The organism is Streptomyces sp. NPDC007808, assembly GCF_042868655.1.
GTDB lineage: Bacteria > Actinomycetota > Actinomycetes > Streptomycetales > Streptomycetaceae > Streptomyces.
Window position 1 is genome coordinate 398,619 of sequence record NZ_JBIAEQ010000004.1, and the last position, 55,174, is coordinate 453,792.

A 55,174-nucleotide genomic window follows, 5' to 3' on the forward strand; every position below is an offset into this window, starting at 1 on the left:
CCACCGCCGTCTCCGCAGCCGGCTCAGCCTTGGCGGGCTCCTCCGCGGCGGGCTCGGCCTCCGCGGCCGGCGACTCCGCGGCCGGCGGCTCGGCCACCGGCTCCTCCGCGGACGGCGTCGGCTCCTCCGCGGACGGCGTCGGCTTCTCCGTGGCCGGAGCCTCCCCCTGCGTCTGCACCGGCTGTGCCGGCTTGGGGACCGTGATGTTGTCGAAAGCGGCCGAGACCAGCTCGTGCTCCCCGTCCTCCGGGTCATCCGGCGTCGTGGGGGCAGCCGGCTCCGACGTCCGCGGCTCCGGCACCGGGGCGGTGGCCGTGGGCTGGGGTTCCGGGGACGGGGAGGGGACGGTCGGCTGCGGTTCCGGCGAAGGAGTCGCACCCTCTGCTTCGGCGGTCCGCTCCTTGCGTGACCGGCCGAACGCGTTCCGCAGGAGAGTGAGAATGCCCATGTGCGCAACCCTTCGCGTGAGTTGATGCCCGTAGATCCCTGGCCAGGACGGACACGTAAGGTTAGCGGCCCCGGTAGGCGATCTTGGGGAGGGGCGGGCACGGGGACCCCCGTACGTCAAGGACCGCATCGCGCCGAACACGGGTGAGGACTCGGCCGCGGCCCCAACTCCCGTACGGCCACATCTGGTTCACCTGCCGTTCATGCGGCCGCTCCGCTACCGCACAAACGTGCCCCTAGCGTCCCTCACGCTGCACTTCATGGGGAAGCAGGGAGAAAGACACACCATGCGCATTCCGTTGCCGATCATCAGCACGAACAATGACTCGCACCACGGCGGCCGGGCCGCCCTGACCTGCCGGTTCCGGTGTGGTGACGCCTGCTTCCACGAGGTGCCCAATACCACCACGAACCCGTACGTAGGCGACGTCATCGCCGACGCCGTCAGCCGCCGTACGACGCTGCGCGCCGCCGCCGTCGTCACCGCTGCCGCCGCCGTGGGCGCCTCCGCCACCGTCGCCGCGCCGGAGGCGAAGGCCGCCGGGGGCGCCGCCGCCGGGGAGGCGGAGAAGGGGCGTCACGCGCAGGGGGCCCGCGGGCTGCGCTTCACGCCCGTCGCACCCAACACCGCCGATACCGTGACGATTCCGGACGGTTACGCCCAGAACATCGTCATCCGCTGGGGCGAGCCCATCCTGCGCGGCGCGCCCGCCTTCGACCCGGACAACCAGACGGCCGAGGCGCAGTCCAAGCAGTTCGGGTACAACAACGACTTCCTCGCCCTGCTCCCGCTGCCGGGCGAGCGCAACCGGCAGATCCTCGTCGCGAACCACGAGTACACCGACGAGGTGCTCATGTTCCGCGGGTACGACGCCGCCAACCCGACCCGGCAGCAGGTCGAGGTCGCCTGGGCCGCTCACGGCCTGTCCGCCGTCGTCGTCGAGGGCGACCGCCGCAGCGGGAAGCTCACGCCCGTGCCCCGTCATCCGCTCAACCGCCGGGTGACCGCCACGACCGAGTTCAAGGTCACCGGCCCGGCCGCCGGCTCCGAGCTGCTGAAGACCTCCGCCGACCCGACCGGCACCAGGGCCCTCGGCACCCTCAACAACTGCTCCGGCGGCGTCACCCCGTGGGGCACCACGCTGCACGGCGAGGAGAACTTCAACCAGTACTTCGCGAACGCCACCCGGGCGACGGACAAGCGGTACGGGCTCGGGACGGGGGCGAGCGAGCGCAAGTGGGAGAGGTTCGACAAGCGGTTCGACGTGGCCCAGGAGCCGAACGAGCCGCACCGCTTCGGGTACGTCGTCGAGCTCGACCCCTACGACCCGGACTCCAAGCCGCGCAAGCACACCGCGCTCGGCCGCTTCAAGCACGAGGGCGCGACCGTGCGGCTGACGGACGACGGCCGGCCGGTCGTGTACTCCGGTGACGACGAGCGCTTCGACTACTTCTACAAGTTCGTCGGCAGCAAGCGGATGCGGAAGGGGTCGAGCCGGGCCGTGCGCGAGCACAACCTGTCGCTGCTCGACGAGGGGACGCTGTACGTCGCCAAGCTCACCGGTGACTCCCCCGCCATCGAGATCGACGGCACCGGCAAGCTTCCGTCCGACGGCGAGTTCGACGGCAGCGGTGAGTGGATCCCGCTGGCCACGGCGACGGCGAAGGGCGCCGTCTCGCACGTCGAGGGGATGACGGCCGAGGAGGTCTTCGTCTTCACGCGTCTCGCCGGTGACAAGGTGGGCGCCACGAAGATGGACCGGCCCGAGGACATCGAGCCCAACCCGCACACCGGCAAGGTGTACGTCGCCCTCACCAACAACTCCAACCGCGGCAAGACCGGCTTCGCCGCCGCCGACGAGGCCAACCCGCGCAACAGCAACAAGCACGGCCAGGTCCTGGAGCTGACCGAGCGCTGGAACCGGGCCGACAGCAAGAAGTTCGCCTGGAAGCTCTTCCTCGTGGCGGGTGACCCGAACGACCCGGCCACCTACTTCGCCGGGTTCCCGAAGGAGCACGTCTCCCCGATCTCCTGCCCGGACAACGTCGCCTTCGACGCGTACGGCAACCTGTGGATCTCCACCGACGGCAACGCCCTCGGCTTCCACGACGGCCTCTTCGGTGTCGCCACCCGCGGGGACCGGCGCGGTGAGCTCAAGCAGTTCCTGACCATGCCGAAGGGCGCGGAGACCTGTGGCCCGGTCATCCAGGACCGCCGGGTGCTGGTCGCCGTGCAGCACCCGGGCGAGATCGACGGCGCGACGGCCGAGAAGCCGCTGAGCGCCTGGCCCGACGGAGCCGGGAAGCTCAACCGTCCGGCCGTCGTGGCGGTCTGGCGCAAGGACGGCTGCGACATCGGCGTCTGACGGCGACCGGCCCCCTCACGGGAGGGCTGGGACCGGCGGCTGCCGCTCACCGTCGTCTTCCAGCCACTCCCGGTACGCAGGGGACCGCCGGGCCACCTCCCCGTACGCCTCCGCCAGCGCGGGATAGACGCCGTCCAGGTCCGTCTCCGTACGGGCCGCGAGGAGCAGGCGTACCCCGAGCGGGTCGCCGCGCAGTCGCCGTACGGCCATCTCGGCGCTGGAGGCGTGGGTCGGCTGGCAGACGGTGACCACCTCACCGGTGGCGACCAGGGCGCCGGCCGTGTGGTAGTCGCCGTGCAGGACATGGGGGCTGACGCCGGCCGCGCGGAACATCCGCTGCACGGCGTCCCACTCGCCGTCCACCGTGGGGTCGACCATCCAGCGGTCGCCGGCCAGGTCACGCAGGTCGACCTCGGGCTTGGCCGCCGCCGGGTGGTCGGCCGGCAGGGACACGAACTGCGGTTCGCGTTCCATCAGCACCCGAAGGCGCAGCTCCGGCGGGATGCGCAGCGGGCAGCCCTCCACCTCGTGCACGAAGGCGACGTCCAGCTGGCCGTCGGCGACCATGCGCAGCAGGGCGTTGGGTGAGACGTTCATGTGGAGGGTCGGGTCCTGGCCGTGGCCGCGCAGCCTGCGCAGCCAGCCCGCCAGGGCCCTGCTGGCCGTCGAGCCGACGCGCAGCCCGGGGCCGCCCGCCGCGGCGGCCCGCGCCTCGGCGACGAGGGCGCGCATGTCGGCCACCAGCGGCCGGGCGCGGCTGAGGACCAGACGGCCCAGCGGGGTGGGGTGGCAGCCGGCCCGGGTGCGCAGGAACAGCGCGCCGCCGAGCTCCTGCTCGATCCTGCGCAGTTGCGTGCTCAGCGAGGGCTGGGCGACCCCCAGGTGGCGGGCGGCGCGGTGCAGACTGCCGGTGTCGGCTATGGCGCACAGCGCGCGGAGGTGCCTGACCTCAAGGTCCATGCCCTCGGAGACTAAAGCGGAATCGAGGGTTTCACCAGCCGCACAAACCGCCACGGACAGCGGTGAATTGGGCCCGCGATAGGGCGGTGCTATCACCGGTTGCCATCATCACAGCGGGCGCACAGGGGCCGAAACTCACGTGTTGAACGACTCACCCCCCACTCAGGAGTCTTCAATGCGTATGCGTACGTCCCCGTCCGTCCGCGCGGCGGTCGTCCTCACCCTCACTCTCACAACGGCCGGGCTGGGCACCGTGGTTCCCGCCGCCGCCGCTCCCGGGCACGCCGGGTACACCGCCGAGTCGGCGGATGCCGAGGCGAGCCGGGCGTTCTTCCAGGCCGTCGTGGGGTCCGTCGCCGAGAAGCGTGCGGCGAACCCGCGCATCAAGGCCGTCACCGTCGTCTACGACGCCTCCGCGGCGCCGACGTTCCGGACGCAGATAGCCCGCAGCACCCAGATATGGAACAGCGCGGTGTCCAACGTCCGGCTCCAGGAGGGGTCGAACGCCGACTTCACCTACCGCGAGGGCAACGACGCGCGCGGCTCCTACGCCTCGACCGACGGGCGTGGCAACGGCTACATCTTCCTGGACTACCGGCAGAACCAGCAGTACGACTCCACCCGCGTCACCACCCACGAGACGGGCCATGTGCTCGGGCTGCCCGACCACTACGAGGGCCCGTGCAGCGAGCTGATGTCGGGCGGCGGTCCCGGCCCGTCCTGCACGAACGCCAACCCGGACGCGCGCGAGCGCGCCCGTGTCGAGCAGCTGTGGGCCAACGGCCTCGCGGCGGCCATGGACAAGGCCATGGACAAGGCCCTGCACAAGTCCGCGCACTAGTTCCACCGGGACCCACCCCCCACACCCGGCGCGGTCGCCCTCCTGCACAGGGCGGCCGCGCCGACGTGTGCGCTCACCGGCGGGCGTGCAGCGTGACGTCGGTGAGGAGCGCGCGGTGGTCCGTGTCGGGCAGGTCGAGGAAGCGCGTGGTGGCGGCGGAGAAGTCGGCGGACAGGAGCACGTGGTCGATCTGCGCCCCGAGCGTCGGTGCCGTGCGGGCCGGCCAGGTGGGCGTGCGGTCGTGGCCGGTGAGCCGGGCGGCGTCGCGCAGACCGGTGTCGAGGAGACGGCGGAAGGCCGCGTGGTCCTGCGAGGCGTTGAAGTCCCCGGCGAGGATCAGGGGCGCGCGGCCGGCCTCGGCGGCGAAGTCCCGCAGCCCGTCGAGTTCCCGGCGCCACCGGTCGATCCGGCCGGGCAGCGGCGGCATCGGGTGGGCGAGCTGGAGCCGTACGGCGTGACCCTCCACGTCAGCGGTCGCGCCGGGCATGGCCATGGCGCCGTCGACCCCCTCGGCGGGCTCCAGCGGGAAGCGGCTGAGGACGACCGACCCGGCCGAACCGGCGGCGACCCGGGCCACGCGGTGCGGGTACGCGGCACCGAGGGCCTGCCCGAGCGCGGCGTCGCAGGTGTACTCGCACTCCTGGACGAACACGAGGTCCGGCCGCTCGCGGCGTACCGCGGCCACGAGCGCGTCGGTCGCCTGCCCGAACTCGACGTTCGAGGTCAGCACCCGGAACGAGGCGAGCGGGCGGCCGCCCGGCTGATCGCTCGTCCCGTACGGCTCGATGAACCAGGCCAGCAGCCCGAGCACGACCACGCCCCAGAACAGGCCGGTCCACCAGCGTCCGAGCAGGGAGAGCAGCAGCGCGCACCCGGTGGGGACGAGCAGCCAGGGGAGGAAGGCGAGGAGTTGCGGGACCGGGGTGACGCCGTCGGTGTCGGCGACCCGGCACCCCATCACGACGCTCACGCCGACCAGGAGGAGGGCGGCGAGCCACCGCCCGGCCCGTCGTCGGGGCCTGCCGTCGGGGGAGGCGGTCCACTGGGCAGCCGCAGTCTCCAAGTCCGGGCCTTCCACTCGCGGATGGGATGCCCGCATCCTCTCTCACCGGTGACGGCGAACGGGCTCGGGCCGGGTCCGAGGGCGCGGCGTGCGCAGGGGGACGTCGGGTCAGCCGTCGACCCGCGCCAGGAAAGCCCCCAGCGCCTCGTTGAACTCCTCCGGCCGCTCCAGGTTCGGCATGTGCGCCGCGCCCTCGATCACCCGCAGGGTCGAGTCGGGGAGCGCCGCGTGCATCGACTCCGCGTCCGGGACGGGCGTGAACGCGTCGTCCTCGCCCACGACGACCAGGGCGGGGACCCCGACCCGGGTCAGCAGGGTGCGGTAGTCGGGGCGTTCGGCGCGTCCGCGCAGGGCCGCCGCGGCGCCTTCGGGGGAGGTGGCCGTCATCATGCGGTGCACGTGGGCCTTGACCTCGGGGTCCGCGTACGGCGCGACCATCTTCTCCAGCACCTCTTCGGCGTATCCGCGCATCCCTTCGCGCAGCAGCCGGTCCGCCATGGCGCCCCGGTCCCGCTTGCCCTGCGCCGTCTCCGGCGCCGCGAAGGTGTCCGCGAGGACGAGGCCCCGTACCCGGTGGGGGAAGCGGCCGTAGCACTCCATGACGATCTGGCCGCCCATCGACAGGCCCGCCAGGACGCAGGTCTCCACCTCCAGGTCGTCCAGGAGCGCCTCGATGTCCCCGGCGAAGACGGAGAGGGGGGTGACACCGGGGACGACCGGGGAGGCGCCGTAGCCGCGCAGATCGGGGGCGACGACCCGGCGGGCACCGGAGAACGCCTCGATCTGCGGGGCCCACATCGTGTGGTCGAAGGGATGGCCGTGGACGAGAACGAGGGGAACCGAGGAGGTGTCGGCGCCTTTGTCCTCGTATGCGAGGAAGGGGCTCATGTGATCGACCCTAGATCGCCCCAACTCCTCGGTGCAATAAGATCTTTGCCCTCGGTGCAATCGGAACGGCCTGTGCGGGAGGCGGCTCGTGGAGGACTATCGGCGGCTCGCCGACCGGATGGCCGACGAGATCACCTCCGGACGGCTCAAGCCCGGTGAACGGCTGCCGCCGCAGCGGGCGTTCGCACGGCGGCGCGGGATCGCCGCGTCGACCGCGGGGCGGGTGTACGCCGAACTCGTACGCAGAGGGCTCGTCGTCGGCGAGGTCGGCCGCGGCACCTTCGTACGGGCCGCTGCGGCGGGGACCGGGCGATCCCTCGTCGAGGCGGCGACCGCCGCGCCGATCAACCTGGAACTCAACTACCCCTGCGCCCCGGGCCAGTCGGAGCTGATCGCCCGCTCGCTCGCACCGCTGCTGCGCCCCGACGTCCTGGCCGAGAGCCTCCGCCCGGCCCCCGCCACCGGCACACCCGAGGCCCGTGAGGCGGCCGCCGCCCTCCTCACCACGCCCGGCTGGCACCCCGCCCCCGACCGGCTGCTCTTCACCGGCAACGCCCGCCAGGCCGTCGCCGCCACCCTCGCCGCCCTGGTCCGGCCGGGCGGCCGGGTCGGCGCCGAGGCGCTGACGTACCCCGTGGTCAAGGAGATCGCCGCCCGACTCGGCATCACCCTGGTGCCGTTGGCCACGGACGGACAGGGCCCGCTCCCGGAGTCCGTCGCCGCCGCCCACCGCACCGCCCCCCTGTCCGCGCTGTACCTCCAGCCGACCCTGCACAACCCGACGTCGCTGGCCACCGGCCCCGAGCGCCGGCGCGGGCTCGCCCGGCTCGCGGCCGACCTGGACATCCCCGTCGTCGAGGACCGCATCTGGTCCTTCCTCACCGACGACGACCCCTTCGCCGTCCACGCGCCCCACCTCACCCACGTCGTGGACGGCCTCTCCAAGCGCGTCGCCCCCGGCCTCACGGTCGGCTTCGCCGTCGTGCCCGAGGCACGTGTCGAGGCGGTCGCGGCCGCCGTGCGGTCCGGTGGCTGGAGCGCCGGGCGGTTCGCGCTTGAAGCGGCCGTACGGTGGATCGGGGACGGGACGGTGCGGCGGCTGGTGGCCGCCAAGCGGGCCGACGCGGCCCACCGGCAGCGCGTCCTCGGCGAGGAACTGGACGGATTCGCCGTACGGTCCGATCCGCGCGCCCCTTTCGCCTGGTGGGAGCTGCCCGCGCCGTGGCGCGCGGACCCTTTCACGGCCGCCGCGGCCGCGCACGGCATCGCGGTGACGCCGGGTCCCGCCTTCGCCGTCGACCCCGGCCGCACTCCCGATGCCGTCAGGCTCGGGCTCGGGTCGGCTCCTGAGCCGGATCTGCGGTGGGCGCTGCGGACGCTCGCCGGCGTCGCACGAACAGCTCCGTGAGCCGGCAGACGAGGGCGACCGTCAGGCCGGTGGCGATCAGCAGCCAGGACACCGTGCGCAGGGTCTCGGTCAGGGCGTCGTAGACCGCGCCGGCGGCCGGGCGGTGGGCCGCCTCGGGCAGGTCGGCCAGCGTGAGCCGGCGGGCGACGGCCACCGCGAGCAGCAGGAAGGCGCCGCCGAGGGCCGTGCCCAGCGCGGTCGCCGTGATCGCCCGCCTGCGGCACGCGGCGACCGCGATGCCGGCGGCGGCGAGGACGGCGGCCGAGACGGGCAACCAGAAACCGGCGAATTCCAGCACGTCGTAGCCCTTTCTCAGCCGGTCCAGCTCGTGCGCCGGGAGCACCGCGACCTCGGTGTGCTCGACCGGGATGCGATGGGCGAGCGGCACGTTGTCCTCGGTGAGCCGGCGTTTGACCTGGGCGGTGACCGGGGCCAGGTCGACGGTGACCGCGCGCACCCGCCCGTCCTGAAGGGCGCTCAGCACGGCGTCGTGGACCGCTGCGTTGCCCGCCTCCCACGCCGTGCGGAAGGCGTCGGTACGGGTGAAGGAGCGCACCGCGTCGCGCACGAAGGGCCGCACGGCGCCGCGCTCGTCGCGGACGTGGAACTCCTGGTCGAGCCGGGGCGCGACCTCCTGCACGATCCCGTCCCCGACGGTGTCCGCCACCGCGCCCTGCACGGCCGGATCCGCGGCGAGCGGCGCCATCGCGGTGACGTACCGCCCGGTGTCCGCCAGCCCGTACGCCACCCAGGCCGCGGGCGCGCCGAACGGCACGAGGAGGCACGACAGCGCGATCAGCACTGCCGACAGGGCGTTCCGCAGACGGGTGGGCACCTTCCCAGGCAAAGAGCCGCGGGCCGGGGGCGCCAGCGGTGTGACTGCATACGGCCGCACACATCCGCTCTCCGGTGGAGAGTTCACCCGAACGGGTGTCTCATGGATCAGGAGGGCGCAAAGGCCCCGCCGAGTGCACGGGAGTGAGGCGAGCGACCGCGTGGGTGGATGAAGGGGAAACGGTCCGGCCCCGGCGAGCAGCCGGGGCCGAACCGCGCGCCCTCAGCCGATCCGGCGGCCCTGGGCGTCCTCGTGGGTGTAGTAGCGGTAGAACAGCACGGCGAAGCCGGCCGCGGCGATCAGGATCCCCAGAAACACGGGGCCGAGGACGCTCTCGGTGCTCTGGCTGTACAGGAAGCCGGCCGCGCTGCCCGCGAACGCGGCCCACATCAGCGCGTGCAACTCGCGCCTCATGTGGGGTGCCAGCGAATGCACCACGAGGTAGAGCGCCGCGAACACGAACGCGGTGACGAAGCCGAAGAGCAGGTTCCAGCCGGTGATCTCCCCGCCGAAACGGCGGTTCGCCGCGCACCAGTAGCCGTACACGAGGCCGAGGACGATCGCCACGACGACGTTCGCGACACGGTGGGTGCGTGCGCTGAAGACGTCGGGCGGGCGGCCGGTGCCGACCGTGGCGGCCCTACCGGTCGTCGTCGTGGCCGGACCGGACCGTCCGCCGGGCACGGGTGCCGCATGAGCCATGAGAGCACTCCTCTCTCTCCTCGCCCCCGCATCCAGGGCACACCTGCGCCCGCCGCCGGGCAAGTCGTACGGCCTCGCGTACCCGGATGCGGCATGCCGGGCGCCGTGTTTCGCTGAGGCTCATGAGGGCCGTCAGCGACGGTGGAGCCGACTCGCTGGGCGGCGGGCACCGACCGCAGCTGCTGCGCGTGCGCGGCCGCAGCGTCGCCTGGGTGCCGCCGCTGCTGCTGCTCGTCGGCATCGTGCTGGTCGACTTCCACACCAGCAGCGACTTCCGGATCCTGTCCTGGATCGTGCTGGTGCCCGGTATCGCCGCCGCGATCTGCGGGGTGTGGGGCACGGCTGTGTTCGCCGTGCTCGCGCCCGCCACGTACGTCGCCGCGGACGCTGCCCTGCCGCACGAGTACCAGGCCGGCCTCCCCGACCTCGTCCTCGCCGGCATCGGTGGCGTCCTCGCCACGCTGGCCTGCGTGGTCCGGGTGCGCGGCGAGCAGCGCATGCTGCACATGCAGGACGTCGCGGAAACCATCCGCCGTACCGTGCTGCGCCCTCTGCCGCCGGGCTGGGGCGGCCTGGACCACGCGGCCGTCTACCTCGCCGCCGACAGCGAGGCCAGGGTCGGCGGCGACTTCTACGACATCCAGATCGGCCTGCACGGCACGCGCGTCATCCTCGGCGACGTGCAGGGCAAGGGACTCGGCGCCGTGGAGGCGGCCGCCGCGCTGCTCGGCACGTTCCGGGAGGCCGCCTACCACGAGGCCGACCTGGCGACGGTCGCCCTGCGCCTGGAGGTGCGGATGCAGCGCCACATCCGGATGCGCACGGCCCTCGGCGGCGCGGAGGAGGACCGGTTCGCCACCGCCGTCCTGCTGGGCTTCCCCGAGGAGCGGTCGGGCGGGCTGGACGCCGTCGTCCTCGGTCACGAGACCCCGCTCGTCGTCCGCGCCGGGGGCGTACGGCCGCTGCCGCCCGGCCGCGGCCTGCCCCTCGGCTACGGCGGGCTCGCCCCCGCCGACGGCCCGCCGCCGGTGCTGCACGTGCCCCTCGCCCCCGACGACACGCTGCTGCTGACCACGGACGGCGTCACCGAGGCCCGGGACGGCGGCGGCGCCTTCTACCCGCTCGCCGACGAGGTGGCCGCCGCCGTCGCCGCCGATCCGGGCCTCGCACAGCCCCGGCGGCTGGTCGCCTTCGTCCGGGAGAGCACGCTGCGGCACTGCGCCGGTCATCTGGACGACGACACGACCGTGTTCGCCGTCCGGGTCGGGGCCGGTGCGGGGAGTGGCACGGGAGACGGCATGGGGGACGGCACGGGGGCCGGTGCGGGGAATGGGGACGGAATCGGACGTAAACAGTCTTGAGATCCCGCTTTGCAGCCGCACCGGTTACGGTGCTGCCGTACGTGATCGACGGGGGATGGGGAGGGACCGATGCCCGGAACCGTTCTGCTGCTGGCCGCCGCACCGGCGGGCAAGGGCTGTCTGGTGGACGCCGCTTCCGTGCTCCCCGTCCTGGCCGCCGTGCCGCCCGCGGTGCTGTCCGGCGCGGACACCGCCAACGTGGTGGAGCTGGCCGACCCCCTGGAACCGCAGGCCGTCCTCACCCGGCTGCGCGCCGCGGCGGCGGCACCGGGACCGCTGACCGTCTTCGTCACCGGCCAGCTGCAACTCGACCGCCGCCAGCACCTCCCCCACCTCGCGCTGGCGCGGACGACGCCGTCGACCGTCCGCTACACCGGCTTCCCCTGGCACTGGATCCGTGAGGAACTGCGCCTGCGCGCCCCGGGCTCGACGTCCCTCCTCCTCGACCTGCACGCCGACGCCGAGACCTGGGAGTGGCTGCGCGCCAACCCCCTCGACTCCGGCCGCAACAACGTGGTGTACGGCCGTGTCGCACCGCCACCGCATCGCCGTACGGTGGCGGGACCCGTGTACATGAAGGCCGTGGCGACCCTCCTGCGCAGCGGCCACCGCCCACCGCTGGACCAGCTGCACCAAGAGGCACTGTCCCGTATCGCCCCCGAGGCGGGTGTGGGCACCGACATCGTCCTGACCGCCCAGAGCGCCCCCCAACTCCCCCCGCAGCCCCTGCCACAGGCACCGGGCTTCGAGCGGGTCGCTCCGCAGAGCGCACCGCTCGCGACGGGGCCGCAGCAGGAGGCGCCGCCGGGCGGGGGGTTCGAGCAGGGCGGGCCGCAGGGGGCACCGCTGCCGCCGGAAGTGCCGCCGGGCACGGGCCCGCGCCACGTGGTGCCGAGCCCGAGTCCCCGGCAGAACCACCCGGAGAGGGCTGTACCGGGGCTTCCGCAACTCCTTCCGCAGAGCCCGCCGCTCCCGGAGGGCTCCCTCCGGGAACCGGCGCCGAGCATGATGCCGGTTCCGGTTCCGGTTCCGGTTCCGGCTCCGGTTCCGGTGTCGGGTGCTGTGCCGCCGTCTGCGTCGGGTGCTGTGCCGCCTGCGCCGGGTGCTGTGCCGTCTGTGTCGGGTGCTGTGCCGCCGCCTGCGTCGGGTGCCCTGCCGTCTGTGCCGGGTGCCCTGCCGTCTGTGCCGGGTGCCCTGCCGTCTACGACGAGTGCCGTGCCGGATCCGGGGCGTGCCGCCCAGGGCCCCATGGACACAGCGCCGGCCCTCGTGCCGGGTCCGGCTCAGGGCCCCGGTTCGCCGGGGGAGGCCGAGCCGCGGACCACCCGGCTTCCCGCGCTGGATCCGGGGCGTGGCGAGGCGGGTGCAGGGGCGGATTCCGCGCCCGCTGCCGTGCCGGGCGCACCGCACCGCATCCCCCCGGTCCCCACCCGGCCTCCCGCCCCCGCACCGTCGGCGGCCGGCCCCGGGTCCGGTGACCCGCACGCCGCCATCAGCGCCGCTGTGGAGGCGGGGCGGCACGGGGAGGCCGACGCGTTGGCGGCGCATCATGAGCAGGTCGCCCTGCGGGCTCACGGGCATGCCTCCGAGGAGGCGCTGCACTGGATCGAGGTGCGGGCGGATCTGGCGATGCTGGCGGGGGACCCGGTGCGCAGCTGCCGGAGTTGGCTGACCGTCGCCTCGGCCCGGCTCTCCGCAGGGCAGACCCCCGACACGCCCGCCGTGGAGGCCGCCGTGGACCGGGCCCATCATCAGTGGGGGCTGATCCACGACGCCTCGCTCGCGCGGGAGCTGGGCTCCTTCCTGGCGGAGTTGCGCGGCCGGGTGCCGGGGCGTCGGCGGGGCGCCCTGGAGAACGTGCACGAGCGGCTGCGTCAGTTGCAGGTCGGCGCCGGGCGTTGAGGGCGCTGCCGGCCGGCGGCTCCGCAGGGTGTCGTGGGGAACCAGGGCCGGACGGGTGCCTGCCGTCCTTGTGGTGGACGGCCTCGGGTACCCGGGTGGAACTTCTGCCGTGCGGTGGGCGTTGATCAGGATGACCCCGACGAATACCGAGGTGACGTCAATGGCGTTGTTCGACCGGCTCAAGGACCAGGCGAAGAATCTGCAGCAGCAGGTCCAGGGTGGCCACGGAGCGAGTGGTGGGCACGGAGGGCACGGTGGGCATGCCGGGCACGGCGGCTCCGGGTCCGGCGGCTCTCGGGGCGCTTCACGCGCCCAGCTGGTGGGTCTGCTCAAGACGCAGCTCGGCTCCCTCAAGACCGAGCTGAAGAGCGGGGCGTACCGGGACGCCAGCATGGCGATGTGTGCCCTGGTCGCGGCGGCGGACGGGCATGTGGACCCGGCCGAGCAGCAGCAGATGGAGTCGATGATCCTCAGCAACGACGTGTTGCAGAACTTCCCTCCGGACCAGCTGCGCCAGCGTTTCCATAAGCATGTGGACCTGCTCATGCGCAACTTCCCGCAGGGGAAGGCCGAGGCGATGCAGGAGATCGCCAAGGCCGCGAAGAAGCCCACCGAGGCCCGGGCGGTCATCCAGACCGGCATCGTCATCGCGGGGGCCGACGGCTACGTCTCCCAGGCGGAGCAGGCGGTCCTCAGGGAGGCCTGCGCGGCACTGGGCCTCTCACCGGCGGAGTTCCAGCTCTGACCGGGGCGAGGAGGGGCCTTCGGCTCCTGTGCGACAGGTTCTAGCGGTCGGCGGGGGCGGCCGGGTTCGTGGTGGCTGCTGTCTGCCACGCCGGCCGTCCCTCCGCCGGCCGTGCCTCCGCCGGCCGTGCCTCCGTCGCTCGCGCCGGCCCCGCGTTGGCCGCCAGGACCAGCGTCACCACGGCGACCACGGCGGCGGCGACACCTCGGGTGTAACGCTCGGTGGTGCTGGTGCGTTCGAGCACGGCGACCTCTCAGCGGCAATGTATTAAGCACGTTTAATACACGGTTTAACCTAGGGGTCGTCCCAGCCGAACGGCAAGGGTCACAGGGGGAGTTGGGGCCATGGCCGAGCGTGACGACCCGGAGGTCATCGGGCGCCGGGTGCAGCAGCTCCGCGCCGAACGGGGCCTCACCCAGCGCCAGTTGGCAGAGCCCGCCTACACGCCCGCGTACGTCTCCACGCTGGAGGCCGGTCGGGTGCGGCCCTCCGACGACGCGCTCAGGCATCTCGCCGAGCGGCTCGGCGTCGGCTTCGACGAGCTCGCGACCGGACGTCCGGCCCGTCTCGCCACCGATCTGCGCCTCCGGCTCACCGAGGCACAGCGCACGCTGGCCGTCGGAGAGGCCGAGGCGGCGGCGGAGCAGTACACGGCCCTGCTCGCCGAGGCGCGCGAGCACCAACTCGTCGAGGCGGAGGCCGTCGCGCTGCTCGGACTCGGCGAGTGCGGTATCGACACGGGCGAACTGACCGAGGCCCGCCGGTACTTCGAACTGGCCGAGCGGGCCCTCGCGGACGCCCCCCTGCCCGCCCGGGTGCCGGCCCTGCGCGGCCGCGCCGTCTCGCACTACCTGGCCGGTGAACTCCGCTACGCCGTCTATCTGCTGGAGTCCACCCTCGACGAACTGAACCGCGGCGGACTGCACGACCCCGACGCCCTGCTCCTGCTCTACGCCGCGGTCATCGGCCCCTACATGGACATGGGCGCCCACGCCCGCGCCGCCCAGGCCGCCGAGTACGCCCTCGCCCTCGCCCCGCAGGCCGGCGACCCGGCCCTGGTCGCCAGGATGCACCGCTCCGTCGCCCGCACCCTCCTCGCCGAAGGACGGATCGCCGAGGCCGACGCCTCCCTCGCCAAGGCCGCCGAACTGTACCGGCAGCTCCAGATCCGCACCGAGCTGGCCAACTGCCACTGGATGCGCGGCTACGTCTACGCCCAGAACGGCGAGCTGGAGCGCGCCGAGGCCGAACTGCGCGAGGCCCGGACCATGCTCACCGCCCAGCGGGCCGCCCTCTACACCAGCCAGGTCGCCGTCGAACTCGCCGACGTGCTGCACCGGCGCGGCAGCTCCGACGAGGCAGCCGCCCTTCTGCACGAGGTGCTCAGCGACCTCAGCCCCGAGCGCGGCGCCCTGCACTCCGCCGCCGCCCACCGCCTCCTCGGCATCATCGCCGAGGACGCCCGTGACACCGAGGCCGCCGAAGAGCACTACGTACGCGCGCTGAGCCTGCTGGAACGCGCGGGCGCGGCAGGCGACCTGGCCGACCTGTGCCGGCTCCTGGGCGACCTGCTGCGCCGCACCGGCAGGGTGGAGGCGGCCCTGGACGCGTACCGCACGGGCCTCGGCCACCGCACGGCCCCCGGCACCACGACCCTCGGCCCCGCGCCCGCACAGCCTCCGCTGTAAGCCCCCGGGATGGTGCCCGGCCCCGGCCGGGTTAGCCTGCGCGGGAGCTGTGGGAACGATGGGGCGGGCGCGTGGAGAACCAACGAACGGTGGCCGACGGCCTGCGCATGGCCGTACGCGCGCTGGTGTACGCGGTGCTCGGCGGTGCCGCGCTCCTCGTCATCGCCACCGTCGCCTCGGTCCTCGGCCCCGCGCTCGCGCTCGACCTGTACACCCCGCCCGTCGCCGCCTGGTGGACCGTCTTCACCGCGATCGCCGTGCAGGGCGTGCCCTTCCTGCTGCTCGGCACCGTCGTGTCGGCGGCGATCGGGGCCTTAGTCCCGGCGAAGGTCTTCAGCCGGCTGCTGCCCCGCAACCAGGCGCTCGCCGTGCCCGTCGCCGGGGCGGCCGGCGTCGTCCTGCCGGGCTGCGAGTGCGCGTCGGTACCGGTGGCCGGGAGCCTGATGCGGCGCGGCGTGGCCCCGGCCGCCGCTCTCGCCTTCCTGCTGTCCGCACCCGCCATCAACCCGGTCGTCCTGGTGGCCACGTCCGTCGCCTTCCCCGGGCAGCCGGAGATGGTCCTCGGCCGACTGGTCGCCTCGCTGGCCACGGCCGTGGTGATGGGCTGGCTCTGGGTCCGGTTCGGCCGCGATGAGTGGCTGCGGCCACCCGCACGGCACACCGACCCTGCCGCATCCGGCCTGCGCGCCTTCACCGCCGGTCTCCAGCACGACTTCCTGCACGCGGGCGGCTTCCTCGTCGTCGGCGCGGCGGCCGCGGCGACCTTCGACATCGTGGTGCCGCGCTCGGTCCTGGACCTCTTCACCGGTTCGCCCTGGCTGTCGGTGCTGCTGCTGGCGCTGCTGGCGGTCGTGCTGTGCGTGTGCAGCGAGGCGGACGCGTTCGTCGCCGCTTCGCTGAGCGGGTTCTCCCCGACCGCGCGGCTGGCCTTCATGGTCGTCGGGCCGATGGTGGACCTGAAGCTGATGGCCCTGCAGGCGGGGACGTTCGGGCGTTCCTTCGCGCTGCGGTTCTCGTCGGTGACCTGGGTGGTGGCCGTGGTGAGCAGCGTGCTCGTGGGGTGGTGGCTGCTGTGAGGCGCTACGGCCCGGCCGTCCTGCTGCTCCTGACGGGCGCGGCGATCCTGCGGATCTCCCTGTTCGGCGAGCTGTACCTGCGCTACGTCCAGCAGTCGCTGCGGCCGTATCTGGTGCTGTCCGGCCTGGTGCTGGTCGCGCTGGCGGCGGTGGCGGCGGTCGTACGCCTGCGTGAACGGCACGCGGGCCCCGGGTACATCCCGGACGGTGGCCACGAGCAGGACGGTGGCCACGAGCACGAGCACGAGCACCGGCCAGGGCAGGGGGACCGCCACGGGCACGATCACGGTCACAGCCCGCGTATCGCCTGGCTCCTCGCCCTCCCCGCCCTCGCCCTCCTGCTGTTCCCGCCCCCCGCCCTCGGCTCCTACAGTGCCGAACGCGAGGCGGCGCGACGGGCGGCGCAGGGCGTCGGGACGTTCCCCGCGCTCCCGGCCGGGAATCCCGTGGAGCTGACGCTGGCGGAGTTCGGCTCGCGGGCGGTCCACGACAGCGGACGGTCGCTGGCGGGCCGCACGGTACGGCTCACCGGCTTCGTCACCCGCGACAGAGACGGCACCTGGTACGTCACCCGCCTCCAGATCGCCTGCTGCGCCGCCGACGCCACCGCCGACAAGGTCGAGGTCCGGGGCGCCCAGGCGCCCCCGGCCGACACCTGGATCGCCGTCACCGGCACCTGGCGGGCCAAGGGCGCGCTCGGCACGGACGAGGCCTGGCCCCCGGTCCTGGACGCCGCTTCGGTGCGGCGGGTCGAGCCGCCGGCCAACCCGTACGAGAGGCGGTAGAGGCCGGGCTCGCCGAGCCGGCCCGGTGGTTTCACGGGGCAGGGCACGGGTAGTCGGGCGTCGTTCGAGACGAGCGGTCGAGGGCCGGTGGGCCTGCGATCAGGCATGCCGTGCCGCGCTCGGGACGAGGAGGCTGCCATGCAGCCCGAGAACGATCACCGGGGTGAGCGGGGACAGGAGGCGGCCGGCGCCGCGCGGGCGGTCGGCGCGGGCGTGCGGGGCGCGGGGCCCGGAGAGATCCCCGCGCGGCTGTGCCACGTCGCGGTGGAGCTGCTGCCCGTCACGGGCGCGAGCGTGTCGCTGCACAGCGACGGCATGCCCGTCCAGCTGGGCGCGAGCAGTCCGCAGGCCGCCTATGTGACCGAGCTCCAGGCCACCCTGGGGGACGGGCCCTGCCAGTCCGCCGCGCTGAGCGGGGCGCCCGTACTCGCCCGCGACCTGACGGCCGGCGGGGACGTCCTGCGCTGGCCGGTCTTCGCCCAGCAGGCCACTGCCGTCGGAGTGCGGGCGGTGTACTCGATGCCGCTCGGCAACGAGACGGTGTGCGTGGGCACCCTCGACCTCTACCGCGACACCCCCGGCGACCTCACCGACCGGGACCTGCGCACGGCGCGGCTGATGGCCGGGATGATGACCGTGGCGCTGATGGCGCTGCCCCGCGCGGAGGAGGCGGGCGGCGACCCGGAGGACGAGCGGTGGCTGAGCGGACTGGCTGCCGACCAGGACCAGCTCTACCAGGCCACCGGCATGATGATGGCCCAGCTCGGCATCGGCACGGACGAGGCGCTGGCCCGGCTGCGCGGCCACGCCTTCGCGCACGGGCGGACGGCACTGGACGTGGCGCGGGACGTGGTGGCGCACCGGTTGCGGTTCGACACGGATTAGCCGGCGTCCGGCCGGTCCGGCCCGCCCCGCGGCGTGGAGGCCCGGGCCCGGTGCCTAGGATCGACGGTCATGGACACAACGGGGCTGATTTTCGTGGCCGTCGCGCTCGTGATGCTGCTCGGCGTCGAGAGCCGGATCGGCCGTGCCGACAAGCGGGTTGCCAGAGTGGAGCGCAAACTCGACCTGATCATGGACCACTTGGGGTTGCGTGAGGAGGACCCGAGGATGGACGAGGTCGTGGCGCTCGCGCGGGAGGGCAAGAAGATCCCGGCGATCAAGGCCTACCGGGAGATCACCGGGGCGGGACTGAAGGAGGCCAAGGACGCGGTGGAGCGCATCGTCTAGAGGCCGCACGGCCTTGGCCGCGCGCCGCGTTCACACGCTCACCCGGCCCCGCTTGCGCACCTCCGCCAGCCGCTGGACGCCCACCTCGACGGCCGTCCGGGTGGCGTCGGCCGACACCTCGCCGAGGCCCCCGGTGGTGACGACGATCGCGTCGTCGCCCACACGGACCGCGGCCACGTCGAAGGTGAGGGTGGGCGCCTGATCGTCCTCGGAGACGGCGCCGAGGACGATCCGCAGGCCCTGCCGGGCGTCGCCGACCTCCGGCAGCTCGACTCCCCTGACCCATACGGTCATCGGCCCGCCCCGCGCGGTGGCCGTGAACCGCCCGCACCGGCTCGACAGCCCGTCGAGCCAGGCCAGTGCCCGGTCCACGTCCGCCGGCCGGTGCGCGACGACCTGGTAGCGCAACTGTGCCTCGTCCCACTGGTCGTCCAGGCCCACCGACGCGCGGACTCGGGCGTCGGGGCCGAAGAGCTCCTCCGCGTAGAGCCTGTCGAGGAGCCGGCCGCACTCCTCGGACTCGGCGGTCGCCTTCAGCATGGTTTCCCGCCAGGTGGCGAAGCCCTCGGTGGGCACCCAGGGCTCCCCGAGGTCGGCCTCGCCGATGAGGGCCGCCCTGGCCTGGGCCTGGGTGAGCGTCGGATCGGCGGCGGGCACCCGCGGCGCGCCGGTGGTGCCCGCGGGGGAGGCGGGGGCGCGCACGTCATCGGCCGCCCGGTCCAGCCCGACGGCGGAGCAGGCGGACGCGGTCAGCAGGGCGCCCGCGGTGACCGTCGAGGCGATGACTGCGCGGACCGGGGGACGGGGCATCGAGGACCTCCTGCGCTGGGACCGTGGGCGCGCTCAAGATCGGGGTACGTGTTCTCAAGGCACCACCAAGCAAGGGCGGCCACCAGCGCGCCGGTCCGTCCGGGTGACGCGGCCCGCCCGCGCGGGTCCGTACCCCGCCGTTCCCGGCGAGGCGTGTCAGGCGCGGGCGCTCCCGGTGCCCTCCGCGGTGCAGGGACGGCCGGCTGGTCCGCGCCGGGCCGTGGCGCCGGACGGCTCGCGGGTGAACTGCCGGGCCGCCGGAAGCCCTCCCCCGCTTCAGGCGGGCGTCGACGGTGCGGTCGGCGCAGGGCCCGTGCCGCAGGCGTGGACGCCGTGGCCCTCGTCGCCCCCGACGGACAGCATCCGCGAGCCCTGCGGGGAGGGGAACCGAAGGCCCGATCGCCGTGCCGTGCGGGCACGGGTAAATCACCGCGACACCCGCACCCCGCCGCTGTTACGGTCGCCCCATGAAGCGCGCCATGCCGTCTGTGACGACGACGCCGGACCCCGTCCCGGCGCGCTGACAGCTGAGCGAATCCGAAGCCCCGGGGCGAGCCGCCCCGGGGCTTCGTCGTGTGGGTGCTCGCTTCCGGCCCGACCCAGGGAGCCACCGTGCAGGAACCCACCCCGCAGCGACCCCCCGTCCACGACCACCGCCGCCTCGGTCGCGAACTCGGCCTCTTCGACACCGACCCGCTGATGGGCGCCGGCCTCCCTTACTGGCTGCCCGACGGCGCCACCCTCCGGCATGTGCTGGAGGAGTACGTCCGCGAGGCCGAACGCCGGGCCGGCTACCGGCACGTGTACTCACCCGTGCTGGGCAAACGGGAGTTGTACGAGATCTCCGGGCACTGGTCCCACTACAGCGACGACATGTTCCCGCCGATGGACCTGGGCGGCGGGGGAAACCCCGCCGAACAGGTCGTCCTGCGCCCCAGCCTGTGCCCGCACCACGCCCTGATCTACCGTTCCCGCTCCCGCAGCTACCGTGAACTGCCGTACCGCATGGCCGAGTTGGGGGGCATGTACCGCTCGGAGCTGTCCGGAGTGCTCGGCGGCCTCACCCGGGTGCGGGCCATCCACCTCAACGACGCCCACATCTTCTGCACCCTCGACCAGGCCGTCGAGGAGGCCCGCGCCGCGCTCCGGCTCATCGCCCGCGCCTACGCCGACCTCGGCATCCGTGCCGCCCGCCACCGTCTCTCGCTGCCGGGCGGGAGCGGCAAGTACGTGGCCGATCCGGTGCTGTGGCGCCGGGCCACCGCGCTGCTGCGCGAGGTCCTCGACGGCTCCGGCATCCCGTACGAGGCCGTCGAGGGCGAGGCCGCGTTCTACGGGCCCAAGATCGATGTGCAGATCGCCGACGCGGCCGGCCGCGAGGCGACCCTGTCCACCGTGCAGATCGACTTCCACCAGCCCGAACGCTTCGACCTGCACTACATCGGCCCCGACGGCGCCAGGCACCGTCCGGTGATGGTCCACCGCAGCGTCATCGGCAGCGTCGAACGCGTCGTCGCCCACCTCGTCGAGCAGCACGGCGGCGCCTTCCCGGTGTGGCTGGCCCCCGTGCAGCTGGTGATCCTCCCCGTGTCGGACGCCCAGGCCGAGCAGGCGGAGCGACTGCTGCGCGAGGCCCTCGACCGGGGACTGCGCGCCGAGCTCGCCGGCCCCGAGGACGGCACCCTGGGCGCCCGCGTCCGGGCGTCCCGGCTGGTGCCGTACCAGGCGGTCATCGGGGAACGCGAGGTCGCGGCCGACGGCGGCCTCGTGGCCGTACGGCTGCGGGACGGGCGCAGGCCCGGGGTCCTGTCCGGTGCGGAACTGATCGACCGGATCGCCGACCGGGCCGCCGCGCGCGGCCCCGAGCTGTGGGAGTGAGCGAGACACCCATGGCGGCCCGCAGGACGTAAGGTCGCTCCGCAGGGCCGCCGCCCGTGAGAGGAGCCTGTCGTGACGAACGAGGGTCAGCCGGTCCCGGTGATCATCGACTGCGACACCGGCGTCGACGACGCCCTGGCACTGCTGTTCGCCGTCCGTCATCCGGGCCTCGACCTGCGCGCGGTCACCTGCGTGGCCGGCAACACGGACGTGGACGGCGTCGTACGCAACACCCTGACCGTCCTGGAGACGGCCGGCGCCCCCGACGTCCCCGTGGCCCGGGGAGCCGGACGTCCGCTGGTCGAGCCCCCGCGCTCGGCACGGCACGTGCACGGCGAGGACGGCATGGGCGACCTCGGCCTGCCCGGCCCGACCCGCGCCCCCGCCGACGTGGACGCGATCACGCTGCTGCGCCGCGAGATCCTCGCCTCCCCGCGCCCGGTGACCCTGGTCCCCACGGCGCCGCTCACCAACATCGCCCTGCTGCTGCGCACGCACCCCGAGGTCACCGCGAACATCGGGCGGATCGTCTTCATGGGCGGCGCGGTGGCCACCGGGAACGCCACGCCGGTCGCGGAGTTCAACGTGTGGCACGACCCGGAGGCGGCCGCGATCCTGCTCACGGCCGGCGTGCCGATCACCATGTACGGCCTGGACGTCTTCCAGCGGGTCGTGGTCCCCGGGGCGGACGTGCGGCGCCTGCGCGAGAGCGAGGAGCCCGGCGCCCGGCTCGCCGGCGACCTGCTGTCCCACCGCCCGGCCACCCCCGACCTCGCCGCCGACCTGCTGTCCCACGACCCGCCCGCCGCCGGCGTCACCGCCGACCCTGAGGCCGGCGGCATCGGCGACGCCGGTGCGGTCTGCGCGGTCGTGGACCCGGCGGGCATCACCACCCGCCTGCTGCCGGTGGAGGTCTCCCTCGCGCCCGGTCCGACCCGCGGCCAGACCATCGTCGACCGCCGCCCGCGCCCCGGCGAGTCCGAGATCCACGCCGGTCATCGCGAGAAGCCGCTGGTGGACGTGGCCCTGGACGTGGACGTCGACCGGTTCGTGAAGCTGTACCTGGGGACCGTGGCCGGTCTCTGACGGCCGGTCATACCGGCGGGGAGGGCCGGGGCACGTCGTTGGGATCACGCCCGGCGTCCGAACGACAGACCCCAGGGTGACCGGATGCCGCCTTGTCCGTACAAGTGCGGTTCGGTCACAGTCGGGGGGCGCAGGAGGCACCGCCTCGCGCCCACATCCCCCCACCACCCGATGACCGACCACCATCGGAGACCCCATGCTGCGGGTGCACTTCACCGCCGACGACCTCGCGCGCGTGCGCGTCGCCGCCGCCCCCGACCCCCTCTGGGAGATCGCCACCAGCTTCCAGACGCTGATCAGCGCGGACGCCCCGCTGCTCTTCGACGAGTGGCGCAGGCTGGTGCGGCGCCGGGTGGGCTCCATGCACGCCCTGCTCGCCGCGCTGCTGCCGCCGCGGGGCTACTTCCCGGACTTCCTCACACCCGACCCGCGGGGCTCGTTCGACCTGCCGGCCGCGGTCGACGCCGTGCTCGGCACGACCCGGACCCGGCTCCGCCGCGACCTCGCCCTGCTCGCCGCCTCCCCGGCCCGGCCGCCGCGTCCGCTACCACCCGGCGTCCGGGCCCTGGCCGACGGCGACCCCGAGGCGCTGCGCGGCCTGGGCGCCGCCCTGCACGCCTATCACCGGACCGCGCTCGCCCCCTTCTGGCCCCGGATCCGTGCCCAGATCGACGCCGACCGGGCCGCCCGCGCCCGGGCGGTGCTGGAGGGCGGCACCGACGGGCTGCTGGCGGGCTTTTGGCCGGTACTGCGCTGGCGGCCGCCCGTCCTGGAGGCCGACTATCCCGTCGACCGCGAACTGCGGCTGGGTGGCAGGGGTTTGCTGTTGCAGCCGTCCTTCTTCTGTCTGCGCAGACCCCTGACCCTGGCCGTCGACGAAGGGACGCCGGTCCTGGTCCACCCGATCCAGCACACCCTGGGCTGGGCCGGGGCGCCCGGCCCGGACCGGGTCGGCACGGCGGCCGGCGGCGCGGACCTCGGGGCGCTCATCGGCCGGACCCGGGCCGCCCTCCTGGAGGACGTCGTCGCAGGCCGTACGACCGGCGAACTCGCCCTGCGCTTCGGTATCTCCGGCGCGGCGGTGAGCCAGCACACCGCGGTACTGCGCCGGGCCGGTCTGCTGGTGAGCGTCCGCCGCGGCCGGAACGTCCTGCACACCATCACCCCGACGGGCCTCGCCCTGATCACCGGCGCGGCGCACCGCCCGGTCGACGCCTGAGCTCCGGCTTCCGTTTAAGCCAGGGCTTCAAGGTGTGGCAGGGGGAGGACGGGCGCTGACAGCCTGAGGGCGACCAAGCTCCACACCACACAGGGGGAGTTCACTCTCATGCGTCTACGTTCCCTTCTCGGTACGGCCGTCACCGCCGCGGGCATGCTGGCCGTGGGTCTGGCCCCGGGTGCCGGCGCCGCGCCGGCCGCGTCGTCCGCCGGTGACGTGAGCACCCGGGCGAACGCGCCGACGGTGTCGCCGGCCGCGGACTTCTTCTACACGTCGGGCCCCGGCTACGAGTGCCCGACCGGGAACCTGTGCGCCCGCGTCTGGGATCCGACGAGGAACACGTTCAAGGTGTTCAAGTTCTACCGCTGCGCCACGTACTCGCTGTCGTACTGGAACGGCACGGGCGGCTACGCCAACTTCCAGACCGGCAGCCGCGCGACGGCCACTTTCTACGGCTCGTCCGGCAACGTCCTGAGGAACGTCCCGATCGACGAGCAGAACACCAGCTACGACTGGGGACCGGTGTACCGGATCCGCAACTGCTACTGACGTCCCGGCGCCAAGGCGAAGGGCCCGGGGTCGGCACCCCGGGCCCTTCGGCTGTCCACGGTCAGGAACGCGCCGTACGACGCCGCTTCGACGCCACCACGAACGCCGCGCCGCCCGCGACGAGCACCACCGCGCCGATGGCGATCGGGCCGGTCGCGCTGCTGCCGCCGGTCTCGGCGAGGTTGTCGCCGCCGCCGTTGGGCTTCGGGGCCGGGGGACTCGTCGACTCGGAGGCCTCCGGGGTCGGGGTCTCGGTCGACGGGGTCTCGGAGGCCGGCGGCGTGGTCTCCTCCGGCGGCGTCGAGGGCTCCTCGGACTGCGGCTCCGACGGCTCCGCCGGCGGCGTGGTCGGCGGCTCCTCGGTGGCCGGGGGCTCGCTCGTGCAGTCCTTCGTGCCGCCGTTCCAGGCCGCGATCAGCTTGTCCTTGATGACCGGGCGGTCCGGGCCCTTGGGCAGCTCGCCGTGCTCGAAGCCGTCGTTCGCGTCGAGCTTGCCGTCGAACTTCACCGCGCCGCGGTACAGGTCGATCTGCCCGAAGCAGCCCGCGTCCGGGACGGCGATGTCGAGGGTGCCGGTCGCGCCGGGCTTGACCGTGACCGTGTCGAAGTCGACGAAGACCTGCTCACCGGAGGTGGCGAAGGTCGGGCCGTGGGCGAGGTAGGACGCGAGCGAGGCGGTGCAGGTCGTGGCGTCGGCGGCAGCACGCACGGTGAGGTGGACCTTGCCGTCGTCGCTGACCTTCAGGTTCTGGTCGTCGACCTTGACGGAGTCGTAGAAGTTCGTGCCGTCGAGCGAGAACTGGCAGCGGTCGGTGGCCGTTTCCGTGCCGGCGCCGGTACCGGGCTGGTAGGAGCCGCCGGACTTCCAGCCGTCGCCGCCGTGCGGGCCGGTGGCCCAGGCGCCGGAGGCGGAGGCGACGGTGGCCGCGCACAGGGCGAGTGACGCGGCGCCCGTCCCCAGCAGGCGTCGCGCGATGACACGTCTCGCTATGGACATGCGTATCCCATTCTTGGCGTGTGCAGGGTGGGGGGACAGAACACCCCCATGGTCGAAGAAACGCTGGGCTCATTGGTCACCTGCGCCACAGCGTGAGCACATGGTGGGTCCCCCGGCAGAACGCTGTCAACCTGCGGCGATACAAGCCCTGTTCGAGGTGTCATCACAATTTCGCCACACAAGGAAGCAACCACTCCGGGGGGTGCAGAGGTTCACGTTTCCGGCGATATGGACAGAGTTCTGGTTATCGCCCGTACGGACCGCCGCACCGCAGAGGAGTACGCGTGACCGTCCGCACCACCACGCCCGCGACCCCCGACCTCTCCTCCAAGGACCCCGACTGGTGGCGCCAGGCCGTCATCTACCAGATCTACCCCCGCAGCTTCGCCGACGGCGACGGCGACGGGCTCGGGGACCTCAAGGGCGTCACCCAGCGCCTGAACCACCTTGCCGCGCTCGGCGTGGACGCCCTGTGGCTCAGCCCCTTCTACCCCTCCGAACTGGCCGACGGAGGCTACGACGTCGCCGACTACCGCGACGTGGACCCGCGGTTGGGCACCCTCGACGACTTCGACGCCCTGACCGCCGAGGCCCACCGGCTCGGCCTGAAGGTGATCGTCGACCTCGTCCCCAACCACACCTCCCACCAGCACGTCTGGTTCCAGGAGGCGCTGCGCTCCGGTCCCGGCTCCGCCGCCCGCGACCGCTACGTCTTTCGGGACGGCCGCGGCCCGCACGGCGAACTCCCGCCCACCGACTGGCAGTCCGTGTTCGGCGGCAGTGCCTGGCACCGGGTCCCCGACGGCCAGTGGTACCTGCACCTGTTCACCCCGCAGCAGCCCGACCTGAACTGGGAGAACGAGGAGGTCCGCGCCGACTTCCGCACCACCCTGCGCTTCTGGTGCGACCGCGGCGTCGACGGCTTCCGCGTCGACGTGGCGCACGCCCTCGCCAAGGACCTCAGCGAGCCGCTGCGCGACCTCGGCGCCCCGGAGCTCAGCCGCGAGGACGCGCTGCCCGGCTTCCCGCCCGGCACCCACCCCTTCTACGACCGCGACGAGGTCCACGAGATCTACCGCGACTGGCGCAAGATCCTCGACGCCTACCACCCGCCCCGCATGGCGGTCGCCGAAGCCTGGGTCAACCCGAGCGCCCGCCGCGCGCTGTACGCCCGTCCGGACGAACTGGGCCAGGCCTTCAACTTCGAGTACCTCCAGGCCGGCTGGGACGCGGCGGAACTGCGCCGGATCATCACCGACTCCCTGGCCACCGCCCGTGCCGCCGGAGCCTCGGCCACCTGGGTGCTGTCCAACCACGACGTCGTACGCCACGCCTCCCGGCTGATGCTCCCGCCCGGCACCGACGACAACGCCTGGCTGCTGTCCGGCGGTCAGGCGCCGGCCGTCGACGCGTCGGCGGGCCTGCGCCGCGCCCGCGCCGCCACCCTCCTCATGCTGGCCCTGCCCGGTTCGTCATACGTCTACCAGGGCGAGGAACTCGGCCTGCCCGAGGTGGCCGACCTGCCCGTCGAGGTCCTCCAGGACCCCGTCTGGGAACAGACGGGGCGGGTGCGCAAGGGCCGGGACGGCTGCCGGGTGCCGTTGCCGTGGACGACGACGGGACCGTCGTACGGCTTCGGCGCGGGCGGGGCCTGGCTGCCGCAGCCCTCGGCCTTCGCGGCGTACGCCGTCCAGGCCCAGGACGGCGTCGAGGGCTCCACCTTGGAGCTGTACCGCAGGGCCCTGCGCCTGCGGCGCAAGCTCCTGCAGGGCGAGGAACTCCACTGGGCGCCGGACGGCCCGCCCGGAGTGCTGCACTTCGCACGCTCGGACGGCTGGCGGTGCGTGGCCAACCTCTCCGACACGCCGGTGCGGTTGCCGCCCGGTGAGGTGCTGATCGGCAGCGCGCCGCTGGAGGGCGGCCTGCTGGGGCCGGACACGACGGTCTGGCTGGCGTAGCCGGGCGGGCCGCCGACCGGCCGGGCCGCGGGCCCGCCTGGCGGCACCGGTCGACCCCGTCCGGGTGAGAGGCACGGGCCGCGCGCGTGGCGAGAGGGGCGGCGCGGCCCGGCTGCCCAAGGATCCGGACGCGTGGCACGCACCTTCGACGAGCTGGTCGCCATGCAGCGGGCGGCCGACCAGGCGCACACCAGGGTCGAGGAACTACGGGACCGCTACGGGCCGCCCGCCCACACGCCGTGGACCCAGCTCCAGACCGAAACCTACGAGACGGCCTGGCGGGCCTGGCGCGATCTCGCCCGCGACGTGCAGAGCGCGGTGACCGAGTACGCGAAGGAGCAGGGCACCTCGCGCAACGAGGCCGAGGAGGACGTCAAGAAGGCCGTACGGCACGCGGAACCCGAGGGCGAGGGCTGACACGACCGGCCGCGGGCGGCGCCCGGACGGGTGGTGGGCGCCGCGGCCCTGGCCCGTACGGCCGAACTCCGCACGTCGGGGACGGGAGCACGCCGTGAGAATCGCAGACAGAGCTGTTGCCGACGCGTGTGAGGAGCTCCGCCGACGATGAGCAGGTACGCAAGGACCTCGGTGCTCGGGTCGCTCGCCGTCGCGGGCGTGCTGGTGATGTCCGGTACGGCGTACGGGGGAGAGGACGCGGTCGGACTCCTCGGCCGTCGCCTCGGTCCGGTCGTCGACAGCCTCGGTCCGGTCGGCGGCCCCCGCCCCGTCGACCGCGACCTGTGGGCGTCCGCGACCATCGAGCCCGGGCGGGAGGGCATCGTCGAGGTCGGCGGGTACGACGGGGTGGCGCTGAAGGCGGGTTCCACCCTGACGCTGACGGCGCCCGCACGGACCCGGGTGACCGGCGTGCCGTACGCGGCGGGCGCCTACCGGGCCTCCGTGGCGCTGGGCGGGGGCAGTGGGACGTACACCTTCGTGGGAACCCCCTCCTCGGCGGGGGAGCCGGTGCCGGGTTCCGCCGCCGAACCGGACGCGGCGGGCGGGGAGGCGTGGAAGGGCCGCACCTTCCCCTTCGTGCTGTCGGTCCGTCCGGACGCCGAGCCCGGCACCCGGCTGCCGGACTGCACCCTGGTCCTGAGGGACGCCGAGGGCGTGGTGCGCGAGCGGGGCACCTGCACCGTCACGGTCGGGCTGCCCGCGCCGACCCTGTCCCGGCCCCACTCGGGCGTTCCGCTGAGCGCCTCGCCGCAGGCGGCGGGGACGGCCTATCCGGGCGCCCAGGTGACGGTGCGTGACGCGGGCGAGAACGAGGTCTGCGCGACGACCGCCGCCCCCGACGGCACCTGGTCCTGCGTACCCGGCCTCGCCCTCACGCCGGGCCCGGGCCGCCTCCAGGCGACGGCGACCCTGAACGGGGTCAGCGCGACGAGCGAGCAGATCAACATCACCGTGGCCGGGCGGCCGCACACCGTGTCGGACGGCGAGGGCGATCCGCTCCAGCGCCGTCCGCGCCGGTGACCCGCGCTCAGTAGCGCACCGCGCGCGCCACCTCCGCCCGTACCTCGCCGCTGAGATCACGCGTGCTGCGCGCGGTGCCCGTCCCCGATCCGCCGGCGGCCACGTCGGCCACGGTCACCACGGCCGCGTCGAGCAGATTGCCGTCCTCGTCCCGGAAGTCGATCTGCGCCGCGAAGGACCGCGTCGAGTCGGTCGTGTTCCGTACGGTGACCTGCACGGTGGCCCGGCCGTCGGCGTCGGTCGTCGGCTCGCCCAGCTGCACCGCGTCCTTGGCGTCGACACCGCCCTTGATGTCGTCCAGCTTGCGGCCCGCCTCCGCGGTGGCCGAGGCGAAGGCCGACGCCGCCTTGCTGGCCGCCGAGGAGGGGGTCTCGTCCTCGGAGCAGGCGGTCAGGACGGCGGCGGCCACGGCGGCGGTCGTCGCGAGGATCGTGGTCGTCGTCCACCGCGTCCGGTGACCGGGCATGGTGCCTCCAGGGGATGTGGTCCGCTTCGGGTGAGCCGCTCGTACGGGCTCCTCCCCAGTGAAGATCCCCGCGCCCGCGCCCGCACTCCGGTCGTCACCCGATCGGCCTTTCCCCCGTGGTGACCGCGCCCTTGCGGTCCGATGGTCGTACCGACCGCAGAACACGATCGCGGCACACGCGAGAAGTGGGGTACGGCAGCCATGAGCCAGCAGCAGCCGCAGTCGCGAGCGACCGACGCCGCCCACAGCCCCTCGGGAACCTCCGGGCCACCGGAGTCACGCGCCGCCCACCTGGAGCGGCCCTGGGCGGAGGGCGGGCCCGCCCCGGCCCCGAGCCCCGCCCCCGCGCCCGGCTGGGCGACCGGCGGTCTCGTCTTCGCCGGTGTCCTGATGGTGGTGAACGGCCTGCTGGCCGTCCTGCAGGGCATCTCCGCGATCGCCGAGGACGATGTGTACCGCCGTGTCGGCGACTACGTCTTCGAGATGAACCTCACCGGGTGGGGCTGGACCCTGCTCGTCCTCGGTGTCGTGGTGGCGGCGGTGGGCTTCGGCATCCTCCGGGGCGCCTGGTGGGCCCGGGTCACCGGCATCTTCGTGGCGTCCCTCGGGCTGGTGCTGCACTTCCTCTTCCTGCCGTACACGCCCGCCTGGTCGGTGATCATGGTCGGCATCGACTTCTTCGTGATCCTGGCCCTCGCCCTGGCACCGGACGTCCCGGAGGCCGGCGCCGACACCACGGGTTCCGCCGGCTCCGTCGGCGCTTCGAGGCGCGAGCGCGCCTGAGCGGCTCGCCGATCCCGCGGTACGGCAGGCCCCGGGCGGTCAGATGCCGCCGCCTCCGAAGGACCCGCTCTTGCCGGGCTGCCAGCGCCTGCGGTGCTGGTCCTCGCTGCGCCTGCTGCCCGCGTGGTGCAGGTCGTGCGGCAGGAGCCGTTCCTTGCCCTCCGCGTGCGGCACCTCGTCCGGCTCCCTCACCTCGCGGACCTCATGGACCGGCCCGGTGTCGGGCAGGTGCGGCTGCTCCTCGGCCTTGGGCCGGGGCAGCTCTCGATCACGGACCCGCATGCCGAGCTGCACGGCCCAGATCAGTGCGCCTGCGATGAACAGGCCACCCACGAAGGCGGCGATCACGTTGAGTACTTCGCTCGACGTGGCCGCTAGTACAAACGTCGTCGTACTCATGCCCCAATTATCACCGAAACGGACGAATGGGCGCCTTCAGGGACGGCCCTGACCCGCCGCCGGGCCCTCCGCCCCGCCCGTCTCCTCGTCGCCCAGCTCCTGGAACAGGGTCAGCTGGAGCGCGCCGGGAGCCTCAAGGCGGGAGTTGAGGGAGTTCCAGGGGGTGCGGGTCGGCTCCGCGAGGACCTCCGCTCCGGCGGCCGCCAGCCGCGCCGTGGCGGCGGTGGAGTCGTCCACCTGGAAGGCGACCCGGATGTGGCCGGCCACCCTGCGGCCCACCTCGACCTCGTCGATGAACCCGGCGTGGTTCGGATCGGTCAGCTCCAGGGTGGCCCGGCCGGCGTCGAGGATGGTGACCCGGCCGTCCGCCGAGGCGAACGCGGCCTGCTCGGGGAGGCCGAGCACATCCCGGTAGAAGCGCAGCGCCTCGTCGTAGTCGGCCGCGGTGACGACCAGGCGCAGTTCGCGTACGGGGGGTCGGACCGGTGCGCCGGACATGGGGGCTCCTCTTCGCCGCTTCGAAGCCGTCGGTTCCGCGACGGCCGTGCCACGTGAACCGCGGCGCCCGGCGACCTGATTCCCCATGGGGCCTCACAGCGGTGGACCGGGCCCCTTGACGCGGCCCGGGTCCACCGCCCGGCGGGGTGTCAGCCGGCGTTCTTGCCGAGCAGCTTGTTCATCTCCCGGATCTCGGCGGTCTGGGTGGTGACGATGGCGTCCGCCAACTCGCCCGCGGGGCCGTACTCACCCTTCTGCTTCTCGGTGGTGGCCATCTCCACCGCGCCTTCGTGGTGCTCGATCATCATGGTCAGGAACATGGTGTCGAAGTCCTTGCCGGACGCCTTCATCAGCCGGTTCATGGCCTTGTCGTCCATCATCCCGGCCATCCCGGAACCACCGGAGTGACCGCCGGAGTGGTCCATGCCGGGAGTCGCCGAGGGCACGTCGTCGCCCCAGGACCGCAGCCACCCCGACATCGTGGCGATCTCCGGGGCCTGGGCCTTCTCGATGCGTGCGGCGAGGTCCTTGACCTGGGCCGAGGAGGCGCGGTCGGCGGCCATCCCGGCCATCTGCACGGCCTGCTGGTGGTGCGGGATCATGCCCTGCGCGAACGTGACGTCCTGGGCGTTGTGGGCACCGGCCTCCGCGCTCGACGAGGAGGGCTTGCCGGACGGAGCGGCCGAGCCGGAACCGCCGTCGCCACCGCAGGCGGCGAGGACAAGGGCGGCGGTGGCGGCCGTCGCGGTCAGGGCGGCGCGGCGAACGAGGGTACGTGTGCTGTTCATGCTGAGAACTCCTGCGGGGTACGTGAGTCGCCGCGCTCGCCCTGGGGGCGTCGAGGCGCGGCACGGGCATGGCTGACTGCCGTGCGCCCGTGGGGCACGGGGACGGCTGGGCCTTGTCCTAGGTCCGCAGGATCTGCAGTTCGGCCAGGGAGGGCGGTGCGCGCCCGCCCTTCGGGGTCGCGGTCACGGAACGACCGTCGAGGTCCACGCCGGCGGCCGACCCGGACGGATCGGGCACCAGGGCCGGCAGCACCGGGCCCGCCCCGACGGCACCGGAGGCGCAGGTCGGATCGGCGTGCTGGGCGTGGCCGCCGCCGGCATCGCCGCCGTGGCAGACGGATTCGTCGGTCGGGGCCTGCGCAGGGGCGCTCGCGGCGGGTGCGTGGGGGTGCGCGGCGGCCGCGACCGCGTCGCCGGGGGCGAGTCCGTGCATGGCGAACAGCCCGGCGAGCAGCCCGAGCAGCACGAGCAGGCGCCACGGTCCCGTGATGGGGAGCCGTGGCGCATGGTGGTGCTGCGCGCGGGCCGTCACGCCCTCATCGTACGTATGTGGTCCGCGCCCGGTTCACCCGTACCGCGTCACGGCGCGACCCGGGTGCCCCCATAGGTCACGACGAGCCGCCCGTCGGAGGCGAAGGACCACCTCAGGGCACCGGCGTAGGACGAGCACCGGGAGCCGTTCGACCCGGTCCACCACTGGTTGGTGCTGTCGGAGGTACCGATGATCCGGTCGTTGGACCCGCCGTCGCACGAGGTGTTGCTCTTGAAGACCGACGTGCTGCCGGCGTCGAAGTTGAAATTGCGCTGGGCGTTGCCGGTGCTGACGTTCTCCGAGATCTGCATCGTGCCGGTGTTGCTGTTGAAGGTGAAGCCGTGCTTGCCGTTCTGGTGGGCGATGCTGCGCCGGACGATGTGATCGACGCCGATGTCGTCGCCGCCGAGCTTGTAGCCGTTGCGGTCGCCGTTGCCGGCCTGGCCGCCGTTGCTGAGGGTGCCGTTGCCGTAGGCGAGGGAGTCCTCGATGGTCACCGCGCCGATGGGGCCGGTGTCCGGCTTGGTGTAGAGGTCGTAGCCGTCGTCGATGTTGTTGTGGGCGACGGTGTGGCGGAAGACGTTCCCGGGGCCGACGGTGAGCTTCGGGGCGAAGCCGTCGGCGTCCTCGCCGTCGGAGTCGACGTTGTCGTGCGACTCGGCGCTCAGGATGAGGTTGTGGGACGGCCACCGGTCCTTGGGGGTGCTGGAGAGGGTCCGCGACAGTTGCAGCCCCGAGTCACGGTTGTGGCGCGTCACCGTGCGCTCGACGATGTTGTGGCTGCCGCTCAGGAAGATGCCGTTGTCCCCGGCCCGTTCGACGACGAGGCCCTTGACGTGCCAGTGGTCGGCGTTGAGGGCGAGACCCCGGTTGGCCGGGTCCTCGCTCTGCGCGGAGAAGTTCAGTACGGGGGTCTCGCCCGGGTGGGCGAACAGTTCCGTGCGGTCGCCCGAGGTGCCGTTCCGGCCCGTCGGGATGGTGACCGTCCGGGAGTGGTGGTAGGTGCCGCCGCGCAGGTAGATCGTGCCGCCGGGCGTGATGCGGTTGATGGCCGACGTGAGCGTCGTGGGGGCGGACTCGGTCCCGGCGGCGCCGTCGGTGCCGTTCGGCGCGACGTACAGGACGGGACCGGTCGGCTGCGGGTCGGTGCCGCCGCTCGTCTCGACGTCGGCGTGGTCGATGTTGGGCAGGCCGGCGGCGGTGGTCGGAGTGAGCCGGACCGTGTTGCTGCCCGCCCTCAGGGAGACGGTCAGGGTCTTCGTGACCCACGTCGACCAGGCGCCCGTGCCCTCGAAGGACGGTGTCTGGACCGTGCTTCCGTTGACGATCAGGGAGGCCGGGCGGGCGGTCGTGGTGCCGTTGGCGAAGCGGACGCCGATCGTGGCGGTCCCGGCGGCGGGGGCGTTCACGGTGAACTGGGCGTGGGCGCCGGTGGCGTTGTCGCCGTTGCAGAAACCGGTGCCGGTGTACCCCGACCAGTCGGAGTCGATGGTGCCGGTGCAGATCGCGGGGGAGGTCTCCGCCTGGTACCGGGTGGTCGCGGCCTCGGCGGAGGTGCCGGTGACCGCGACGAGAGCGGCGGCCAGGAGAGCGGTGGTGGCCAGGGCGGCGGGGACGGTGCGGGCTGATCTCGCGGGCATGGGGGCTGAGCCCTTTCTGTGCGGCTTCGGGTGTGCAGCGTGGGGGCGCGTTCGGGTGCGTGAACGGGCTGTACGGGCCGGACACCTCTTCAGAGAGGGAAAGCGCTTTCTGGGGAAGGTAGGAGACCCTCGCGGGCGCGTCAATAGATGTGTACGTGATTGCCGTTCATGACCATGAACCGACAGGTCGCATGGAGGAACCCAAGCGCCGCCCCTTCACCGCCGCCGCGTCGGCGACGGACTTTGCCTTCTCTTTACAACCCGTCCACCGCCCGCCTCGTCTCTTCGCTCGACCCATCGCCCAGGCCCGCCGCAGACCGGGCGAACGACGAAAGAGAGCGACCCATGCGCCGCACCCTCCTCAGTGCCGCGGCACTGACCTGCACCGCCCTGCTGGCGAGCACCGCCCCCGCCTTCGCCACCACGGGAACGCCCACCCCGGCCCCCGCCACACCGACCACCGCCCCCTCGGCCACCGCCGCACCGACGCCCACCGCCGAACCGAGCGCCCGGCCGACCAGCGCGTCCCCCGTCCCCACGGCACCGCCCTCCGCCGAACCGACCCGGGCCCCGGGCGGCGGCCAGGTCTCCCGTGTACCGTCCGGCGCGCCCGACACCGGGGTGACCGCGTCGACCTCGGGATCCGCCACCCCGGGCGGCGGGCTGGTCGCCGGGGGTGCGGCCGCCCTCCTGCTGGCCGGCGGCGCGACCACGTTCGTCGTCCGGCGTCGGCGGGCCACCGGGGCATGACCTCCCTGTCCAGGCGCGCGTTCGGCACGGCCGCGCTGGCCTCGGTCCTGGTGGGCTGCGGTGGCGAGGCGGCGGAGCGGGGCACGCAGGCGGGCTCCCGCAGGAGGAGGGGCGCGGAGCAGTCCGGGAAGGACGCCTCCCCCTCGTCCGGCGCGAACTCCGCGCGGATCCTCGGCCGTTCGGACCCGGTCCGCCTGCGGATCCCGGCGATCGCGGTCGACACCCCGGTCATACGGCTGGGGTTGGCGCCGGACGGCACCGTGGAGGTGCCGCCGATCACCGCCGACGACCGCGCGGGCTGGTACCGGCACTCACCGACGCCGGGCCAGATCGGTCCGTGCGTCGTGCTCGGCCATGTCACGGTCGGCAGGTACGGGGACGGGGTCTTCCGGCGGCTGGACCGCCTGCATCGCGGCGACCGCATCGTCGTGGCCCGCGAGGACGGCGCCGCGGCCGAGTTCGCCGTCAGCGCCGTACGGACCGTGGCCAAGGCGGACTTCCCTGCGCGGGACGTCTACGGGGACGTGGCCCGCCCCGAGCTGCGGCTGATCACGTGCGGGGGCCCGCGCAAGGGCGACGAGTACCGCGACAACGTGATCGTCTTCGCCGAGCTGAACGCCACGTCCCCCTGACATCTCCCGCCAGGCCGGCACGGACGGGGTGCCGGGGCCGCGGAACGTACGCCGACGGCCCGGCATCTCATCCGGCGCAGGCTTCCTCACGACCATGGAGCGCGTTGAAACGGTCCCGCGACACGGCAGCGTCCGAGCTGTTCGCCGCCCTGTACCCACGCCTCGCAGGCTGGTGCCGCCGTCTCGTCGACGACGACGAGACGGCCCACGAGATCGCCTCCGAGGCGTTCACCAGGCTGTGGGCGCGGTGGAGCCGGGTGGACGAGCCGCGCGGCTTCCTCTACGTCACCGCGGCCAACCTGGTGCGGGACCACTGGCGCAAGCTGGAGCGTGAGCGCAGGGCGATGCGGCGGGTCTCCTCGGAAGCGGCCGTCAACTCCCATACGGAACAGGCGGATCCGTCCGTACGCCTGCTGGTCCAGTCCCTGCCGGAGCGACTGCGCGTCCCGATCCTCCTCCACTACTACGCTGACATGCCGATCCGGGAGGTGTCCGTGCTGACCGGACGCAAGGAAGGAACCGTCAAGGCCGACCTCCACGCGGCCCGCGAACTGCTCCGCGTCCACCTGAGGAGAAGCCTTGACCACACGCTTTGACGACGAGGAGGAGGGCCTTGAGTTCGCCGCGGACGACCCCTTGGCGGTGATCCTGCGGCCCCCCTCGCCCGAGCACCTCGCGCCGCCCCCCGGCCGCTACGAGACGATCCGCCGGACGGCCTCCCGGCGCCGTCTGCTGCGTACGGCGGCGGGTCTGGGCGCGGCCTGCGCGGTCACCGCCCTGCTCGCGGTGCCGCTGTACCTCGCCGGGCCCGACACCTCCACGTCCCCGACGCCCCCGCTGGCCCCGGCGCCCACGAGCACACCGACGACCACTTCCGAACCGTCACCGCACCCCACCCCTGCGCCGCCCTCCCGCACGGGCACACCCACCCCGATGGTGCCGCCGAGGCCGGCCGACTCCGCCACGCCCACGAGCGAAGGGGCCGACGGGTCCCGGACCCCGAGCGGCTCGTTCCCCACCACCTCCGAGCCGTCGACCTCCGCGCCGACACCGACCTCACCGGACACCCGGACACCGCCGACGACACGGGCCGAAAGGTCGGCGGACCCGGCCGCGGCCACGCCGGACGTCAGTACCGGAAGCCGATGACCCCGAAGCCCGGGCGCTCCGCCGCGTGCCTCATCCAGCCGAGGCACTGCATGACGGCCTCCACGACCTCGGGCTCCAGCGGCGGCGCCTGACCCGAGGCGTCGACCGCGCGCTTGGTCGCCTCGAACTGCTCCAGCGCCCGCGCGATGTCCTCGGGCCCCCACTGGCCGCAGCCCGGTATGTAGGTGTACGGCAGGGGAGCGGGCAGGCCGCTGTAGCCGAACTCCTCGACGGACACCGCGGTGATGCCCAGCGCCTTCAGCCCCTGGTCGACCTGCGTCAGCCAGTCCCCCCGATGCGGTGTGAAGCAACTGTTGTCCAGGAACGATCCGGTGAGCGAGCACAGCCGCTCATAGGCGTAGCCGTACTGGAACGCGTGGTCCTCGTCCTCGCTGAAGGGACCGCCGTGGACGACCGCGCGCAGCGCCTCGTACGCCGTGGGCGCGCCCTGGTCGATCTCATGGCTGAAGTCGCGGTCGGACCGCTCCAGCCGGTCCCCGAAGCTGTCCTGGATCACGTGCAGCAACTGGTCGTCGCGGGATCCGACCAGGGCACGCGTGGCGGCCACGTCCAGCAGATAGACACTGAGAGAAGAACTCATACGACGAACCTAAAGCACGCCACTGACAGTCGGTGCGCGGCGAACTGAGCCCCCGTCGGCTGCGGGGCGCCCCTCGCCGGGGGTGAAAAGGTCGCCCGTGCAGCACCTCCCCGCGCCGCCCGGTCCCGGAGGTCATGACCGCGCTGCCCCTCCAGCCACTGGTCACCGGTCCCGACGCACCGCCCGGCACCGGGCACTGAGCGGGGTCCGACGGGGGTCGGCCCGGGCCGAAAGCCCTGACCTTGCGAAATCCGTGGGCAGTGCGGCACCGGGGTAACGTGAGAAAGCCATAAATGGCGTAACTCCGAAGAAACCCGGAGTGTGATGCCATGCCCCACCGCCGCCCCGCCCCGCCCGGCGGTACCGGAGATCTCCTCCAGACGCTCGGGGACCTGACCGGCCGGATCCTGGACCGGATCAAGTTCCAGCAGGCCCGGGTGGAGCTCGCCGCCGCGCTGCAACGCCAGGTGCTCGCCGCCGAGCTGCCGGTGTTGCCCCGGCTGCGGGCGGCGGGACGGTACGCACCCGCCCGGACCGGCCTGGACATCGGAGGGGACTGGTACGACGGCTTCCTCATGCCGGACGGTTCCGTGGGCTTCGCGATCGGGGACGTACAGGGGCACGACGTCGAGGCCGCGGCCCTCATGGGTCAGGTGCGCACCTGCCTGCGGGCGGTCGCGACCGCCACGACGGACCCGGCGGAGGTGCTGCGGCGCACCAACGACCTGCTCGTCGCGATGGACTCCGGCCGCTTCGTGACGTGCTCCTTCCTGCGCTACGACCCCGTGACCCGCGAGCTCGCCGACGCCCGCGCCGGGCACGTGCCCGCCGTCTGGGCCACCGTAGGCGGCCGCTGCGACGTCGTGCTGAACGAAGGTGGCCTGCCGCTGGGCATCCAGGCCGACGAGAGCTACCCGTCGACGGTCCGGTCGCTGACGGAGGTGGGCGCGTTCGTGCTGCTCACCGACGGGCTGGTGGAAGGCCCGAGCTACCCGATCGAGGAAGGGCTCGACCGGGTGGCAGCGGTGCTGGCGGGCGGCGCCTGCGAGGCCGCCCCGGACGAGCTGGCCGCCCGGATCATCCAGGTGGCGGACTCCACGGGCCACAACGACGACGCAGCCGTTCTCGTCCTCCGCCACGGAGGGCCTGTGCAGCACCGGCCGGTCGAGGAGTGAGCGGTATGCGCGATCCGGTCGGCCCGGACAGCGGGCTGCCGCGTCCGGTCCGGCTGTCGGGGCGGGCGGGGCGCCGGAGCACCATCGGCGGCCCGGCGCGCCGGGCGTACGCCGTCGAGGGTGTGCGGCTGGCCGCGGTCGTGGCCGCGTACTACGTCAGCGCCAGGATCGGACTCCAGCAGGAACTGGTGCGCGAGCAGGTCACACCGTTCTGGCCGCCCACCGGCATCGCCCTGGTCGCCCTGCTGCTGTGGGGCTTGCGCATGTGGCCGGCGGTGGCGCTCGGCGCGTTCCTGATCAACATGACGCTCGGGCCGTCGGTTCTCGCGGTGCTCGCCATCGCGGCCGGCAACACACTGGCGCCGGTGTGCGCCTGCCTCCTGCTGCGGCGGGTGGGATTCCGGGCCGAGCTCGACCGGCTCCAGGACGCGCTGTCACTGGTCTTCCTCGGGGCCCTGATCGGGATGGTGCTCAGCGCGACGGTCGGCACCGCCGTCCTCATGGGCTCCGACGCGCTGGGCACCGACGACTTCTGGCCCACCTGGGCGGTGTGGTGGACGGGCGACGCCATGGGGGTGCTCGTCATCGCGCCGCTGCTGCTGGCGGCGCGCGGCGCGCGGTGGCCACGCGGCGTGCCCGCCCTGCGCTGGGCCGAGGCGGTGGCCCTGGTCACCGGTACGGCGGCGGTGTCGTGGCTGGCGACGCACAGCGCGATCAACCTGCTCTACCTCGTCATTCCCTGCGTGATCTGGGCGGCCTTCCGCTTCCGGCTGGCCGGCGCCGCCCCCTGTGTGCTGATCGCGTCGGTGATCGCCATCCAGGCGGGCGCCGCGGGGGCGGGTCCGTTCGACGGCCGCGACCTCCTCGCCCAGATGGTCATCCTCCAGGCCTTCAACGGCACCGTGTCCCTGACCGCCCTGCTGCTCTCGGCGGTCATCGCCGAGCGCGGCCGCACCCTCCAGGAGATCGAGAACGTCTGCGAACGCCTGAGGGAGGCGCTGTCCCGGCTCGCGCCGGACGAGGCACGCGACGAGTGGTCGACGCCCGGGCCGCGGGAACGCGATCGCCGACGCGGCGAGTCCCGGGCCGACGGCCGGTCACACGGTGCGCGGACCGGCGATGTCCCGGACCGACGTGCACGCGGATCCTGACGCCACCGGGACGGCGCGCGGTGCCGGGGAGCCGAAGCACCTCGGCGCGCCCGTGCCGGGGAGCCGAAGCACCACCGGCCCCGGGGCCGCCGAAGAAGCGGCGCCCGGCGCCTGTCCCCCGGCGCGGTTGCGCCGCCCGCCCGCGACCCCAAGCATGGGCTCGGGGGGAACGAGGCAGGGGCGGCCCGGGAGGACGACCGGCATGACGACCGGCATGACAGACGACGACCGGCCGCTGCGCTGCCTGGTCACCGGCGCCACCGGGTATCTGGGCGGCCGGCTCGTACCCGAACTGCTCGCGGCCGGGCACTCCGTGCGCTGTCTGGCCCGCTCGCCCGGCAAGCTGCGGGACCATCCGTGGGCCGGGCAGGCGGAGGCGGTCCGCGGGGACGTCACGGACGAGGAGTCCGTACGCGCGGCGATGGAGGGCATGGACGTCGCGTACTACCTGGTCCACGCCCTGGGCACCGGGCGCGGCTTCGAGGAGACGGACCGGCGCGCGGCCCGGGTCTTCGGCGAGCAGGCGCGCGCCGCCGGGGTCCGGCGGATCGTCTACCTGGGCGGGCTGGCCCCCGCAGGGGTCCCCGAGCAGGCGCTCTCGCCCCACCTGCGGTCCCGCACCGAGGTCGGCCGGATCCTCCTGGCCTCGGGGGTCCCGACCGCCGTCCTGCGGGCCGCGGTGATCATCGGATCGGGTTCGGCCTCGTTCGAGATGCTGCGGTATCTGACCGAGCGGCTTCCCGTGATGGTGACCCCGAGCTGGGTGCGCACCCGCATCCAGCCGATCGCCGTCCGCGACGTGCTCCGCCTCCTGGTGGGGTGCGCGCGGCTGCCGTACGACGTGAACCGTGCCTTCGACATCGGCGGGCCGGACGTCCTCACCTACGAGCAGATGATGCGCCGGTACGCCGTCGCCGCCGGACTGCGCAGGCGTGTCATCCTGCCCGTCCCGCTGCTCACCCCGCGGCTGTCCAGCCTCTGGGTCGGCCTGGTCACGCCGGTGCCGGGCGGCCTCGCGCGCCCGCTGGTGGAGTCGCTCAGGCACGAAGTGGTGTGCGCGGAACGGGACATCGTCCGGTACGTGCCGGACCCGCCGGAGGGCCCGGTCGGCCTCGACCAGGCGATCCGGCTGGCCCTGCGCCGTGTGCAGGACGCGGACGTGGCCACCCGGTGGTCCTCGGCGTCGACCCCGTACGCCCCCAGCGACCCGCTGCCGACGGACCCCGACTGGGCGGGCGGCAGCCTCTACACGGACCACCGTGAGCGCACGGTCGCGGCGTCCCCGCAGGCGCTGTGGCGGGTGGTCGAGGCGATCGGCGGCGAGAACGGCTGGTACTCCTCGCCGCTGGCCTGGTCCCTGCGCGGATGGCTGGACACGCTGGTGGGCGGGGTGGGGCTGCGCCGGGGCCGCCGCGACGCGACCCGGCTGCGGATCGGCGACAGCCTGGACTTCTGGCGGGTGGAGGAGATCGAGCGGGGCAGGCTGCTGCGGCTGCGCGCGGAGATGCGGCTGCCGGGTCTGGCCTGGCTGGAGATGTCCGTCGAGGAGGATCCGCGAGGGCGTACGGTCTACCGGCAGCGGGCGCTGTTCCACCCGCACGGCCTGGCCGGGCACGCGTACTGGTGGGGCGTGGCGCCCTTCCACGCCGCCATCTTCGGCGGGATGGCCCGCAACATCGCCGCCGCGGCGGAGTCGACCGCGTTGCGCTGAGGGCCACGGGGCCCGAAGGATCGGCGGCACGGCCGTCGGGGACTCCCACCGACCGGTGCCGCGTCCGGGGCGAGCCGCCTGGCCGGGCGTGCTGCTCGAAGAGCCGGTGGGGGCCTGGTCGCCGTTCCTCGTCGGCCGTCATCGAGGTGAGGTTTCCTGAGCCGTCGCCGTGGTCGGGTCGGTGGCTCTGCGGCTCGTCCGTTGCCGTCGCCGTGGTCGGGTCGGTGGCTCTGCGGCTCGTCCGATGCCGTTGCCGTGGTCGGGTCGGTGGCTCTGCGGCCCGTCCGCGCCGAGGGCCCGCGTGGTCTGGCGCGTCCGGGGCGACCTGCCTGGCCGGGTGTGCTGCTGGAAAGGCCGGTGGACGCGTGGTTCGGGGGCTCGTCGCCGGCGCGCCGGCAGGCACCGGCGTGCGGCCCCCTCAGTCGGCCCCGTGGGGAGCCCGCCGTGCCGTGCTCTCGCGCACGACGAGCCGGGTGGGGACGAGCGTCGTGCCGTGCGCGGAACCGTCGCGCCGCATCTTGCTCAGGACGCCCTCGACGCAGAGGCGGCCCACCTCGGCGAAGTCCTGGTGGATCGTGGTCAGCGGCGGCAGGAAGGACGCGGCCTCGGGGATGTCGTCGAAGCCGATCACGCTGACGTCGTCGGGCACCCTGCGGCCGCGCTCGTGCAGGGCGCGCAGCAGCCCGAGCGCCATCTGGTCGTTGGCGGCGAACACCGCCGTGCACTCCCGCTCCTGAGCGAGCCGCAGACCGGCCCGGTAGCCGGACTCGGCCGACCAGTCACCGCGCACCAGGGGCGGTGGGACCGCGCCCGCCGCCACGAGGGTGCCGTGCCAGGCGTTGGCGCGGCGCTGGGCGGCGAAGGAGCCCTCCGGCCCGGCCAGGTGCCACACCGTGTCGTGCCCGAGGTCCAGCAGATGCCGTACGGCCTCGCGGGCGCCGCCCGCCTGGTCGGTGTCGACAACGGTGTAGCGGTCGCCGGCGTCCGAGTCGGCGACTACGACCTGGACGCCGGGCGGCAGCGAGATGGTCGCCGCGTCGAGCAGATGGATCTCCATGATGACGATGACCGCGTCCACGGCGAGTTCCCCGAGGCGGGAGAAGGCGCCGTTGACCTCGTCCTGGGTGGGCACGGCGACGGGCAGCAGCGTGACGGCGTACCCGTGCTCGGCGGCGGAGGTGGCGATCGCCTCCAGGGTGCGGATGTTGCCCATGGTGGACAGCGAGAAGGTGATCACGCCGAGCGTGCGGAACTCCCCCCGGCGCAGCGCCCGTGCGGCGCTGTTGGGCCGGTAGCCCAGCTCGCGCATGGCGTCCAGGACCTGTCGGCGGGTCTCCTCGGTCACCCCGGGAAAGCCGTTGGAGACGCGGGAGACCGTCTGGGAGGAGACGCCGGCGAGCTGCGCGACATCGGCCATGGAGGCGCCCTGGCGGGGACGGGCGGCGCGTTTTCTCGTACGGCCTCCGGCCCGGCCCGTGCCCGTCGGGGCCTTGTCACCGTCCACTGCACCCACCTGCCCTCACCCCTCTCGCCCCACGACCGGCGTGAACTTTCGGTCCGGAACGACTCCTTGACCCCTGAGATTCGGACAGTGTAGACATCCGGCCAGTGGATGTTTACGTAAACATCGCCCAGTCGGAATCGTACGAGAAGGCGCCAAACCCGCACCAGTCGCACCACGTGGATCCGTTCTCTGCGTCCCCGGACCCCGGCACGCAGAAGAGGTGGAGTACTCGACATGGCACACCGCACCCGCAAGAGAAGGCTCCTCGGGGCCATCGGCGTCACCCTGGCGACCGGCACCGTCCTGGCCACGACCACCCTGCCCGCCGCGCACGCCGAGACCACGTCTCGGGCGGCCGCCGCGGTGACGGTCCGGCCCGACCCCTCCTACAAGCAGGAGAGGTTCGAGGGCTGGGGCACCAGCCTGGTCTGGTTCGCCAACGCCACCGGTGACTACCCGCCCGCGATACGCGAGAAGCTGTACAAGCTGCTCTTCGGCGACGAGGGCCTCGCCCTGAACATCGCCCGCTACAACATCGGCGGCGGCAACGCCCCGGACGTCAAGGACTACCTGCGCGCGGGCGGCGCGGTCGAGGGCTGGTGGAAGGCACCGGCGGGCACCACCCGCGAGGACGTCGACTGGTGGGACGCCGAGGACCCGGGCGACTGGAACAGGAACGCCGACAAGACACAGCGCTGGTGGGTCGACCGCATCAAGAAGGACATCACCCACTGGGAGACCTTCAGCAACTCGCCGCCCTGGTTCATGACCGAGAGCGGCTACGTCTCCGGCAACTTCGACGCGGGCAAGGACCAGTTGAAGCCGGAGTCCGTCGAGGACTTCGCCAAGTACCTGGTGGGTGCCACCGAGCGGCTGGAGAAGGCGCACGGCATCAAGGTCGACACGCTCGACCCGTTCAACGAGCCGAACACCGACTACTGGGGCACCAGGCTCGGCCCGGACGGCGAGCCCACCGGCGGCCGCCAGGAGGGCGCCCACATGGGGCCCGAGCTCCAGCAGAAGGTGCTGCGCGCGCTCGCCCCGGTCCTGGAGAAGTCCAGGAGCAACGCGGAGATATCCGCGATGGACGAGACCAACCCCGGCACGTTCGCCACCAACTGGAACTCCTACCCCCAGGAGGTCCGTGACCTGGTCGCCCAGATGAACGTCCACACCTACGGCACCGGCCAGCGCACCACCGTCCGCGACCTCGCGAAGGCCGCCGACAAGCCGCTGTGGATGAGCGAGGTGGAGGGCGACTGGGGCGACGGCCAGAGCTTCACCGACATGCGGCCGGGCCTCGGCCTCGCCCAGCGCATCGTCGACGACCTGCGTGAACTGGAGCCCCGTGCCTGGGTGTTCTGGCAGCCCGTCGAGGACTACGACAACATGAAGCCGGGCGGCGAGTCGGCGAAGGGCGGCAACTGGGGCGAGATCCAGCTGCCGTTCAGCTGCACCTCCGAGGACACCCTGGAGACCTGCCCGGTCTACACGAACACCAAGTTCGACACCGCGCGCAACTTCACGCACTACATCAAGCCCGGCGACCGGCTGATCAAGACGAACGACACCTCCAGCACCGCGGCCGTCTCCCGCAAGGGCGACGCGGCGACCGTCGTCCACGTCAACAGCACCGCCGAGGCGCGTGACGTCACGCTCGACCTGTCGAAGTTCGGCCGGGTCTCCTCCCGCGCCACCGTCACCCCGGTGGTGACCAGCGCCGACGGCAAGCTGGAGAAGCAGAAGCCGGTCCGGGTCAGCGGCAAGCAGGCCACGGTGGCCGTGCCGGCCCAGTCGGTGACGTCCTTCCTCGTCAAGGGTGTCTCGGGTGTCGCCGGGGACGCGGCCGAGCTGCGCGAGGGCCACACCTACCGGCTGACCGGCGTCCAGAGCGGCAAGGACCTCAGCCTCGCCGACAACGGCACCGGACTGGTCATCAAGAGCGCGAACGCCTCCGACCCGAGCGGCCGGCGGTGGCGGGTGGAGAAGATCACCGGCAGCGACAACCGCAAGCGGTACGTCCTGTCCGAGGCGACCGAGGACAAGCGCCTGGCGGTGCGTGACGGTGCGCTGGTGGCCGAGCCCGACGAGGGCCGTCGCGACAGCGCCGCCCAGTGGATCATGTCCACCACCGGCGACGGCACCTGGACCCTCGTCAACGCCGGCACCGGCCGCCTCGTGGACGTGGGCGGCCAGTCCACCAGCGAGGGCGCCGCGGTGGGCGTCTGGCTGCCCAACTCCGGCACGAACCAGCGCTGGAAGGTCACCGACGTCACCGGAGGGTGACGACAGCGCTCCCGCCTGTGTGACACCCCCGCCCGCCGCCGTGTCGACATCCCTCGGCGGTGGTGGCGGGGGTGTCGTGTCCTCATCGGGAGGCGGGGCCCGGAGTCTCGCGGAGCTGTCACGCGTCCGGTGCGGTCCGGGCGTCCACGGGACGTCCGAGCAACCCGGCCATCGTCTCGGCGGCCCGTACGGCCGCGTCCCCGCAGCAGTTGTTGAACAGCACGTGGAGCCGCTCGACCCGCTCGGCGAGTACGCGCAGGCGCGGCAGCCATTCGGCGAGCTCGTCGCCGCCGTAGGTGTGCCGGAACCGTTCCTCCTTGCTTCCGGTGCCCCAGGCCGCACTGCGTCCGTGGAACCGGACGACCGACAGCCGGGAGGAGGTGACGGGCGTCACTGGCGGTATGGAGGACGGGAGCGTCCGGTTCATGTCGACGGCGACGGCGGCCATGTCGTAGCGGGTGAGCAGCGCGCGGGTGTCCCGCTCCTGTCCCTCCCGCCACCACGCCGGATGCCGGAACTCCACGGCGAGGGGCCAGCCTCGGGTACGCCGGGCGGTGGCCGCGAGAAACGCCTCGGCCTCGGGCCCCGGGCGGAACCACGGGGGGAACTGGAACAGCACGCACCCCAGCCGGCCGGCCTGCCGCAGCGGCGCGATCCCGGCGGCGAACCGCGCCCACACCGCGTCGAGCACCCCCGGATCCCGGGCGTTCGGGGGCAGGCCGTCCGGCATCACCGCACTGCGCGTGGGGTGCCCGGTCAGCAGGGAGAAGGCCTTCACGTCGAAGACGAACCCGTCCGGTGTCCGCTCCACCCACAGCCGGCTGTTTTGTTCACCGGGCAGGGCGTAGTACGACGCGTCGACCTCCACGACGGCGAAGCGCTCCGCGTAGTGCCGTAACCGCCCTTCGGCGTCCCGCCGCCCCGCCGGGTACCAGCCGCTGCTCACCAGCGCCCGGTCGGTCCACGAGCACGTGCCCACGAGGATCTCGCCCATGGCGTGCGGTTACCCCGTCCGCTTACCGGCAGACAACCCTTTCGCCCGCCTTCGCGTCAGTCCAACAGGACCGACCGGAACGCCCGTTCACATCCTTCTCATGACCGATGAAACCCGCCCGCCCTGTTCGATAACATGATCGACCTTACGATGATCGTTCTAATTTACTAACAAATCGGCTGATGAATTGATATCCAGAGCATCGCGGTCTTTCTCGCGCATCAACGTCAAAACCCTGTCCGTCGCGTGGCGTCGGCCGAGGGTGCTGCTGTGGACCGCGGCGACCGTGGTGGCGGTCGGATTCCTCGTCGCACTGGAGATGGCCGCGCGGGGCTACGGAGTTCCGGGGCCGGTCACCAATCAGGCACGGGAGGCGATATTCGCCCCCAAGTCAGGTTTCCTGCTGTATGCCGGCATGGCCCTGATGATGGTGGTTCTCACCTGGCGGCAGCGGTTCATCGCCCTGGGCGCCGCGATCGGCGTCGATGTCGTCTTCCTGCTGGTGCGTTGGGCGGCCGACCTGAAGACGACCGACGGCCATCCCTTCGGCAACGGCGCGCTGTGGGTGATCCTCGGCGCCGCGGTGGTCGCCGTCACCCGCCGCACCGGCCGGGAACGCCTCCTGCTGCTCAAGGGCGTCGGGCTGGGCCTGTTGCTGGTGGCCGGCCGCAAGACCGGCGACACCTGGCTGCTCATCACCTCCAAGACCCGCCCCACCGTGCTCGACCAGTACGTGGCCACCGCCGACCACGCCCTGGGCAACCCGTCCTGGCTGGTGGGCCGGATGGTCCGGGCGACCGGCCCGGTCGGCGCCCATGTCCTCGACTGGGTCTATGTGCAGCTCGCGGTCGCCGCCGTCGTCGTCGCGCTGTACCAGCTGCGCCACGTGGCGGCCGAACGCCGTTTCCCGCGCCACCATCTGGTGCGTACGTTCCTGGTGATCGGCCTGCTCGGGCCGGGCATCTACATGATCTTCCCGGTCGTCGGACCGATCTTCGCCTACGGCCCCGGCGCGATGGGCACCGGCGGCGGGCAGTGGGCACTGGCCAACCTGTGGCCGGACGTGCCGCCGCCGGCCGGGGGACCGCAGCCGATGCCGTACGACGGGATCACCCCGCGCAACTGCATGCCCAGCCTGCACACCGCGTGGGCCACGGCGATCTTCATCCACTCCCGCAAGGGCCCGCGCGCCCTGCGTTTCGCGGGAACCTTCTGGCTCGTGGCCACACTCGGCGCGACGCTGGGATTCGGCTACCACTACGGCGTGGATCTCGTGGCCGGGGTGGTCTTCGTGATCACGATCGAGGCGGCACTGCGCGCACTCGACCGCGGCTGGGGCCGGGCGGGAATACAGCTGGTCGCCTACGGGGCGACCGTGTTCGCCGCGCTTTTGCTGTCGTACCGCTTTCTGCCGCGGGAAATGGCCGCCCACCCGTGGTTTTTCGGCCCGCTTCTCATCCTGGCCATGTCCTCGGTGGTGTACGGCTATCTGCGGACCACCAGGCAGTGGGAGCCGAATGCCGCACCGGTGCGGCAGCCCGCGCCACAGCCCGAATTGGTGTGAGAGTCCGCGCTACAACAGAACATTGGTGAGGAAGATGTTCCAGTCGTCGCTTCCGACCCGGCCGGGGCCTTCCAGGGCGGCGGACAGCACCAGTGCGGTCATGGCAACGGCCAGGGCGGCGACGACACGACGCTTCACGGTTCCTCCTCGGTGGCGGCAGTACGGACCACCCTGCGCCGCCCCGGCCGCCCCGCCCGCCGGACACGCTGCTCGGTACGTCCACGTCCCACGGTCGGCGGGCCCGTGTCACTCGGTGAGCCCGGCCCTCACGCGGCCCGGACACCCGCCGGGCGGGCGTCCGGGCCGCGTCGGTCGGGATCCCGCGTACCGCCCGCCCGGTGTGCGAGGTGGCCGACGGATTCCTAGCCGCCCACGTACCAGCTGAAGCCGCCGTTGCTGGCGGCGACGGCCAGGAGCACGAGCCACAGGACCACGTCGATGACGCCGAGGACGATGCCGGCCTTCGCCATTCCGGCGCCGTTCCTGACCGCTGCCTGACGGAGGGCGACGGCGCCGAGGACGATGGCCACGGGGCCCAGAACGATGTTCAGGATGAACAGGCCGACGATGCCGCAGCACAGGCTCGCGATCGCCAGGCCGTTGGTGCGCGATCCGGAGGACGCGGCAGACGAACCACCGTAACTCGCCATGGGGTACTCCCGGTTGTCGGTTGAACGGACTGAACGGACTGAGCGGGCCGCACGCTCCTTGCTGTTGGCTTGCCCGTCCCGAGTGCCCCTTCGAGGCGCCCTCATGTCCGCGGCCCCCTCGCACCCCCTCACTTTCCACACCGGAAAAACTTCACTTGCGCCCTTGGAAAGTCGGCCCTACTCTTTCCGTCATGGAAACTGATGCGGGCCTCCCCGACCGTCACTCCCGTCCCACCTCGCAGGAGGCGCTGGCCACCCTGGCCGAAGCCGCTCGCATCCGGGCCTCGGCCACCGCTCTGTCGGCCACACCATGGCCGACCTGGTTCGCCACCGCCCTCACCGCGTACATCGCGGCGTTCCCCCTCGCCTACGGAGGGATGCTCGCCGAGGAGCGGTGGCTGCTGCCGAGGGCCGCCTGGGCGACGGTGCTGCCGGTCATCACCGCGGCGTTCCTGACGCTGTACGTCATCGCCGCCCGGTCCTGGAAGCAGCGCACCGGCGTGGCCCTGCGGTTCGACGTGCTGCCCAAGCGCGCGACCCTTCCCCTGACGATCGGCATGCCGGTGCTGCTGGTGGGGTCGGCCTGGGCGTTCCGTGCCACCGGCCAGGCATGGTGGCTCGTCACCGCCTCGGTGATCGCGGCCACGGTGTCCGTGGGCTTCCACCTCGCTTTCGTACGGCTGCACCGGAAGACGTCATGACCGGCAGGCCCACCGACCCGATGGACGGCTTCGACAACCTCGTCCACTCACCCAACCGGCTGCGGGTCTGCGCCCTGCTCGACACCGTCGGCGAGGCCGAGTTCGCCGTGATCCAGGAGCAACTCGACCTGTCCGCGTCCGTGTTGAGCAAGCACGCCGGGGCCCTGATCGAGGCCGGTTACGTCGAGCAGCGCAAGGCCGTCCGCGACACCCGGCAACGCGTCTGGCTGCGCCTGACCCCGCGGGGACGCACGGCGTACCACGGGCACCTCGCCGCTCTCCGGGCGATCGTCGGACCGTAGGCACCCTCCCGGCAGGGCTCCGGGCCGCCGCCCTCCCGGCAGGGCTCCGGGCCGCCGCCCGATGCCGACCCGGGCCCGCCCCGCACCTCTCACCGCAGCGCACTCCTGCCCTGCCACTCGCTCCACGAGAGGTTCCATGCGCCGAAGCCGTTGCCGGGCGCGACCACGCCCTTGGTGTCCTTGCCGGTGATCTCGAACGGGTCGCCCGCCCGCACCTGCCCGTAGAACCAGGCCGCGTCCGCGTCGCTCATCCCTATGCACCCGGAACTGCGGTTGGCGTTGCCGAGCCAGCGGGCGTTCCACGGGGCGGCGTGCGCGTACATGCCCGACCAGGTCAGCCGCATCGAGTAGTCGACCATCTTGTCGTAGGCGTCGGCGAGGCCCACCGTCTCGGAGTTCATGTTGATCGTGCCCTCCTTGGCCATCAGCACGGCGGTTCCGCGCCAGGAGCGCTTGTCACCGCCCGGGGTGCCGCCGGAGACGGGTATGCGCCGGACCGTCTTGCCGTCGCGGACGAGGGTGAGCCGATGCCTGTCGAGGTCGACTTCGACGATCTGCCGGGCGCCGACGGTGAAGCGGGCCGTGTAGTCGCGTACGAACCAGCCGCCGTCCGCGCCCGAGTCGGTGCCGTTCAGTTCGGCGTTCAGGGTGACCTTCGTCCCGGGCTTCCAGTACGTCCTGGGCCGCCAGTCCACCCGGTCCCGGCCCGACCAGTCACGTATCCAGCCCCAGGAACCCTCGGTCCCGTTCGAAGTGGTGATCTTCAGCTGCCTCTCGACCTCGGCCCGGTTCCTGACCGGATGGTCGAAGACCAGCGAGACCGGCTGGGCGACCCCCACCGTGGAGCCGGTGCCCGGACGCCAGTCGACCTTGTTGACCTTGTCCGCCGCAGCCGTGGTGAAAGCGGACTTGGTGCTCTTGGCGGTGCCGCCCTCGGTCCGGGTCGCCACCGTCACCTCGTACGCGGTGCCGGGCACCGCCTTGCGGTCGGACACCCATGACCGGCCGTCGGCGGCGACTTTCCCGACGAGTCCGCGGCCCTGGGCGTCGGTGACGGTCACCGAGGTGAGTCTGCCGCCCGAGGCCGTGACCTTCACGGGTTCACCCGCCGGGACCCGTTCTCCCTGGGGCGTGACGGTGACCGTGACCGGGCGGTCGCCGGCGCTCGGCCTCTCCTTGTCGTGCGGACCACCGGGCGCTCCGCTCGACGAGCAGGCGGCGAGCGGCGCCAGCAGAGCGGCCACGACGGCGGCCCGGACGCGGACATGGGCGAGTGCACGGGAGCGCGGCAGGACGCGTGGGCGCGACAACGGGACCTCCGGAAAGGAAGGGAACGGGGTGGGTGAGTCGGCGATGTCGTGACTGTAGAGCCGAAAAACCCGAGGTCAGCCGCTACCGGGCACTGTGACGGCGACTGGTGAGGAACGGTCATGGTCCGGTCACATTCGCCGGACGGAGCGGTCATCGACCGCTGTGAGCCTCCTGTGTGTGTCCCCGCGACGGCCACGGGGAGAAGGAGAGGCTCAGACCGTGTCAGCACTGCTCGTGCCGCCCAGCCGCGTGTGCCCAGCACAAAACCGCGGTTTCGCCCTGCGCACCATCACCGCGCAGACGTACCGCGCCTTCCTCGCCTCCCCCGAAGGCGCCGCCCTCGGTGCCGGGTTCCTGCAGTGCCCGTCCTGGGCCGACGTCAAGGAGGGCTGGCGGGCCCACCTGCTCGGCTGGGGGCCGGATCCCGAGGCGGGCGCCCTGTCGGGCGTGGCCCTGGTGCTGCTGCGGCAGTTCCCCGGCACCCGCAAGTACTTCGCCTACCTCCCCGAAGGGCCTGTCGCCGACTGGACCGACCCCGGCATCGACGGCTGGCTCGGCCCGCTCCTCGAACACCTGCGCGGCGTGGGCGCCTTCGCCGTGCGCATCGGCCCGTCGCCCGCCTACCGGCGCTGGGACGCCGCCCTGCTCAAGCCGCTCACCGGACCGGGCCGGCGCCTGGGCGACGTCCTCGCCAGCGAGGTCGACCCGCTCGGCGCCGCCGTCGCCGACCGGCTGCGGGCCCGGGGCTGGCGCCGCTGCGGCGGCGACGGGGCCGGGGAGGACGGGGACGCCCAGCCCCGGCACGTCTTCCAAGTGCCGCTCGCCGGACGCAGCACCGAGGACCTGTGGCGCGGGCTCAACCAGGAGTGGCGACGCAACGTCCGCCGAGCGCAGAAGGAGGGCGTGGAGGTGGTGGTGGGCAGTGCGGCCGAACTCCCCGAGTTCTACCGGCTGCTCGGCATCACCGAGCGCCGCGACGGCTTCCGGCTCGGCCGCTCGCTCGCCTACTACGAGCGTCAGTACGCGGCGCTCAACGCCGAGGAACCGGGCCGGATGAGGCTGTACCTCGCCCGGCACCGCGGGGAGATCCTGGCCGCCCACACGCTGATCTCGGTGGGCCGCCGGGCCTGGTACCAGACCGGCGCCTCCGCCGACCACCGCCGCGAGGTCCGCCCCTCCAACGCCCTTCAGTGGCGGATGATGCAGGACGCCCACGCCCTCGGCGCCGACGTGTACGACATGCGCGGGGTACCCTCCACTCTCGATCCTGAGGAACGTGCGTACGGACTGCTGCGGTGGAAGCTCGGCACCGGAGGACAGGTCGTCGAGACGTTGGGGGAATGGGAGAGACCCTTGGGCGGCAGCGCCAACCACACGCTTCACCGCGCCTTCCGGGCGTACCTGAACCGCCGATGAGGCAGCCGACGGCGGATAGGCCGACGACCACGCCGGCCGGCACGGACAGCACGGGGGAGGCGGCGAAGGCGGTCTCCGCGGCACGCGGCAGCGCCGTCATGGCCGCCGGATCCGTGGTCGGCCGGGCCACCGGCTTCGCCCGGTCCGCGGTGGTCGCGGCGGCGATCGGCACCATCGGGCCGGTCGCCGACGGCTACGCGGTCGGCAACGCCCTGCCCACCATCGTCTACATGCTGCTCCTGGGCGGCGCGTTGAACGCCGTCTTCGTGCCCGAACTGGTCAAGGCCGCCAAGGAGCACGACGACGGGGGCGCCGCGTACACCGACCGGCTCGTCACGGTCTGCGTCGTCGCCCTGCTGGCGATCACCGCGACCGCCGTGTGGGCGGCTCCCGCGATCGTCGACGCGTACACCGACTACACCGGCGAACAGGCGGCCATGACGACCGCGTTCGCCCGTTACTGCCTGCCGCAGATCTTCTTCCTCGGACTGTTCACGCTGCTCGGGCAGGTACTCAACGCACGTGGCCGGTTCGGCGCCATGATGTGGGCGCCGGTCCTGAACAACATCGTCGTCATGACCGTGTTCGGTCTGTACCTCGCCCTGGCCGTGGCCGGCGGGGACGGCGAGGACCTGCTCACCCCCACCGAGACCGCCGTGCTCGGCTGGGGCACGACCGCCGGTATCGCCGTCCAGGCCCTCGCCCTCGTCCCCGCGCTGCGCGCGGCCCGCTTCCGCTGGCGGCCCCGCTTCGACTGGCGCGGCAGCGGACTGACCCGCCCCCTGCGCGCGGCCGGCTGGCTGGTGCTGCTGGTTCTGGCCAACCAGGCCGCCTACTGGGTCACCACCCGGCTCGCCACCACCGCGGGCCTCGACGGCGGCCCCGGATACGGCGCCTACAACAACGCCTACGTCCTGTGGGTCGTCCCGCACGGCGTCATCACGGTCTCCGTGGTGACCGCGCTGATGCCCCGGATGAGCGCGGCCGCCGCCGACGGGGACACCGCCGCCGTGCGGCGCGACGTCTCCCACGCCCTGCGCGTCAGCGCCTCGGCCGTCGTACCCGCCGCCTGCGCGCTGTTCGCCCTCGCCCATCCGGTGATGGCCCTCGTCTTCGGGTACGGCAGGACCAGCGCCGACGACACGGCCGCCATGGCCGGGATCCTGATGGCCTTCGCGCCGGGGCTCGTCGCCCTGTCGGGGCAGTACGTCCTGTCCCGCGCGTTCTACGCGCTCCGCGACACCCGTACGCCGTTCCTGCTCAACCTCGTGATCGTCGTCCTCAACGCGGGAGGGTCCCTGGCCGCCGCCCACCTGCTGCCGGCGCGCTGGGCCGTGACGGGCATGGCGGCGGCGTACACGCTGGCCCTGTGCGCGGGTTGGGCGGTGACCGGCCGGGTGCTGAGCCGCCGGCTCGGCGTCGTACGCCCCCTGCGTTCGTCCGCCGTCGGCGCGCACGCGCGGCTGCTCCTCGTCGCCGTGCCCGCCACCGCGCTGGGCCGGCTCGCGGCCCTGGGCGCCGCCCCGGCGGGGGCCCTGGCCGCCTCCGCCGCCGGCGCGGCCGTCGTCGTGCTCGTCTTCGCCCTGCTCGCCCGCCCGTTGCGCCTCACCGAACTCGCCGCGCTGCTCTCCGGCGTACGCCGGCGCATGTCCCGGTCCTGACCACCACCGAGGGAGAACCGCAGATGCCCCGCGTGCTCCTCATCGAGGACGACCCTTCCGTACGCGAGGGGGTCGAACTCGGGCTGCGCCGCCGCGGCCACGAGGTACGGGCGGCCGCGACCGGCGAGGCCGGCCTCGCCGCACTGGCCGAGTTCCGCCCCGACCTGCTGCTGCTGGACCTGATGCTGCCCGGAATGAACGGCGTCCAGGTCTGCCGTCGGGTCCGCGAGCGCAGCCAGTTGCCGATCATCATGCTCACCGCACGCGGCGACGACTTCGACGTGGTCATCGGCCTGGAGGCCGGTGCCGACGACTACATCGTCAAGCCCGCCCGCACCGAGGTGATCGAGGCCCGGATCCGTGCCGTGCTGCGCCGCCTGGACGACGCCGCCCCGGGCCGCCAGGCCATCGAGGTCCACGGCGAACTCGCCATCGACCGGGTCGGACTGCACGTCACCAAAGCCGGCCTGCCGCTCGCGCTCGCCCCCTCGGAGCTCCGGCTCCTGCTGCACCTGAGCGCCGCGCCCGAGCAGGTGTTCAGCAGGCAGCAGCTGCTGGAGCACGTCTGGGAGCACAGCTACCACGCCGACGCCCGTCTGGTCGACGCGTGCGTGGCCCGTCTGCGCGGCAAGATCGAGGACGAGGCCGGCAGCCCCCGCTACGTCCAGACACTGCGGGGCTTCGGTTACCGCTTCGGCCCGCTGTGACCACCGGCTCCGCCCCCGGCCGGTCGCGGGTCAGGGCGTTCGGGCTGCGTACCCGGCTGCTGCTGGCGTTCCTGCTGGTCGCCGCCGTCAGCGCGGGCACCACGGCAGCGCTGACCTACCGTGAGGCCCGCAACGCCATGCTGCAGACCGCTCAGGACACGGCGGTCACGTCGTTCCGCGACCAGGTGCAGCAGACGGCCTTCGGCCTGCCCGTGCAGGGAGGGGAGGATTTGGAGGCGGTGCTGCGGGACATCGCCCGCAAGGGCAAGCCGCACCCCTGGGTGGTGTTCGCCGAATACGGTTCGGTCCGCGCCTCCTCGGGCGAGAACCCCGTCTCCACCGTCATCACCCCCGAACTGCGGCGCGCCGCACACGCCAACCCCCACGGCAGCTTCGAACGGGTCGTCAAGGACGGCGTTCCCTACCTGACCATCGCCATGCCCATGGTCTTCAAGACGGGCCCGTACGACGTGCTGCCCAGCGGACTCGTCCTGTACGCCGTCATGCGGATGACCGACGAGCAGGTCAACGTCGACGCCCTCCTGATGGCCGCCCGGGACGGCGCCCTGCCCGGCCTCGCCGTCGCGCTGGTCCCCGCCCTGATCGCCGCGCGCAGCGTGCTGCGCCCGGTACGGGAACTGCGCGGCGCGGCCCTGAGCATGGGCAGCGGACGGCTCGACACCAGGATCCCCGTGCGCGGCAGCGACGAACTGGCCGACCTGGCACGCACCTTCAACGAGTCCGCGGCCCAACTCGAACACTCCGTACGGGAACTGCGCGAGGCCGAGGCCCGTGCCCGCCGTTTCGCCTCCGACGTCTCGCACGAACTGCGCACCCCCCTCGCCGGGATGCTCGCCGTCACCGAGGTCCTCGACGAGGACGCGGACCACCTGGACGCCGACACCGCCCGCGCGGTCCGGCTGGTCAGCGCGGAGACCGGCAAGCTCGCCGTGCTCGTCGAGGACCTGATGGAGATCTCCCGCTTCGACGCGCGCGCCGCCGAACTGAACACCGACGAGGTCGACGTCGCCGAGGCCATCCGCAAGACCCTCCTGAACCGGCACTGGACCGACGACCGCGTGCGCACCGACCTCCCCGACGGCGTCCGCGCCCGGCTCGACCCGCGCCGCTTCGACATCGTGATCGCCAACCTCGTGGGCAACGCCCTGCGGCACGGCAGCGCGCCGGTCACGGTACGACTGCGCACCGAGACCCGCTCCCCGGGTACACCGGTGCTGATCACCGAGGTCACCGACAGCGGCCCCGGCATCCGCTCCGAGTCGCTCCCGCACATCTTCGACCGCTTCTACAAGGCCGACGCGGCCCGCACCCGCTCGGCGGGCAGCGGCCTGGGGCTGGCGATCACCCAGGAGAACGTGAAGCTGCACGGCGGAACGATCCACGCCGGGAACCTGCCCGAGAAAGGCGCCGTCTTCACCGTGGAGATACCGCTCCACACGGAGGAGGCCGGCGGATGAGGCGTGCGCGGACGCGCCGAGGTGCGGCGGCCGCCGTCGCCGTCGCGGCGGC

At 73.2% G+C, this 55,174-nt stretch carries 56 protein-coding genes (2 of these 56 only partly in view); 35 read left to right on the forward strand and 21 right to left on the reverse strand.

Going from position 1 to position 55,174, the window contains the following annotated elements; all coding sequences use genetic code 11:
- Positions 1-448: the beginning of a VWA domain-containing protein gene (locus ACFYNL_RS17600; protein WP_388803682.1), read on the reverse strand. The gene continues 1,157 nt to the left of window position 1, outside the view; only the first 448 of its 1,605 coding nucleotides appear in the window; its start codon is at positions 446-448; the stop codon falls past the left edge of the window.
- A 286-nt stretch (positions 449-734) separates the two neighbouring features.
- Here ACFYNL_RS17600 and ACFYNL_RS17605 point away from each other — a divergent pair, with 286 nt between their 5' ends.
- Positions 735-2,813 (forward strand): PhoX family protein, encoded by a 2,079-nt coding sequence (locus ACFYNL_RS17605; protein WP_388803685.1) that lies wholly within the window; start codon positions 735-737, stop codon positions 2,811-2,813.
- 15 nt (positions 2,814-2,828) lie between these two features.
- Here the strand turns inward: ACFYNL_RS17605 and ACFYNL_RS17610 are convergent, their stop codons facing one another.
- Positions 2,829-3,773, reverse strand: a complete 945-nt coding sequence (locus ACFYNL_RS17610) for a LysR substrate-binding domain-containing protein (protein ID WP_388803688.1) — start codon at positions 3,771-3,773, stop codon at positions 2,829-2,831.
- Between the two features lie 175 nt (positions 3,774-3,948).
- On the opposite strand from ACFYNL_RS17610, the gene snpA reads away from it, so the two are divergent.
- Positions 3,949-4,614, forward strand: a complete 666-nt coding sequence (gene snpA, locus ACFYNL_RS17615; protein ID WP_388803691.1) for a snapalysin — start codon at positions 3,949-3,951, stop codon at positions 4,612-4,614.
- A 73-nt stretch (positions 4,615-4,687) separates the two neighbouring features.
- Here snpA and ACFYNL_RS17620 read toward each other — a convergent pair whose 3' ends face one another.
- Together ACFYNL_RS17620 and ACFYNL_RS17625 are read right to left on the reverse strand one after the other, a co-directional pair.
- Positions 4,688-5,677 carry an endonuclease/exonuclease/phosphatase family protein gene (locus tag ACFYNL_RS17620; protein ID WP_388803694.1) on the reverse strand — a complete coding sequence of 330 codons (990 nt, stop codon included), beginning with the start codon at positions 5,675-5,677 and terminating at the stop codon, positions 4,688-4,690.
- A 108-nt stretch (positions 5,678-5,785) separates the two neighbouring features.
- A complete protein-coding gene (locus ACFYNL_RS17625; protein WP_388803697.1) occupies positions 5,786-6,565 on the reverse strand; it encodes an alpha/beta fold hydrolase in 780 nt (259 codons plus the stop codon).
- A gap of 88 nt (positions 6,566-6,653) precedes the next feature.
- On the opposite strand from ACFYNL_RS17625, the gene ACFYNL_RS17630 reads away from it, so the two are divergent.
- The gene (locus tag ACFYNL_RS17630; protein ID WP_388803700.1) at positions 6,654-7,973 is read left to right on the forward strand and encodes a PLP-dependent aminotransferase family protein; all 1,320 of its coding nucleotides are present in this window, start codon (positions 6,654-6,656) and stop codon (positions 7,971-7,973) included.
- Here the strand turns inward: ACFYNL_RS17630 and ACFYNL_RS17635 are convergent.
- Complete coding sequence (locus ACFYNL_RS17635) at positions 7,888-8,808, reverse strand: hypothetical protein (RefSeq protein WP_388803703.1); 921 nt, start codon at positions 8,806-8,808, stop codon at positions 7,888-7,890. The two genes, ACFYNL_RS17630 and ACFYNL_RS17635, sit on opposite strands and share 86 nt — an antisense overlap.
- Before the next feature lie 222 nt (positions 8,809-9,030).
- Positions 9,031-9,510, reverse strand: coding sequence for a hypothetical protein (locus ACFYNL_RS17640; protein WP_388803706.1), 480 nt, complete (start codon positions 9,508-9,510; stop codon positions 9,031-9,033).
- Positions 9,511-9,632: 122 nt separating this feature from the next.
- Here ACFYNL_RS17640 and ACFYNL_RS17645 point away from each other — a divergent pair, with 122 nt between their 5' ends.
- The 3 genes from ACFYNL_RS17645 (at position 9,633) to ACFYNL_RS17655 (ending at position 13,518) form a co-directional block, all read left to right on the forward strand.
- A complete protein-coding gene (locus tag ACFYNL_RS17645) occupies positions 9,633-10,871 on the forward strand; it encodes a PP2C family protein-serine/threonine phosphatase (protein ID WP_388803709.1) in 1,239 nt (412 codons plus the stop codon).
- Between the two features lie 69 nt (positions 10,872-10,940).
- Entirely contained in the window at positions 10,941-12,773 is a 1,833-nt protein-coding gene (locus ACFYNL_RS17650) for a hypothetical protein (RefSeq protein ID WP_388803712.1), read from the forward strand.
- 160 nt (positions 12,774-12,933) lie between these two features.
- Positions 12,934-13,518, forward strand: a complete 585-nt coding sequence (locus ACFYNL_RS17655) for a tellurite resistance TerB family protein (RefSeq protein WP_388803715.1) — start codon at positions 12,934-12,936, stop codon at positions 13,516-13,518.
- A 40-nt stretch (positions 13,519-13,558) separates the two neighbouring features.
- On the opposite strand, the gene ACFYNL_RS17660 is transcribed toward ACFYNL_RS17655, so the two are convergent.
- Entirely contained in the window at positions 13,559-13,762 is a 204-nt protein-coding gene (locus ACFYNL_RS17660) for a hypothetical protein (protein ID WP_388803718.1), read from the reverse strand.
- Between the two features lie 100 nt (positions 13,763-13,862).
- Here ACFYNL_RS17660 and ACFYNL_RS17665 point away from each other — a divergent pair, with 100 nt between their 5' ends.
- The 5 genes from ACFYNL_RS17665 to ACFYNL_RS17685 all read left to right on the forward strand — a co-directional run bounded on the left by ACFYNL_RS17665 (position 13,863) and on the right by ACFYNL_RS17685 (position 18,297).
- Positions 13,863-15,206: a tetratricopeptide repeat protein gene (locus tag ACFYNL_RS17665; RefSeq protein WP_388803721.1), complete on the forward strand. Its 1,344-nt coding sequence runs from the start codon at positions 13,863-13,865 to the stop codon at positions 15,204-15,206.
- 107 nt (positions 15,207-15,313) lie between these two features.
- The gene (locus ACFYNL_RS17670; protein ID WP_388804580.1) at positions 15,314-16,282 is read left to right on the forward strand and encodes a permease; all 969 of its coding nucleotides are present in this window, start codon (positions 15,314-15,316) and stop codon (positions 16,280-16,282) included.
- Positions 16,279-17,067: a TIGR03943 family putative permease subunit gene (locus ACFYNL_RS17675; protein ID WP_388804583.1), complete on the forward strand. Its 789-nt coding sequence runs from the start codon at positions 16,279-16,281 to the stop codon at positions 17,065-17,067. The genes ACFYNL_RS17670 and ACFYNL_RS17675 overlap by 4 nt, the downstream gene beginning before the upstream one ends.
- A gap of 138 nt (positions 17,068-17,205) precedes the next feature.
- Positions 17,206-17,952, forward strand: a complete 747-nt coding sequence (locus ACFYNL_RS17680; RefSeq protein ID WP_388803724.1) for a GAF and ANTAR domain-containing protein — start codon at positions 17,206-17,208, stop codon at positions 17,950-17,952.
- Positions 17,953-18,021: 69 nt separating this feature from the next.
- Positions 18,022-18,297: a ribosomal protein L7/L12 gene (locus ACFYNL_RS17685; protein ID WP_388803727.1), complete on the forward strand. Its 276-nt coding sequence runs from the start codon at positions 18,022-18,024 to the stop codon at positions 18,295-18,297.
- 30 nt (positions 18,298-18,327) lie between these two features.
- Here ACFYNL_RS17685 and ACFYNL_RS17690 read toward each other — a convergent pair whose 3' ends face one another.
- Positions 18,328-19,107 (reverse strand): hypothetical protein, encoded by a 780-nt coding sequence (locus ACFYNL_RS17690; protein ID WP_388803730.1) that lies wholly within the window; start codon positions 19,105-19,107, stop codon positions 18,328-18,330.
- Positions 19,108-19,719: 612 nt separating this feature from the next.
- Here ACFYNL_RS17690 and thrS point away from each other — a divergent pair.
- The 4 genes from thrS (at position 19,720) to ACFYNL_RS17710 (ending at position 23,839) form a co-directional block, all read left to right on the forward strand.
- Entirely contained in the window at positions 19,720-20,985 is a 1,266-nt protein-coding gene (gene thrS / locus ACFYNL_RS17695) for a threonine--tRNA ligase (RefSeq protein WP_388803733.1), read from the forward strand.
- 72 nt (positions 20,986-21,057) lie between these two features.
- Complete coding sequence (locus ACFYNL_RS17700; protein WP_388803736.1) at positions 21,058-22,071, forward strand: nucleoside hydrolase; 1,014 nt, start codon at positions 21,058-21,060, stop codon at positions 22,069-22,071.
- A 196-nt stretch (positions 22,072-22,267) separates the two neighbouring features.
- On the forward strand, positions 22,268-23,290 hold the full coding sequence (locus ACFYNL_RS17705; RefSeq protein ID WP_388803739.1) for an ArsR/SmtB family transcription factor: 1,023 nt from the start codon (positions 22,268-22,270) through the stop codon (positions 23,288-23,290).
- Positions 23,291-23,398: 108 nt separating this feature from the next.
- Complete coding sequence (locus tag ACFYNL_RS17710) at positions 23,399-23,839, forward strand: hypothetical protein (RefSeq protein ID WP_388803742.1); 441 nt, start codon at positions 23,399-23,401, stop codon at positions 23,837-23,839.
- A 61-nt stretch (positions 23,840-23,900) separates the two neighbouring features.
- Here ACFYNL_RS17710 and ACFYNL_RS17715 read toward each other — a convergent pair whose 3' ends face one another.
- Positions 23,901-24,836 carry an LAETG motif-containing sortase-dependent surface protein gene (locus ACFYNL_RS17715; protein WP_388803744.1) on the reverse strand — a complete coding sequence of 312 codons (936 nt, stop codon included), beginning with the start codon at positions 24,834-24,836 and terminating at the stop codon, positions 23,901-23,903.
- A 284-nt stretch (positions 24,837-25,120) separates the two neighbouring features.
- On the opposite strand from ACFYNL_RS17715, the gene ACFYNL_RS17720 reads away from it, so the two are divergent.
- From ACFYNL_RS17720 to ACFYNL_RS17730, 3 genes are all read left to right on the forward strand, one after another.
- Entirely contained in the window at positions 25,121-26,794 is a 1,674-nt protein-coding gene (locus tag ACFYNL_RS17720) for a glycoside hydrolase family 13 protein (RefSeq protein WP_388803747.1), read from the forward strand.
- Between the two features lie 132 nt (positions 26,795-26,926).
- Positions 26,927-27,211: a hypothetical protein gene (locus tag ACFYNL_RS17725; protein ID WP_388803750.1), complete on the forward strand. Its 285-nt coding sequence runs from the start codon at positions 26,927-26,929 to the stop codon at positions 27,209-27,211.
- A gap of 147 nt (positions 27,212-27,358) precedes the next feature.
- Positions 27,359-28,273, forward strand: coding sequence for a carboxypeptidase regulatory-like domain-containing protein (locus ACFYNL_RS17730; RefSeq protein WP_388803753.1), 915 nt, complete (start codon positions 27,359-27,361; stop codon positions 28,271-28,273).
- Positions 28,274-28,280: 7 nt separating this feature from the next.
- Here ACFYNL_RS17730 and ACFYNL_RS17735 read toward each other — a convergent pair whose 3' ends face one another.
- A complete protein-coding gene (locus ACFYNL_RS17735) occupies positions 28,281-28,739 on the reverse strand; it encodes an FxLYD domain-containing protein (protein WP_388803756.1) in 459 nt (152 codons plus the stop codon).
- Positions 28,740-28,940: 201 nt separating this feature from the next.
- Here ACFYNL_RS17735 and ACFYNL_RS17740 point away from each other — a divergent pair, with 201 nt between their 5' ends.
- Positions 28,941-29,522: a hypothetical protein gene (locus ACFYNL_RS17740; protein WP_388803759.1), complete on the forward strand. Its 582-nt coding sequence runs from the start codon at positions 28,941-28,943 to the stop codon at positions 29,520-29,522.
- Positions 29,523-29,561: 39 nt separating this feature from the next.
- On the opposite strand, the gene ACFYNL_RS17745 is transcribed toward ACFYNL_RS17740, so the two are convergent.
- The 5 genes from ACFYNL_RS17745 to ACFYNL_RS17765 form a co-directional block, all read right to left on the reverse strand.
- Positions 29,562-29,921: a DUF6479 family protein gene (locus ACFYNL_RS17745; RefSeq protein ID WP_388803762.1), complete on the reverse strand. Its 360-nt coding sequence runs from the start codon at positions 29,919-29,921 to the stop codon at positions 29,562-29,564.
- A gap of 36 nt (positions 29,922-29,957) precedes the next feature.
- Positions 29,958-30,419, reverse strand: a complete 462-nt coding sequence (locus ACFYNL_RS17750; RefSeq protein WP_388803765.1) for a VOC family protein — start codon at positions 30,417-30,419, stop codon at positions 29,958-29,960.
- 149 nt (positions 30,420-30,568) lie between these two features.
- Positions 30,569-31,207, reverse strand: coding sequence for a DUF305 domain-containing protein (locus tag ACFYNL_RS17755; protein WP_388803768.1), 639 nt, complete (start codon positions 31,205-31,207; stop codon positions 30,569-30,571).
- A 118-nt stretch (positions 31,208-31,325) separates the two neighbouring features.
- Positions 31,326-31,739, reverse strand: coding sequence for a DUF6153 family protein (locus ACFYNL_RS17760; RefSeq protein WP_388803771.1), 414 nt, complete (start codon positions 31,737-31,739; stop codon positions 31,326-31,328).
- A gap of 47 nt (positions 31,740-31,786) precedes the next feature.
- Entirely contained in the window at positions 31,787-33,379 is a 1,593-nt protein-coding gene (locus ACFYNL_RS17765) for a carbohydrate-binding protein (RefSeq protein WP_388803774.1), read from the reverse strand.
- Between the two features lie 345 nt (positions 33,380-33,724).
- Here ACFYNL_RS17765 and ACFYNL_RS17770 point away from each other — a divergent pair, with 345 nt between their 5' ends.
- The 4 genes from ACFYNL_RS17770 to ACFYNL_RS17785 all read left to right on the forward strand — a co-directional run bounded on the left by ACFYNL_RS17770 (position 33,725) and on the right by ACFYNL_RS17785 (position 35,910).
- A complete protein-coding gene (locus ACFYNL_RS17770) occupies positions 33,725-34,129 on the forward strand; it encodes a sortase-dependent protein (protein WP_388803777.1) in 405 nt (134 codons plus the stop codon).
- On the forward strand, positions 34,126-34,761 hold the full coding sequence (locus ACFYNL_RS17775; RefSeq protein ID WP_388803780.1) for a class F sortase: 636 nt from the start codon (positions 34,126-34,128) through the stop codon (positions 34,759-34,761). The genes ACFYNL_RS17770 and ACFYNL_RS17775 overlap by 4 nt, the downstream gene beginning before the upstream one ends.
- Positions 34,762-34,865: 104 nt before the next feature.
- Positions 34,866-35,357: an RNA polymerase sigma factor gene (locus ACFYNL_RS17780; RefSeq protein ID WP_388803783.1), complete on the forward strand. Its 492-nt coding sequence runs from the start codon at positions 34,866-34,868 to the stop codon at positions 35,355-35,357.
- Positions 35,341-35,910: a hypothetical protein gene (locus ACFYNL_RS17785; RefSeq protein WP_388803785.1), complete on the forward strand. Its 570-nt coding sequence runs from the start codon at positions 35,341-35,343 to the stop codon at positions 35,908-35,910. Before ACFYNL_RS17780 ends, ACFYNL_RS17785 begins: the two co-directional genes overlap by 17 nt.
- On the opposite strand, the gene ACFYNL_RS17790 is transcribed toward ACFYNL_RS17785, so the two are convergent.
- The gene (locus tag ACFYNL_RS17790) at positions 35,891-36,511 is read right to left on the reverse strand and encodes a hypothetical protein (RefSeq protein WP_388803788.1); all 621 of its coding nucleotides are present in this window, start codon (positions 36,509-36,511) and stop codon (positions 35,891-35,893) included. The genes ACFYNL_RS17785 and ACFYNL_RS17790 overlap by 20 nt on opposite strands.
- 329 nt (positions 36,512-36,840) lie before the next feature.
- Here ACFYNL_RS17790 and ACFYNL_RS17795 point away from each other — a divergent pair, with 329 nt between their 5' ends.
- From ACFYNL_RS17795 to ACFYNL_RS17805, 3 genes are all read left to right on the forward strand, one after another.
- Positions 36,841-37,686: a PP2C family protein-serine/threonine phosphatase gene (locus ACFYNL_RS17795; RefSeq protein WP_388803791.1), complete on the forward strand. Its 846-nt coding sequence runs from the start codon at positions 36,841-36,843 to the stop codon at positions 37,684-37,686.
- Between the two features lie 5 nt (positions 37,687-37,691).
- Positions 37,692-38,837, forward strand: coding sequence for an MASE1 domain-containing protein (locus tag ACFYNL_RS17800; protein WP_388803794.1), 1,146 nt, complete (start codon positions 37,692-37,694; stop codon positions 38,835-38,837).
- A gap of 202 nt (positions 38,838-39,039) precedes the next feature.
- Positions 39,040-40,548 (forward strand): SDR family oxidoreductase, encoded by a 1,509-nt coding sequence (locus ACFYNL_RS17805; protein WP_388803797.1) that lies wholly within the window; start codon positions 39,040-39,042, stop codon positions 40,546-40,548.
- 418 nt (positions 40,549-40,966) lie between these two features.
- Here the strand turns inward: ACFYNL_RS17805 and ACFYNL_RS17810 are convergent, their stop codons facing one another.
- Positions 40,967-41,965 carry a LacI family DNA-binding transcriptional regulator gene (locus tag ACFYNL_RS17810; RefSeq protein WP_388804585.1) on the reverse strand — a complete coding sequence of 333 codons (999 nt, stop codon included), beginning with the start codon at positions 41,963-41,965 and terminating at the stop codon, positions 40,967-40,969.
- Between the two features lie 321 nt (positions 41,966-42,286).
- Here ACFYNL_RS17810 and ACFYNL_RS17815 point away from each other — a divergent pair, with 321 nt between their 5' ends.
- Positions 42,287-44,338 (forward strand): glycoside hydrolase, encoded by a 2,052-nt coding sequence (locus tag ACFYNL_RS17815; RefSeq protein WP_388803800.1) that lies wholly within the window; start codon positions 42,287-42,289, stop codon positions 44,336-44,338.
- Positions 44,339-44,456: 118 nt separating this feature from the next.
- Here the strand turns inward: ACFYNL_RS17815 and ACFYNL_RS17820 are convergent, their stop codons facing one another.
- Positions 44,457-45,332 carry a DUF72 domain-containing protein gene (locus ACFYNL_RS17820; RefSeq protein WP_388803803.1) on the reverse strand — a complete coding sequence of 292 codons (876 nt, stop codon included), beginning with the start codon at positions 45,330-45,332 and terminating at the stop codon, positions 44,457-44,459.
- 187 nt (positions 45,333-45,519) lie between these two features.
- Here ACFYNL_RS17820 and ACFYNL_RS17825 point away from each other — a divergent pair, with 187 nt between their 5' ends.
- Positions 45,520-46,896 carry a phosphatase PAP2 family protein gene (locus tag ACFYNL_RS17825; protein WP_388803806.1) on the forward strand — a complete coding sequence of 459 codons (1,377 nt, stop codon included), beginning with the start codon at positions 45,520-45,522 and terminating at the stop codon, positions 46,894-46,896.
- Between the two features lie 9 nt (positions 46,897-46,905).
- Here the strand turns inward: ACFYNL_RS17825 and ACFYNL_RS17830 are convergent, their stop codons facing one another.
- Positions 46,906-47,034, reverse strand: a complete 129-nt coding sequence (locus tag ACFYNL_RS17830) for a hypothetical protein (protein ID WP_388803809.1) — start codon at positions 47,032-47,034, stop codon at positions 46,906-46,908.
- Positions 47,035-47,258: 224 nt separating this feature from the next.
- Positions 47,259-47,546: a DUF4190 domain-containing protein gene (locus tag ACFYNL_RS17835; RefSeq protein ID WP_388803812.1), complete on the reverse strand. Its 288-nt coding sequence runs from the start codon at positions 47,544-47,546 to the stop codon at positions 47,259-47,261.
- Positions 47,547-47,737: 191 nt separating this feature from the next.
- Here ACFYNL_RS17835 and ACFYNL_RS17840 point away from each other — a divergent pair, with 191 nt between their 5' ends.
- A complete protein-coding gene (locus tag ACFYNL_RS17840) occupies positions 47,738-48,247 on the forward strand; it encodes a hypothetical protein (protein WP_388803815.1) in 510 nt (169 codons plus the stop codon).
- Positions 48,244-48,549 carry a transcriptional regulator gene (locus ACFYNL_RS17845; protein WP_388803817.1) on the forward strand — a complete coding sequence of 102 codons (306 nt, stop codon included), beginning with the start codon at positions 48,244-48,246 and terminating at the stop codon, positions 48,547-48,549. Before ACFYNL_RS17840 ends, ACFYNL_RS17845 begins: the two co-directional genes overlap by 4 nt.
- Positions 48,550-48,638: 89 nt before the next feature.
- On the opposite strand, the gene ACFYNL_RS17850 is transcribed toward ACFYNL_RS17845, so the two are convergent.
- Positions 48,639-49,841: an Ig-like domain-containing protein gene (locus ACFYNL_RS17850; RefSeq protein ID WP_388804588.1), complete on the reverse strand. Its 1,203-nt coding sequence runs from the start codon at positions 49,839-49,841 to the stop codon at positions 48,639-48,641.
- Positions 49,842-50,079: 238 nt separating this feature from the next.
- On the opposite strand from ACFYNL_RS17850, the gene ACFYNL_RS17855 reads away from it, so the two are divergent.
- The 5 genes in view from ACFYNL_RS17855 to ACFYNL_RS17875 are tightly spaced (at most 23 nt apart) and all read left to right on the forward strand, a layout consistent with a single transcriptional unit that may run on beyond the window.
- Complete coding sequence (locus ACFYNL_RS17855; protein WP_388803820.1) at positions 50,080-51,276, forward strand: lipid II:glycine glycyltransferase FemX; 1,197 nt, start codon at positions 50,080-50,082, stop codon at positions 51,274-51,276.
- Complete coding sequence (murJ, locus tag ACFYNL_RS17860) at positions 51,273-52,937, forward strand: murein biosynthesis integral membrane protein MurJ (protein WP_388803823.1); 1,665 nt, start codon at positions 51,273-51,275, stop codon at positions 52,935-52,937. The genes ACFYNL_RS17855 and murJ overlap by 4 nt, the downstream gene beginning before the upstream one ends.
- A gap of 23 nt (positions 52,938-52,960) precedes the next feature.
- A complete protein-coding gene (locus ACFYNL_RS17865) occupies positions 52,961-53,644 on the forward strand; it encodes a response regulator (RefSeq protein WP_388803825.1) in 684 nt (227 codons plus the stop codon).
- Positions 53,641-55,122 carry an ATP-binding protein gene (locus ACFYNL_RS17870; RefSeq protein WP_388803828.1) on the forward strand — a complete coding sequence of 494 codons (1,482 nt, stop codon included), beginning with the start codon at positions 53,641-53,643 and terminating at the stop codon, positions 55,120-55,122. The genes ACFYNL_RS17865 and ACFYNL_RS17870 overlap by 4 nt, the downstream gene beginning before the upstream one ends.
- On the forward strand, positions 55,119-55,174 hold the beginning of the coding sequence (locus ACFYNL_RS17875; RefSeq protein ID WP_388803831.1) for a hypothetical protein. It continues 568 nt past the right edge of the window; only the first 56 of its 624 coding nucleotides appear in the window; it begins with the start codon at positions 55,119-55,121; its stop codon lies beyond the right edge, outside the window. Before ACFYNL_RS17870 ends, ACFYNL_RS17875 begins: the two co-directional genes overlap by 4 nt.

Excerpts from the sequence above, each read along its gene's own strand:
- ACFYNL_RS17605 (WP_388803685.1), top strand. The coding sequence starts at position 735 with ATGCGCATTCCGTTGCCGATCATCAGCACGAACAATGACTCGCACCAC.
- ACFYNL_RS17610 (WP_388803688.1), bottom strand. The coding sequence starts at position 3,773 with ATGGACCTTGAGGTCAGGCACCTCCGCGCGCTGTGCGCCATAGCCGAC.
- snpA (WP_388803691.1), top strand. The coding sequence starts at position 3,949 with ATGCGTATGCGTACGTCCCCGTCCGTCCGCGCGGCGGTCGTCCTCACC.
- ACFYNL_RS17625 (WP_388803697.1), bottom strand. The coding sequence starts at position 6,565 with ATGAGCCCCTTCCTCGCATACGAGGACAAAGGCGCCGACACCTCCTCG.
- ACFYNL_RS17640 (WP_388803706.1), bottom strand. The coding sequence starts at position 9,510 with ATGGCTCATGCGGCACCCGTGCCCGGCGGACGGTCCGGTCCGGCCACG.
- ACFYNL_RS17645 (WP_388803709.1), top strand. The coding sequence starts at position 9,633 with ATGAGGGCCGTCAGCGACGGTGGAGCCGACTCGCTGGGCGGCGGGCAC.
- ACFYNL_RS17650 (WP_388803712.1), top strand. The coding sequence starts at position 10,941 with ATGCCCGGAACCGTTCTGCTGCTGGCCGCCGCACCGGCGGGCAAGGGC.
- ACFYNL_RS17655 (WP_388803715.1), top strand. The coding sequence starts at position 12,934 with ATGGCGTTGTTCGACCGGCTCAAGGACCAGGCGAAGAATCTGCAGCAG.
- ACFYNL_RS17665 (WP_388803721.1), top strand. The coding sequence starts at position 13,863 with ATGGCCGAGCGTGACGACCCGGAGGTCATCGGGCGCCGGGTGCAGCAG.
- ACFYNL_RS17670 (WP_388804580.1), top strand. The coding sequence starts at position 15,314 with ATGGCCGTACGCGCGCTGGTGTACGCGGTGCTCGGCGGTGCCGCGCTC.
- ACFYNL_RS17680 (WP_388803724.1), top strand. The coding sequence starts at position 17,206 with ATGCAGCCCGAGAACGATCACCGGGGTGAGCGGGGACAGGAGGCGGCC.
- ACFYNL_RS17685 (WP_388803727.1), top strand. The coding sequence starts at position 18,022 with ATGGACACAACGGGGCTGATTTTCGTGGCCGTCGCGCTCGTGATGCTG.
- ACFYNL_RS17690 (WP_388803730.1), bottom strand. The coding sequence starts at position 19,107 with ATGCCCCGTCCCCCGGTCCGCGCAGTCATCGCCTCGACGGTCACCGCG.
- ACFYNL_RS17705 (WP_388803739.1), top strand. The coding sequence starts at position 22,268 with ATGCTGCGGGTGCACTTCACCGCCGACGACCTCGCGCGCGTGCGCGTC.
- ACFYNL_RS17710 (WP_388803742.1), top strand. The coding sequence starts at position 23,399 with ATGCGTCTACGTTCCCTTCTCGGTACGGCCGTCACCGCCGCGGGCATG.
- ACFYNL_RS17715 (WP_388803744.1), bottom strand. The coding sequence starts at position 24,836 with ATGTCCATAGCGAGACGTGTCATCGCGCGACGCCTGCTGGGGACGGGC.
- ACFYNL_RS17730 (WP_388803753.1), top strand. The coding sequence starts at position 27,359 with ATGAGCAGGTACGCAAGGACCTCGGTGCTCGGGTCGCTCGCCGTCGCG.
- ACFYNL_RS17735 (WP_388803756.1), bottom strand. The coding sequence starts at position 28,739 with ATGCCCGGTCACCGGACGCGGTGGACGACGACCACGATCCTCGCGACG.
- ACFYNL_RS17740 (WP_388803759.1), top strand. The coding sequence starts at position 28,941 with ATGAGCCAGCAGCAGCCGCAGTCGCGAGCGACCGACGCCGCCCACAGC.
- ACFYNL_RS17745 (WP_388803762.1), bottom strand. The coding sequence starts at position 29,921 with ATGAGTACGACGACGTTTGTACTAGCGGCCACGTCGAGCGAAGTACTC.
- ACFYNL_RS17750 (WP_388803765.1), bottom strand. The coding sequence starts at position 30,419 with ATGTCCGGCGCACCGGTCCGACCCCCCGTACGCGAACTGCGCCTGGTC.
- ACFYNL_RS17755 (WP_388803768.1), bottom strand. The coding sequence starts at position 31,207 with ATGAACAGCACACGTACCCTCGTTCGCCGCGCCGCCCTGACCGCGACG.
- ACFYNL_RS17765 (WP_388803774.1), bottom strand. The coding sequence starts at position 33,379 with ATGCCCGCGAGATCAGCCCGCACCGTCCCCGCCGCCCTGGCCACCACC.
- ACFYNL_RS17770 (WP_388803777.1), top strand. The coding sequence starts at position 33,725 with ATGCGCCGCACCCTCCTCAGTGCCGCGGCACTGACCTGCACCGCCCTG.
- ACFYNL_RS17775 (WP_388803780.1), top strand. The coding sequence starts at position 34,126 with ATGACCTCCCTGTCCAGGCGCGCGTTCGGCACGGCCGCGCTGGCCTCG.
- ACFYNL_RS17790 (WP_388803788.1), bottom strand. The coding sequence starts at position 36,511 with ATGAGTTCTTCTCTCAGTGTCTATCTGCTGGACGTGGCCGCCACGCGT.
- ACFYNL_RS17795 (WP_388803791.1), top strand. The coding sequence starts at position 36,841 with ATGCCCCACCGCCGCCCCGCCCCGCCCGGCGGTACCGGAGATCTCCTC.
- ACFYNL_RS17800 (WP_388803794.1), top strand. The coding sequence starts at position 37,692 with ATGCGCGATCCGGTCGGCCCGGACAGCGGGCTGCCGCGTCCGGTCCGG.
- ACFYNL_RS17805 (WP_388803797.1), top strand. The coding sequence starts at position 39,040 with ATGACGACCGGCATGACAGACGACGACCGGCCGCTGCGCTGCCTGGTC.
- ACFYNL_RS17810 (WP_388804585.1), bottom strand. The coding sequence starts at position 41,965 with ATGGCCGATGTCGCGCAGCTCGCCGGCGTCTCCTCCCAGACGGTCTCC.
- ACFYNL_RS17815 (WP_388803800.1), top strand. The coding sequence starts at position 42,287 with ATGGCACACCGCACCCGCAAGAGAAGGCTCCTCGGGGCCATCGGCGTC.
- ACFYNL_RS17820 (WP_388803803.1), bottom strand. The coding sequence starts at position 45,332 with ATGGGCGAGATCCTCGTGGGCACGTGCTCGTGGACCGACCGGGCGCTG.
- ACFYNL_RS17835 (WP_388803812.1), bottom strand. The coding sequence starts at position 47,546 with ATGGCGAGTTACGGTGGTTCGTCTGCCGCGTCCTCCGGATCGCGCACC.
- ACFYNL_RS17840 (WP_388803815.1), top strand. The coding sequence starts at position 47,738 with ATGGAAACTGATGCGGGCCTCCCCGACCGTCACTCCCGTCCCACCTCG.
- ACFYNL_RS17845 (WP_388803817.1), top strand. The coding sequence starts at position 48,244 with ATGACCGGCAGGCCCACCGACCCGATGGACGGCTTCGACAACCTCGTC.
- murJ (WP_388803823.1), top strand. The coding sequence starts at position 51,273 with ATGAGGCAGCCGACGGCGGATAGGCCGACGACCACGCCGGCCGGCACG.
- ACFYNL_RS17865 (WP_388803825.1), top strand. The coding sequence starts at position 52,961 with ATGCCCCGCGTGCTCCTCATCGAGGACGACCCTTCCGTACGCGAGGGG.